At 71.4% G+C, this 57532-nt stretch carries 52 protein-coding genes, 1 tRNA gene and 1 pseudogene (1 of these 54 cut by a window edge); 34 read left to right on the forward strand and 20 right to left on the reverse strand.

Annotated elements, in window-relative coordinates; all coding sequences use genetic code 11:
- Positions 1 to 132: 132 nt before the first annotated feature.
- Together AAT21_RS34375 and AAT21_RS08750 are read right to left on the reverse strand one after the other, a co-directional pair.
- Positions 133 to 570, reverse strand: a complete 438-nt coding sequence (locus tag AAT21_RS34375; RefSeq protein WP_052757699.1) for an SHOCT domain-containing protein — start codon at positions 568 to 570, stop codon at positions 133 to 135.
- Positions 570 to 977: a DUF6325 family protein gene (locus tag AAT21_RS08750; protein WP_037882200.1), complete on the reverse strand. Its 408-nt coding sequence runs from the start codon at positions 975 to 977 to the stop codon at positions 570 to 572. The genes AAT21_RS34375 and AAT21_RS08750 overlap by 1 nt, the downstream gene beginning before the upstream one ends.
- Positions 978 to 1083: 106 nt before the next feature.
- On the opposite strand from AAT21_RS08750, the gene AAT21_RS08755 reads away from it, so the two are divergent.
- Positions 1084 to 2454, forward strand: a complete 1371-nt coding sequence (locus AAT21_RS08755) for an FtsW/RodA/SpoVE family cell cycle protein (RefSeq protein ID WP_046776142.1) — start codon at positions 1084 to 1086, stop codon at positions 2452 to 2454.
- Positions 2451 to 3911, forward strand: coding sequence for a penicillin-binding transpeptidase domain-containing protein (locus AAT21_RS08760; protein WP_046776143.1), 1461 nt, complete (start codon positions 2451 to 2453; stop codon positions 3909 to 3911). Before AAT21_RS08755 ends, AAT21_RS08760 begins: the two co-directional genes overlap by 4 nt.
- Positions 3912 to 4000: 89 nt before the next feature.
- On the opposite strand, the gene AAT21_RS34900 is transcribed toward AAT21_RS08760, so the two are convergent.
- Together AAT21_RS34900 and AAT21_RS08770 are read right to left on the reverse strand one after the other, a co-directional pair.
- Positions 4001 to 5266: a M23 family metallopeptidase gene (locus tag AAT21_RS34900; RefSeq protein ID WP_079025525.1), complete on the reverse strand. Its 1266-nt coding sequence runs from the start codon at positions 5264 to 5266 to the stop codon at positions 4001 to 4003.
- A 184-nt stretch (positions 5267 to 5450) separates the two neighbouring features.
- Positions 5451 to 6566, reverse strand: coding sequence for a ferritin-like domain-containing protein (locus tag AAT21_RS08770; RefSeq protein ID WP_046776144.1), 1116 nt, complete (start codon positions 6564 to 6566; stop codon positions 5451 to 5453).
- 168 nt (positions 6567 to 6734) lie between these two features.
- Between AAT21_RS08770 and AAT21_RS08775 the strand changes: the two genes are divergently transcribed.
- The 3 genes from AAT21_RS08775 (at position 6735) to AAT21_RS08785 (ending at position 9150) form a co-directional block, all read left to right on the forward strand.
- On the forward strand, positions 6735 to 7664 hold the full coding sequence (locus AAT21_RS08775; RefSeq protein ID WP_046776145.1) for an AurF N-oxygenase family protein: 930 nt from the start codon (positions 6735 to 6737) through the stop codon (positions 7662 to 7664).
- Between the two features lie 489 nt (positions 7665 to 8153).
- On the forward strand, positions 8154 to 8867 hold the full coding sequence (locus AAT21_RS08780; protein WP_046776146.1) for a TetR/AcrR family transcriptional regulator: 714 nt from the start codon (positions 8154 to 8156) through the stop codon (positions 8865 to 8867).
- 10 nt (positions 8868 to 8877) lie between these two features.
- The gene (locus AAT21_RS08785; protein ID WP_046776147.1) at positions 8878 to 9150 is read left to right on the forward strand and encodes a hypothetical protein; all 273 of its coding nucleotides are present in this window, start codon (positions 8878 to 8880) and stop codon (positions 9148 to 9150) included.
- Between the two features lie 135 nt (positions 9151 to 9285).
- Here AAT21_RS08785 and AAT21_RS35280 read toward each other — a convergent pair.
- The 3 genes and pseudogenes from AAT21_RS35280 to AAT21_RS08800 all read right to left on the reverse strand — a co-directional run bounded on the left by AAT21_RS35280 (position 9286) and on the right by AAT21_RS08800 (position 12426).
- Positions 9286 to 10525 (reverse strand): annotated as a pseudogene (locus AAT21_RS35280) (histidine kinase dimerization/phospho-acceptor domain-containing protein).
- 86 nt (positions 10526 to 10611) lie between these two features.
- Entirely contained in the window at positions 10612 to 11427 is an 816-nt protein-coding gene (locus AAT21_RS08795) for a hypothetical protein (protein ID WP_063838076.1), read from the reverse strand.
- A gap of 366 nt (positions 11428 to 11793) precedes the next feature.
- The gene (locus AAT21_RS08800) at positions 11794 to 12426 is read right to left on the reverse strand and encodes a hypothetical protein (protein ID WP_046776149.1); all 633 of its coding nucleotides are present in this window, start codon (positions 12424 to 12426) and stop codon (positions 11794 to 11796) included.
- A gap of 219 nt (positions 12427 to 12645) precedes the next feature.
- Between AAT21_RS08800 and AAT21_RS08805 the strand changes: the two genes are divergently transcribed.
- On the forward strand, positions 12646 to 13485 hold the full coding sequence (locus AAT21_RS08805) for a nuclease-related domain-containing protein (protein ID WP_046776150.1): 840 nt from the start codon (positions 12646 to 12648) through the stop codon (positions 13483 to 13485).
- A gap of 173 nt (positions 13486 to 13658) precedes the next feature.
- On the opposite strand, the gene ku is transcribed toward AAT21_RS08805, so the two are convergent.
- On the reverse strand, positions 13659 to 14813 hold the full coding sequence (ku, locus tag AAT21_RS08810; RefSeq protein ID WP_046776151.1) for a non-homologous end joining protein Ku: 1155 nt from the start codon (positions 14811 to 14813) through the stop codon (positions 13659 to 13661).
- A 31-nt stretch (positions 14814 to 14844) separates the two neighbouring features.
- Here ku and ligD point away from each other — a divergent pair, with 31 nt between their 5' ends.
- Complete coding sequence (ligD, locus tag AAT21_RS08815) at positions 14845 to 15741, forward strand: non-homologous end-joining DNA ligase (protein WP_046776152.1); 897 nt, start codon at positions 14845 to 14847, stop codon at positions 15739 to 15741.
- Positions 15738 to 16634 carry an ATP-dependent DNA ligase gene (locus AAT21_RS08820; protein WP_200904358.1) on the forward strand — a complete coding sequence of 299 codons (897 nt, stop codon included), beginning with the start codon at positions 15738 to 15740 and terminating at the stop codon, positions 16632 to 16634. Before ligD ends, AAT21_RS08820 begins: the two co-directional genes overlap by 4 nt.
- A 67-nt stretch (positions 16635 to 16701) precedes the next feature.
- Here AAT21_RS08820 and AAT21_RS08825 read toward each other — a convergent pair whose 3' ends face one another.
- From AAT21_RS08825 to AAT21_RS08855, 8 genes are all read right to left on the reverse strand, one after another.
- On the reverse strand, positions 16702 to 17097 hold the full coding sequence (locus AAT21_RS08825) for a DUF6479 family protein (protein ID WP_046776153.1): 396 nt from the start codon (positions 17095 to 17097) through the stop codon (positions 16702 to 16704).
- Positions 17098 to 17240: 143 nt separating this feature from the next.
- Positions 17241 to 18224, reverse strand: coding sequence for an XdhC family protein (locus tag AAT21_RS08830; protein ID WP_046776154.1), 984 nt, complete (start codon positions 18222 to 18224; stop codon positions 17241 to 17243).
- 196 nt (positions 18225 to 18420) lie between these two features.
- On the reverse strand, positions 18421 to 20286 hold the full coding sequence (locus AAT21_RS08835; protein ID WP_046776155.1) for a DUF262 domain-containing protein: 1866 nt from the start codon (positions 20284 to 20286) through the stop codon (positions 18421 to 18423).
- Positions 20287 to 20636: 350 nt separating this feature from the next.
- Positions 20637 to 22103, reverse strand: coding sequence for an AAA family ATPase (locus tag AAT21_RS08840; RefSeq protein ID WP_046776156.1), 1467 nt, complete (start codon positions 22101 to 22103; stop codon positions 20637 to 20639).
- A gap of 367 nt (positions 22104 to 22470) precedes the next feature.
- Positions 22471 to 23658, reverse strand: coding sequence for a hypothetical protein (locus AAT21_RS08845; protein WP_046776157.1), 1188 nt, complete (start codon positions 23656 to 23658; stop codon positions 22471 to 22473).
- A 117-nt stretch (positions 23659 to 23775) separates the two neighbouring features.
- Positions 23776 to 25050 carry a hypothetical protein gene (locus tag AAT21_RS36595; RefSeq protein WP_107081227.1) on the reverse strand — a complete coding sequence of 425 codons (1275 nt, stop codon included), beginning with the start codon at positions 25048 to 25050 and terminating at the stop codon, positions 23776 to 23778.
- 62 nt (positions 25051 to 25112) lie between these two features.
- Positions 25113 to 25823, reverse strand: a complete 711-nt coding sequence (locus tag AAT21_RS36600; protein WP_157879655.1) for a hypothetical protein — start codon at positions 25821 to 25823, stop codon at positions 25113 to 25115.
- A 345-nt stretch (positions 25824 to 26168) separates the two neighbouring features.
- Positions 26169 to 26240: transfer RNA gene (locus AAT21_RS08855), tRNA-Arg, on the reverse strand.
- 106 nt (positions 26241 to 26346) lie between these two features.
- Here AAT21_RS08855 and AAT21_RS08860 point away from each other — a divergent pair.
- The 25 genes from AAT21_RS08860 to AAT21_RS08980 all read left to right on the forward strand — a co-directional run bounded on the left by AAT21_RS08860 (position 26347) and on the right by AAT21_RS08980 (position 52582).
- Positions 26347 to 26820, forward strand: coding sequence for a response regulator (locus tag AAT21_RS08860; RefSeq protein ID WP_063838105.1), 474 nt, complete (start codon positions 26347 to 26349; stop codon positions 26818 to 26820).
- Positions 26821 to 26930: 110 nt separating this feature from the next.
- Complete coding sequence (gene nrtL / locus AAT21_RS08865) at positions 26931 to 27944, forward strand: ArgS-related anticodon-binding protein NrtL (RefSeq protein WP_046776159.1); 1014 nt, start codon at positions 26931 to 26933, stop codon at positions 27942 to 27944.
- A gap of 19 nt (positions 27945 to 27963) precedes the next feature.
- Entirely contained in the window at positions 27964 to 29355 is a 1392-nt protein-coding gene (gene lysA / locus AAT21_RS08870; RefSeq protein WP_046776160.1) for a diaminopimelate decarboxylase, read from the forward strand.
- A 124-nt stretch (positions 29356 to 29479) separates the two neighbouring features.
- The gene (locus AAT21_RS08875; RefSeq protein ID WP_200904359.1) at positions 29480 to 30784 is read left to right on the forward strand and encodes a homoserine dehydrogenase; all 1305 of its coding nucleotides are present in this window, start codon (positions 29480 to 29482) and stop codon (positions 30782 to 30784) included.
- Between the two features lie 6 nt (positions 30785 to 30790).
- The gene (thrC, locus tag AAT21_RS08880) at positions 30791 to 31861 is read left to right on the forward strand and encodes a threonine synthase (RefSeq protein WP_046776161.1); all 1071 of its coding nucleotides are present in this window, start codon (positions 30791 to 30793) and stop codon (positions 31859 to 31861) included.
- Positions 31862 to 32232: 371 nt separating this feature from the next.
- Positions 32233 to 33159, forward strand: coding sequence for a homoserine kinase (gene thrB, locus AAT21_RS08885; protein ID WP_030768872.1), 927 nt, complete (start codon positions 32233 to 32235; stop codon positions 33157 to 33159).
- 430 nt (positions 33160 to 33589) lie between these two features.
- Positions 33590 to 35701, forward strand: a complete 2112-nt coding sequence (rho, locus tag AAT21_RS08890) for a transcription termination factor Rho (RefSeq protein ID WP_046776162.1) — start codon at positions 33590 to 33592, stop codon at positions 35699 to 35701.
- Between the two features lie 408 nt (positions 35702 to 36109).
- Positions 36110 to 37207: an LCP family protein gene (locus tag AAT21_RS08895; protein WP_046776163.1), complete on the forward strand. Its 1098-nt coding sequence runs from the start codon at positions 36110 to 36112 to the stop codon at positions 37205 to 37207.
- A gap of 218 nt (positions 37208 to 37425) precedes the next feature.
- The gene (gene rpmE, locus AAT21_RS08900; protein ID WP_030008686.1) at positions 37426 to 37644 is read left to right on the forward strand and encodes a 50S ribosomal protein L31; all 219 of its coding nucleotides are present in this window, start codon (positions 37426 to 37428) and stop codon (positions 37642 to 37644) included.
- A 125-nt stretch (positions 37645 to 37769) separates the two neighbouring features.
- Positions 37770 to 38849, forward strand: coding sequence for a peptide chain release factor 1 (gene prfA / locus AAT21_RS08905; RefSeq protein WP_046776164.1), 1080 nt, complete (start codon positions 37770 to 37772; stop codon positions 38847 to 38849).
- 47 nt (positions 38850 to 38896) lie between these two features.
- The gene (gene prmC / locus AAT21_RS08910; RefSeq protein WP_046776165.1) at positions 38897 to 39742 is read left to right on the forward strand and encodes a peptide chain release factor N(5)-glutamine methyltransferase; all 846 of its coding nucleotides are present in this window, start codon (positions 38897 to 38899) and stop codon (positions 39740 to 39742) included.
- A gap of 49 nt (positions 39743 to 39791) precedes the next feature.
- Complete coding sequence (locus tag AAT21_RS08915; RefSeq protein WP_030964254.1) at positions 39792 to 40439, forward strand: L-threonylcarbamoyladenylate synthase; 648 nt, start codon at positions 39792 to 39794, stop codon at positions 40437 to 40439.
- Positions 40436 to 41068: an arsenate reductase/protein-tyrosine-phosphatase family protein gene (locus AAT21_RS08920; protein WP_046776166.1), complete on the forward strand. Its 633-nt coding sequence runs from the start codon at positions 40436 to 40438 to the stop codon at positions 41066 to 41068. Before AAT21_RS08915 ends, AAT21_RS08920 begins: the two co-directional genes overlap by 4 nt.
- A gap of 96 nt (positions 41069 to 41164) precedes the next feature.
- Positions 41165 to 42394 carry a serine hydroxymethyltransferase gene (locus AAT21_RS08925; protein WP_046776167.1) on the forward strand — a complete coding sequence of 410 codons (1230 nt, stop codon included), beginning with the start codon at positions 41165 to 41167 and terminating at the stop codon, positions 42392 to 42394.
- 116 nt (positions 42395 to 42510) lie between these two features.
- A complete protein-coding gene (locus AAT21_RS08930; RefSeq protein WP_046776168.1) occupies positions 42511 to 43845 on the forward strand; it encodes an MraY family glycosyltransferase in 1335 nt (444 codons plus the stop codon).
- 274 nt (positions 43846 to 44119) lie between these two features.
- Positions 44120 to 44557, forward strand: coding sequence for a hypothetical protein (locus AAT21_RS08935; RefSeq protein WP_046776169.1), 438 nt, complete (start codon positions 44120 to 44122; stop codon positions 44555 to 44557).
- 241 nt (positions 44558 to 44798) lie between these two features.
- On the forward strand, positions 44799 to 45605 hold the full coding sequence (gene atpB, locus AAT21_RS08940; protein ID WP_046776170.1) for a F0F1 ATP synthase subunit A: 807 nt from the start codon (positions 44799 to 44801) through the stop codon (positions 45603 to 45605).
- A gap of 80 nt (positions 45606 to 45685) precedes the next feature.
- A complete protein-coding gene (locus AAT21_RS08945) occupies positions 45686 to 45913 on the forward strand; it encodes an ATP synthase subunit c family protein (RefSeq protein ID WP_046776171.1) in 228 nt (75 codons plus the stop codon).
- A gap of 37 nt (positions 45914 to 45950) precedes the next feature.
- Positions 45951 to 46493, forward strand: a complete 543-nt coding sequence (locus AAT21_RS08950) for a F0F1 ATP synthase subunit B (RefSeq protein WP_030826858.1) — start codon at positions 45951 to 45953, stop codon at positions 46491 to 46493.
- Positions 46490 to 47305, forward strand: a complete 816-nt coding sequence (locus AAT21_RS08955; RefSeq protein ID WP_046776172.1) for a F0F1 ATP synthase subunit delta — start codon at positions 46490 to 46492, stop codon at positions 47303 to 47305. The genes AAT21_RS08950 and AAT21_RS08955 overlap by 4 nt, the downstream gene beginning before the upstream one ends.
- 128 nt (positions 47306 to 47433) lie before the next feature.
- Positions 47434 to 49029 (forward strand): F0F1 ATP synthase subunit alpha, encoded by a 1596-nt coding sequence (gene atpA / locus AAT21_RS08960; protein ID WP_030660299.1) that lies wholly within the window; start codon positions 47434 to 47436, stop codon positions 49027 to 49029.
- Between the two features lie 20 nt (positions 49030 to 49049).
- Entirely contained in the window at positions 49050 to 49967 is a 918-nt protein-coding gene (locus tag AAT21_RS08965; RefSeq protein ID WP_030853614.1) for a F0F1 ATP synthase subunit gamma, read from the forward strand.
- Positions 49967 to 51409 (forward strand): F0F1 ATP synthase subunit beta, encoded by a 1443-nt coding sequence (gene atpD, locus AAT21_RS08970; protein ID WP_030768913.1) that lies wholly within the window; start codon positions 49967 to 49969, stop codon positions 51407 to 51409. The genes AAT21_RS08965 and atpD overlap by 1 nt, the downstream gene beginning before the upstream one ends.
- Positions 51410 to 51574: 165 nt before the next feature.
- The gene (locus AAT21_RS08975) at positions 51575 to 51946 is read left to right on the forward strand and encodes a F0F1 ATP synthase subunit epsilon (protein WP_030027381.1); all 372 of its coding nucleotides are present in this window, start codon (positions 51575 to 51577) and stop codon (positions 51944 to 51946) included.
- Positions 51947 to 52135: 189 nt separating this feature from the next.
- Entirely contained in the window at positions 52136 to 52582 is a 447-nt protein-coding gene (locus AAT21_RS08980) for a DUF2550 domain-containing protein (protein ID WP_030826849.1), read from the forward strand.
- Between the two features lie 118 nt (positions 52583 to 52700).
- On the opposite strand, the gene AAT21_RS08985 is transcribed toward AAT21_RS08980, so the two are convergent.
- From AAT21_RS08985 to AAT21_RS08995, 3 genes are all read right to left on the reverse strand, one after another.
- Positions 52701 to 54602, reverse strand: a complete 1902-nt coding sequence (locus AAT21_RS08985) for a glycoside hydrolase family 18 chitinase (RefSeq protein WP_079025527.1) — start codon at positions 54600 to 54602, stop codon at positions 52701 to 52703.
- A 125-nt stretch (positions 54603 to 54727) separates the two neighbouring features.
- Positions 54728 to 55381, reverse strand: a complete 654-nt coding sequence (locus tag AAT21_RS08990; RefSeq protein ID WP_046776174.1) for a response regulator — start codon at positions 55379 to 55381, stop codon at positions 54728 to 54730.
- Complete coding sequence (locus AAT21_RS08995) at positions 55378 to 56559, reverse strand: sensor histidine kinase (protein WP_412180315.1); 1182 nt, start codon at positions 56557 to 56559, stop codon at positions 55378 to 55380. The genes AAT21_RS08990 and AAT21_RS08995 overlap by 4 nt, the downstream gene beginning before the upstream one ends.
- Before the next feature lie 166 nt (positions 56560 to 56725).
- Between AAT21_RS08995 and AAT21_RS09000 the strand changes: the two genes are divergently transcribed.
- Positions 56726 to 57298 carry a hypothetical protein gene (locus tag AAT21_RS09000; protein ID WP_046776176.1) on the forward strand — a complete coding sequence of 191 codons (573 nt, stop codon included), beginning with the start codon at positions 56726 to 56728 and terminating at the stop codon, positions 57296 to 57298.
- A 22-nt stretch (positions 57299 to 57320) separates the two neighbouring features.
- Here AAT21_RS09000 and AAT21_RS09005 read toward each other — a convergent pair whose 3' ends face one another.
- On the reverse strand, positions 57321 to 57532 hold the end of the coding sequence (locus AAT21_RS09005) for a cob(I)yrinic acid a,c-diamide adenosyltransferase (RefSeq protein ID WP_046777184.1). It continues 361 nt past the right edge of the window; only the last 212 of its 573 coding nucleotides appear in the window; its start codon lies off the right edge, out of view — the gene reads right to left on this strand; it ends in the stop codon at positions 57321 to 57323.

The following is a 57532-nucleotide window of genomic DNA, read 5'->3' on the forward strand; positions in this document are numbered from 1 at the left end:
TACCTCTCTGATGCTGCCCGGCCGTCCCGCCGCCCCCACACCCACCCCGCACCGTCGAAGCCACCGCCCCGCCGCACCACCACCACCCCCGCCGTCGTGCTTTTCGCCTCCGTCCCGCCGCACTGCACGCCGTCAGTCGTTCAGCAGGCGGGCCTTCGCCGCCGTGAACTCCTGAGGGGTCAGCAGGCCCTCGCGGGCCAGGTCGGCCAGTTGGCGCAGCTCCGCCGCCAGACCGGCGGGGGCTGCCGGGCCGGGCTCCGGGCGGGTGCCCCAGTACAGCGCGCCGAGCGGTTCCGGCTCGCCGTCAGGATCGGGTTCGTCCGTCGGCTCGGGCTCGGGCTCGGGCTCGGGTTCGTCCGTCGGCTCCGGGCCGAGGTCGTTCATCGGCTCCGGCTCCTCCGTGAAATCCGGCTCCGGCTCCGGCTCCGCCGCCCAGCGTGGCCGCTCGTGGTGCCGTGGTTCGTCCGGGCGTGCCGCGCCCGCCGCCCGGGCCAGCAGGCCCCGCAGCAGGGGCGACCCCGCCGGGCGGTTCGCGGCGTGGACCGTCACTCCCCTCGGCCGGATGAACATCAGGCCACCCCTGCCCGGGGGTCCGAGGGGACCCGGTCCGGAGGGATGCGGACCGAGCCCACGATCCGGCCGCCGGCCGCCCGTACGGCGATCGCCGCGTCCTCGGCCCAAACGTGCTCGACCACCAGCAGCAGCGCGCAGCTGCCGCGCTCCAGCAGGTCCGCCGCCTCGTGGACGTCCTCCGGTCCGATCAGCCGGGCCGCGTCCCGCCCCGTCAGCAGACCGTGCAGTTCCACGAACTCGTCGAACTCGGCTGCCAAGACCTCCCCCGACGCCGTCTTGGTGGCGACGAGCCCGTCGATCAGCCGGACCACCCCCGACTTGCGCAGCCCCATCACGGCCTCGACGGCCGGCACCCGCAGCTGCTCCTCGGGGAAGGCGAGGACGATGAATTCCACAGGTCCCATGCGCCTCGGCTCCTCACTCTCGACACTTCCGACCGTTTGTGACGACTCTTCGGCACACTATGACATAAAGGGACATAGCATCCATCTGCTTGCTACGTTTCGGGGTATGACCGCTCTGACGGCGAAGGTGGCGGAGCCTTCCCCGCCCCCGCCACCCGAAGCCGGCGCGCCCAAACGCCGGGGAGTCGAGCTGGCGCTCCTCGCGGGTGCCGTCCTGATCTCCGTACTCGGTCACCTCCACGTCGGCCTCGTGACCACCGGCCGCATCCCCGACCCCGCCGACCGGTACGCGGTCGGCCTCGCGGTGGCGGCGCTGCTCGCCCACCTCGCCGTACGGTTCACGGCCCCGTACGCCGACCCCCTCGTGCTCCCCATCGCCGTCCTGCTCAACGGCCTCGGTCTGGTCCTCATCCAGCGCCTCGACGCGACCACCCCCGGCCACCCCACCGCGGACGACCAGCTCCTGTGGTCCGCCCTCGGCGTGGTGCTCTTCGTCCTCGTCGTCGTGCTGCTCCGCGACCACCGGGCGCTCCAGCGCTACGCGTACCTGTCCGTCGCCACCGCCCTGGTGCTGATGCTCGTGCCCGTCTTCTTCCCGGCGGTCAACGGCGCGCACATCTGGATCCGCTTCGCCGGGCTCTCCTTCCAGCCGGGGGAGTTCGCCAAGATCCTGCTGGCCGTGTTCTTCGCCGCCTACCTCGCCGCGAACCGCACCGCCCTGGCCCTGACCGGCCGCCGGCTCTTCTGGAAGCTGCGCCTCCTGCCGGGCCGCGTGCTCGGCCCGATCCTCACGATCTGGCTGCTCAGCGTCGGCCTGCTCGTCCTGGAACGGGACCTCGGCACCTCGCTGCTGTTCTTCGGCCTGTTCGTGATCATGCTGTTCACCGCCACCGGGCGGATCGGCTGGATCGCGATCGGACTGCTGCTCGCCGCCCTCGGCGCCTACGCCGTCGGGACCTTGGAACCGCACGTGAACAGCCGTGTGGACGACTGGCTGAATCCTTTCGCCTCCATCGAGCGCGGCGAGGGCCCCGGCCAGCTCGCCCAGTCCCTCTTCGCCTTCGGCGCCGGCGGCCTCCTCGGGGCCGGTCTCGGCCACGGCCAGTCCTTCCTCATCGGGTTCGCCGCCAAGTCGGACTTCATCCTCGCCACCGCGGGGGAGGAGCTCGGCCTCGTCGGCCTCACCGCGATCCTGCTCCTCTACGGGCTCCTCGTCGCCCGCGGGTTCCGCGCCGGCCTCGCCCTGCGCGACCCCTTCGGCCGGCTGCTCGCCACCGGCCTCGCCTCGATCGTCGCGCTCCAGGTCTTCGTCATCGCGGGCGGTGTCACCGGGCTGATCCCGCTCACCGGCATGGCCATGCCCTTCCTCGCCCAGGGTGGCTCCTCCGTCGTCACCAACTGGATCATCGTCGCCCTGCTGGTCCGGCTCAGCGACAGCGCACGCAGACCCCGTCCCGCGCAGGAGGCGGCCGAGTGATCCGCTACATCCGCTGGTGCGCGTACTTCTGCGCGCTGCTGCTCCTCGCCCTGCTGGTCAACATCGCCCGCGTACAGGTGTGGGAGTCCGCCGCCTACGGCGCGAACCCGGCCAACAAGCGCTCCGCCATCGAGCGGTACGCCGAGCCGCGCGGGGACATCCTCGTCGACGGACGGCCCGTCACGGGCTCCCGCGACAGCGGCCAGCTGCTGCGCTACGAGCGGACGTACGCCAACGGTCCGCTCTACGCGCCCGTCACCGGTTTCTCCTCCCAGACGTACGGGACCAGCTTCGTGGAGCGCGCCGAGGACGCCGTGCTGTCGGGCACGGACCCGGGGCTTTCGGCGTTCCCGCTCTGGTACGACCTGTCCCGCGGCCGCCCGGCCGGCGGGAACGCCGTCACCACCGTGCGCGCCGCGGTGCAGCGGGCCGCGTACGCCGGGCTCGGCGGGAAACGCGGGGCGGTGGCCGCCCTCGAACCGGCCACGGGGAAGATCCTGGCGCTGGTCAGCAGCCCCTCGTACGACCCGGCCGTGCTCTCCGGCACGGGGACGAAGCCGCGCGGGGCCTGGGCGGCGCTCAACGCGGACCCCGCCCGGCCGATGCTCAACCGGGCGCTGCGCGAGACGTACCCGCCCGGCTCCACCTTCAAGATCGTGACGGCGGCGGCGGCCCTGGACGCGGGCGTGGTCACCGATGTGGACGCGCCGACCCGGACCCCGGACCCCTACCCGCTGCCCGGGACCAGCACCCTGCTGCCGAACGCTGCCACGGGCTGCGAGGACGCCTCCATGGCCGAGGCCGTGCAGTGGTCGTGCAACACGGTGATGGCGAAGATCGGGGTGCAGGTCGGGCTGCGCCGGATGACGGAGGCGGCCCGCCGCTTCGGCTTCAACACGGAAGGGCTGCGGGTCCCCTCGTGGGTGTCCCGGTCGAACTTCGACACGGACATGAGCCTGGACCAGCTGGCCCTCTCCTCCATCGGGCAGTTCAACACCACAGCCACACCGCTGCAGATGGCGATGGTGGCCGCGGCCGTCGCGAACGGCGGCGAGCTGGCCTCCCCGTACCTGGTGGAACGGACGACCCAGGACGACGGTTCCCCGGTGCGGCGCGGCGACCGGCGCAGCCTCGGGCGGGCGATGAACCCGGCCACCGCGCTGCGGATGCAGGAGCTGATGGTGAAGGTGGTGGAGCGGGGGACGGGCCGGAACGCGGCGATCCCCGGCGCGGTGGTCGGCGGCAAGACCGGCACGGCCCAGCACGGCGTCGGCAACGCGGGGACCCCGTACGCCTGGTTCATCTCCTGGGCCCGCGCCGAGGGTGCGGCCCTGCCGGCCGTGGCGGTCGCGGTGGTGGTGGAGGACGCGTCGGCGGACCGGGGTGACATCAGCGGCAACGGCGCGGCCGCGCCGATCGCCCGGGCGGTGATGAAGGCCGCGCTGGCGGCGCGGTGAGGCGGCCCCGGCGCCGGCCCCGGCACCGGCCCCGGCCCTGGGGTCGTGGTCCGGGGGTCGCGGTCCGGGCCGGGGTCGGTGCCGGGGTCTCAGTACGAGCAGCCGCTGGTGGGCAACGTGCCGGGAGCCTGCGGGGTGACGCCGTCGTAGAGGTCGAGGAGCATACGCTGCGGGCAGTGCTTCACGCCTGAGATGCGGATCTCGAAGTGCAGGTGCGGGCCGGTGGACTGCCCCGTGTTGCCGGACTCGCCCAGGTACTGGCCGGGGGAGACGGTCGATCCGGCCGCCACGCCCCGCTGGCTGAGGTGGCCGTATATGTAAGTGGCGCCGTCGGCCCCGTTGATCTGGATCCCGTTGCCGAAGCCGCCGTCGATGTAGCTGACGGTTCCCCGGGTGACCGCGTGGACCGGGGTTCCGGTCGGCACCTGGATGTCGATGGCCGCGTAGTCGTGGTGCGGGTCGTCGAGCTCGCTGCGCGGTACGGCGCCGCGGGGCAGGACGTAGGCGTAGTTCCCGCCCGTGCAGGTCGCGGTCTCGGGCTGGGCGGAGAGCAGGGTCTGGGTCCAGCCGGAGGCGTCGACGGGGTCGTCGTTGTGGTAGGCGATGTCGCTGCCGGACCGGTCGTCCGGGTCGACGTCCTGGTACCAGTACATGCCGCCGGCCCCGGTCACGCCGTAGTAGAGGCCCCCGCCGGGGGAGACGAGCCGGTCGAACGCGGACCAGCCGGAGGCCACGAGCTGGGCGGAAGACCAGCCGCCACCACTGTCGATCCGGTATTCGAGGAGACGGCCGTCCGCGGTGTTGGCGATGAGCCGGTCGTCGCCGGAGGAGGCCAGGGTCTTCAGGACGAAGCCGCTGCCGACCTCCACGCGCTGGCCGATGTGCTGGGAGCCGGCGGGCTTGGCCTGCGAGACGAGGTACTGGAGGAGCACACCGCCCGCCGTGCCGTAGAGGTGGCCGTGGCCGTCGTAGACGAGCTTGTCGTGGGTCCAGCCGGTGCCGATCTGCACCGGGGGGCCGGCCAGGCCGAGCGAGAGGTTGTTGGTCTGGATGTCGACCCGGTAGAGCACCCCGCCGGGGTCCGTGACCAGGACCGTGTTGAAGTTCAGGGTGGCCATGGCCTTGGGCGTGAAGCCCAGGTCGGGCCCGATGAGCGTCTTGATCCGGTCGCCGGTCGACGGATCGATCTGTGAGTACGTCAGCCGGCCGTCGGCGAGGGCGCCGTACACGGAGACCGACCCCGTGCAGTTGGCGGTGGCCGCCTGGGCGGGGGCGGCGGTCACGGATCCCAGACCGATGGTCATCAGGCCGGCGAGCAGGGCTCCGAGCACGGGCCGGGACATGCGAGATTTCATCGTCGTCCTCCAACAGGTCGTGCGCTCACGGAAGATGATCAGGCGCAGAATTTATCGACTCCCCCTGCCGGGGGAAATGGATCTTCACGCCACATCTCCTGGGGCACGTACCGGCCGCGGGCCGCGGGCTACGGCTACCGGCCGCCGGTCATACGTCGTCGTCACGGGTCCCCGGTCACCGCCGTCACGTTCCCGTCGGGCCCCGCCCGTCGGCTATGGCGGCCTCGACCTCCGCCACCCGCGCCGACTCCTCGGCCGCGAACCGCTCGCGGTCGAGGGCCTCGGCGATCTCCTCGTCCTGGCTCATCAACAGGTCCAGGTCGGAGTCGCCCATGTGGAAGACGCCCAGGTCCACGTACGCCCTCTGGAGCCGCTCGCCCCACAGCCCGATGTCCTTCACGCACGGCACGATCCGGCTGAACAGCAGTTTGCGGAACAGGTGCAGGAACTCGGACTGCTCGCTGAGCGCCTCCGCCTCCTTCGCCGGGATGCCGAAGTTCTCCAGCACCTCCACCCCGAGCAGCCGGTTCCGCATCAGGTAGCAGCCCTCGATCACGAACTCCTCGCGCTCGCGCAGCTCGGCGTCCGTCAGCTGCCGGTAGTAGTCGCGCAGCGCCATCCGCCCGAAGGCCACGTGCCGGGCCTCGTCCTGCATCACGTACGCCAGGAGCTGCTTGGGCAGCGGCTTGGTGGTCGTGTCCCGGATGAGGCCGAAGGAGGCCAGGGCCAGCCCCTCGATGAGCACCTGCATGCCCAGGTACGGCATGTCCCACCGGGAGTCGCGCAGGGTGTCGCCGAGCAGCCTCTGGAGGCTGTCGTTGACCGGGTACAGCATCCCGACCTTCTCGTGCAGGAAACGCCCGAAGATCTCCGCGTGCCGGGCCTCGTCCATGGTCTGCGTGGCCGAGTAGAACTTCGCGTCGAGGTCCGGGACGGACTCCACGATGCGCGCCGCGCACACCATCGCGCCCTGCTCGCCGTGGAGGAACTGGCTGAAGTTCCAGGCGGTGTAGTGCCGGCGCAGCTCGCCCCTGTCCTTCTCCGTCAGCTTGGCCCAGTGCCGGGTCCCGTACAGCGGAAGGGACTCGTCGGGGGTCCCCAGCGGATCGTACGGGTCCACCTCGATGTCCCAGTCGATGCGCTTGGCGCCGTCCCACTGCTTGTCCTTGCCCTTCTGGTACAGGGCGAGGAGCCGTTCGCGGCCGTCGTCGTACTCCCAGCTGAAGCGGGCGGAGCCGGAGGCGGGGATCTGCCAGACGGCCTCGCCCGGGTCCTCGGTGTAGAGCTCGTGCGTCGACACTGACGCCCCCTCGTCTCGCGTACTGCCGTGCAGGACCGGACAGTTGGCAGAGTCACACGTTGGTAGACGCGGGGTCAACAAGTCGTGCGCGGGGGATTGACGAGCTTGCTGACAAGCAGTCTCATAACCAGTGACCGCCGGTAACTCGACGACGAGGTGTCCGAAGCCATGACGACCGTGACCGAACGAGCCGCGCTCAGGGACGCCCTCGGCCTCCTCAAGGACCGGGAGCAGATAGCCGAGCGCCTGCTGGAATCCTCGGCCAAGCACTCCTTCGACCCCGACAAGGAACTCGACTGGGACGCCCCCATGGTCGAGGGGAAGTACTACTGGCCGCCCGAGCTGCTCTCCCTCTACGACACCCCGCTCTGGAAGAAGATGGGCGAGGAGCAGCGCATCGACCTCTCCCGCCACGAGGCGGCGGCGCTCGGCTCGCTCGGCATCTGGTTCGAGATCATCCTCATGCAGCTGATGGTCCGGCACATCTACGACAAGTCGCTGACCAGCAAGCACGTGCGGTACGCCCTCACCGAGATCGCCGACGAGTGCCGGCACTCGATGATGTTCGCCCGCATGATCCAGAAGAGTGGCAGCCCCGAGTACCCGGTCTCCCGGCTCAACCACAACCTCGCGCGGATCCTGAAGACCGTCTCCACCACCCCCGGCTCCTTCGCCTGCACCCTGCTCGGCGAGGAGATCCTCGACTGGATGCAGCGCCTGACCTTCCCGGACGAGCGCATCCAGCCGCTGGTCCGCGGCGTCACCCGGATCCACGTGATCGAGGAGGCCCGGCACGTCCGGTACGCCCGCGAGGAACTGCGCCGCCAGATGCTGACGGCCCCGCGCTGGGAGCAGGAGCTCACCCGGATCAGCTGCGGCGAGGCCGCCCGCGTCTTCTCCCTCGCCTTCGTGAACCCGGCCGTCTACGACAACATCGGGCTGGACCGCCGCGAGGCGGTCGCCCAGGTCCGGGCCAGCGGCCACCGCCGCGAGGTCATGCAGACCGGCGCCAAGCGGCTCACCGACTTCCTCGACGACATCGGCGTCCTGCGCGGAGTCGGCCGCAGGCTCTGGCAGAGCTCGGGCCTCCTGGCGTAGGTCAGGGTCCGGCGTCCTGGCCTTGGGCAGGGGCCGGGCTCCTGGCGTACGGCACGGGCCGGGCTCCTGGCGTAGGACAGGTGTCGGGCCCCCGGCGTACGGCGCGGGCCGGGGGAGCGGCGGCCGGGGCCGGACCCACGGGCGGGCACGGGTCCGGCCGGAGGCCCGCGCGCAGGGGCGCGGACGGGCCGCGGCCCGGACGCCGGGACGGGCGCGGGGAGGCCCGCGCGCAGGGGCGGACGGAGCGACGGAGGCGGGGACGGCCGGCGCACGCGGGGTCCTGGCGCAGGCCCGGACGCAGGGCCGGAGGGGCGGAGCCCCGGACAGCCCGGACGTTGCGGCGTCCGCCGGTCCGCCGGTCCGCCGGTCCGCCGGTCCGCCGGTCCGCCGGCCTGTCCGCCCGTCCCCCCGTCCGTCCATCGGTCCGGATCGGGCCGGGACTTCGCGGACGCCGGTCGCGGGCGGTGGCTCCCGGGCTACCCTGCGGTCATGACCGTACGCGCGTACCGCAGGCTGAGCGTCGAGGAGCGGCGGGCCCAACTCCTCGACGCCGCCCTCACGCTGTTCGCGCACCGGGCTCCGGAGGAGGTCTCGCTCGACGACGTCGCGGAGGCCGCCGGAGTCTCGCGCCCGCTCGTCTACCGCTACTTCCCCGGCGGCAAGCAGCAGCTCTACGAGGCGGCCCTGCGCTCGGCGGCCGACCTCCTCGAACTCTGCTTCGCCGAACCTCAGCAGGGCCCCCTGACCCGGCGGCTCTCCCGGGCCCTGGACCGCTACCTCACGTTCGTCGACGAGCACGACACCGGCTTCGCGGCCCTCCTCCAGGGCGGCAGCGTCGTCGAGACCTCCCGTACGACCGCGACCGTCGACGGCATCCGCCGGGCCGCGGCCGACCAGATCCTCCTCCACCTCGGCGTCCCGGCGCCCGGCCCCCGGCTGCGCATGATGGTCCGCACATGGATCACGGCGGTCGAGGCGGCGTCCCTCATATGGATCGACGAGGGCAAGCAGCCCGAGGTCGACACCCTCCGGGACTGGCTGCTGGACCAGTTCATCGCCCTGCTGACGGCCACCGCCGCCACGGATCCGGAGACGGCGGCGGCCGCCCGGGCCGCCCTGGCCGTCGAATCGGCGGACGGCCCGGTCGGGAACCTGGCCCGGCGCGTGATGCCGGTGGTCTCCGAGGCCGCCCACCTGCTGTGACACTGGTGGGGTGAGAAGCCAACCGACTCCGTTCGAGGGCGGCCCGATGGACGGCCGGGTCCTCCCGATCCTGCTCGGCCCGACCGGACACCCGCCGAAGTGGTACGAGATCCCCGTCCCGACGCCGGACGGCCCGCCGACGGTGCTGCTGTACGAACGGGTCCCGTCGGGCTACTCGAAGCGGCTGGGCCTGCAGAAGGGCTGGAAGTACGCGTTCCGCCCCTCGGGCACCAAGCCCCGCCCCCGCTGGCCCTGGACCAAGCGCCCCCGCCCCCAGCCCTGACCCTCCCGCCGCACCCGCACCCGCACCCGCACCCGCACCCGCCCCCGTCCTCTCGGCCGAGCCCGGGCCCCACCGCCGGGCCGCGACGGACCCAGCGGGGGCGGGCCGCGGCCTCCGGCCGGGAAGGGCGGGGAGTTACGAGCCCGGGAGGGTGAGGGTGGCCAGGCTGCCGCCGCCCTCCGCGGTGCGGAAGCGCAGCGTCGCGCCGATCGCATCCGCCTGACCCACCGCGATGGTGGCCCAGCCCCTGCCCCTTGCCCCCGCTGCGGAAGCGCTGCGGACCGTGCGCCAGCAGGTAGTCGGGGAAGCCGTCCCCGTGGTCCCGTACGGTCATCACCGGCCCGTCCACCGTCAGGACCACCGGTGACCGGCCGTGCTGATGGGCGTTGGCCACCAGGTTTCCCAGGACCCGCTCCAGCCTGCGCCGGTCCGTCTCCACATGGGCGTCCCGCAGGACGACCACCTCCGTGTCCGTCCCCGAGGCCCGCACCACGCGCCGGGCCAGCCGCCCCAGCTGGTGCAGATCCGTCTCCACCGCCTCGCTGCCCGAGTCCAGCCGGGAGATCTCCAGCAGGTCCTCCGTCAGCTGCCGCATCGTCCGTACCCGTTCGCGCACCAGCTCCGTCGGCCGCCCCTCCGGCAACAGCTCCGACGCCGCCTGCAGCCCCGTCAGCGGCGTGCGCAGCTCATGGGCCACGTCCGCCGTGAACCGCCGTTCGCTCTCCAGCTTCGCCTGCAGGCTCCCCGCCATCGTGTCCAGCGCCCCGGCCACGGTCGCCACCTCGTCCTGGGGGCGCGAGGGGTCCTTCGTCCGCGGGTCGTCCACCCGCGCGTTGAGGTCGCCCTGCGTGATCCGCCGGGCCACGGTCGCCGTCTGGTGCAGCCGTCGTGTCACCCGCGTCACCGCGAAGGCGCCCACGAGCAGCGTCCCGCCGATCGCCAGCACGGACGACCCGATGATCGCGTTGTCCAGTCCGCTGATGGTGCGGGCGCTCTGCCCGTAGTCGACGACGGTCGCCAGCGCCCGGCCGTCCGCCGGGCCGGCCGCCCACATCGTCGGGCGGCCCCGGTGCTCCGCCACGACCGTCCCCCGCTGTCCGCCGGCCGCGAGCGCCCGCAGCTCCGGCGGCAGCCCCACCGGGTCCAGGCCGGAACCGGGCGGCAGGGGTTCCCCTGCCTCGTACGCGTCCGTGACGTCGCTCAGTTTGCCCAGCGCCTTCTCCCGCGCCGTGGCCACCGTCTGACGGGTCACCTCCACATGCACGAGCGCGCCGAGCACGGCTGCCAGCGAACAGCACATCACCACGATGAAACACGCCGACTTCCAGGTCAGCGTGGCGGTCCAGGCGGGCAGCCGCGGCCGTACGCGCAGCAGTAGCCGCCGCAGTCGCTGCCACCGACGCAGACGCAGACGCGGCACCTGCTGCCGCCGCTCGGCCCGCGCGTGCTCCTCTCCCACGGTCACGGCCGGTCCGGCGCGACGCCGGGACCCGGCCCGGATCCGGGACCCGGACCGGTCCCAGGTCCCGAGCCGCGACCCGCGCCGGTACCGGTTCCAGGGCCGGTGCCGCCGCCGGACCCGCCCCCGCCGCCGGGCCCCGTACCGGGACCGCGGTCCTCCGGACCCCGCGGGTTCGCGGGCACCCGTACGATCTGCTCGCGCGTCGGCAGCATCGTGCGCTGCTTCTCCTCCCAGGACCAGGCGGTGATCAGCTCGTAGCCGCGGTTCCCGCTGGGCACCCGCAGGACCACGTCCCGCCCGGCCAGTTCCACCGAGACCACGGTCTGCGTGGTCGCCATGATCCGGGCGAGCCGTCCGTCGCCGTCCGCCGTGTAGACCCGTACGGACATCATCTTGTCCGGGAACTCGATGCCGACGATCAGCTCGTCCTTGCCGTCGCCCGTGAGGTCCCGGTAGTACGGCGCCAGCACCGGACACGACGCGGGCCCCGCGCCCTCCTTCGTGCACGCGCTGATCGCCGCCGCGGTCTCCGCCGGTATCCCGTCGGCCCCGGCCCTGGTCCTCGGATGCACCCGCAGCTCCGCCTGGACGAGGGCCACCGGATCGACCGCGTGCACGTCCTGGTCGTGGACGGGCGGGATCCCCTTGACGTACTCGGGCGGAGCCCCGGCCGGATCGGCCGGCGGTACGGTCGCCCCCACACGGTCGGGCCACAGGTGTACGGGCCCGCTCGCGGTCGCGGTCGCCCCGGCGCCGACCAGCCCGCCGGTGTCTCCGCAGCCCGCCAGCAGCAAAAGCGCGGCGAGCGCCAGCAACGCGGCGAGGACGGGGTTACGTACGGAACCGGCACGGGGAACGGAACCGGTAGCGGTAGCGCGACCGGGAACGGGAGAGCGGCGGTCCGCGGAGCCGCCCGAACCGAACCCCTGCACGCCCGCCCGGTGGGCGTCCCCGCTGCTCACGGCCGTTCTGCGCCCGGCCCCCTTGCCGACAGCAGCCTTGCCCACAACCCCCCTGCTCACAGCCCCCGTGCCCTTCTGCCCGCGTGACGAAGATGGTCGATCACATCCACCATATGCGGAGGTGTGGCCCCATTTGCCCATGTCGATGGGCCCCCGGCGGTCCGGGCGCGGGTGTGCGGGCCGCCCGTCCGTGCGGGCCGTCCTGCCTGCGTACGACGGTCAGCCGTCCGTGCGTCCCCGGCGCAGCATGGCGAAGCCGAGCCCGGCCGCACCCACGGCCGCGATGCCGCCGCCCGCGGCGAGCAGCAGCATGCCGTCGCCCGGCCCGTCGGCCAGCGTACTCAGCCGCCGGCCCTCGGCGGACGCGGCCTCCAGTACGCGCGTGTCGCCGACGGCGGCCCGCTGTTCGGCCGAGACCGGGACGATCTGCCCGTCGCGGGTGCCGGTCTTGTGTCCATCGCCCGCAACGGCGTGGCCGCCGTCCTGCGCGGAGGCGCCGCCCACCCAGGACGTCAGCCGCCCCGCGGGGTCCAGGGCGGCGTGCAGATCGCCGGAGCCGCCGAAGCCGGTGACCCCGTCCTGGCTGGTCAGGGTGGTTGCCCTGGTGCCGTCGGCGGCCAGGATGTCGGCCTGGTAGCCGCCCTTGGCGGTCCGGTACACCTTCGCCGTGGAAACGCCGTCCGCCAGCGCGAGACTCTTGACCAGTGTCCGCTGCGTGGCCGCCGAGTGCGCGGACGAGGCCGCCGGCACCCCTTCGGCCAGAGCGGCGGCGGTGGGCAGCGCCAGGAGGCTGCCGGCACAGGCGGTCACGGCTGCGGCGCGAACGAGAGTGCGGCGGCGGACGGTGCTCACGGAAAATCCTTCGATGCGGGGTGTGGGGCCGGGGTGCTGGGGTGCCGGCCGGAACGGAACCTGGCGTCTCCAGGTACGACCAACCTAGGCCGCGGCCGTTGCGGCGACACCCCGTTCGTGTAACAGCGAAGTCGCAAGGTTCCGTCGGAGTCGTTACACAACCGAGGGATTGCCGTGCGGCGCCCCGGCTGCTCCCATGGACGGCGGGGGTGAGGGTGAATGCGCGGACTCAAGGTACTGCCCAGCGGCCGGCCCGGCCGCGGCCGACTGTACGTCAACCTGCCCGACGGGCAGGCGGTCGCGTGGTACGACCGCCAGGCCAACCGGATCAGCGTCCTCGCGGACGGCCACCGCGAAGCGATCCTGGCGGTGCTGCGCCCGTACCTGAGCGGCACCGTGTCCATCGGGCCGCCCCCGGTCCCCACCGCGACCGCCCTGCACCGCCTGGCCATGCCGCCGGACGCGGACCTGGCCCCCAACCGGCCCGCCGAGGCCCTGCTGGCGGAGCTGGAACACGGCGCGGCGGGCAGCAGGGCCCGGCACCGCCTGCGCCAGGACCTGACGGCGCAACAGCGGATGGGCGACGCCTTCGACGCCCTGGAACCGGAGGGCTGGCGGACGTTGCACTGCGTCCCGCTCCCGGGCTTCGGCAGGATCGACCACCTGGTGATCGGCCCGGCCGGGATCTTCTGCGTGCGTACGGTTCCGGGGCGTCGTCAGCGTGCGGTGGTCGGCGATCTGCTGCTCACGATCGGCCGCGCGGAACCCCGCCCGGACCCCCGCTGGATACGCGGCGCGGCGGCCCGCGCGACGGCGCTGCTGGCCGCGAAGGTCACCCCGGCCCTGGCGGTGGTCGACGCCTCCCGCCTGGAGACGGCGCCGACGGTCCGCGACATCCGCATCCTCCAGCCGCCGACGGCGACACCGGACCTCGTGGCCTCCCCTACCGCCCTCAAACCCCCGGACGTAGAAGCCCTGTTCGCCCAAGCCCGCGACACCCGGACCTGGCTGCCCCCCACTCCCCGCCCCCACCCGGGCCGGACCCGCCGCCCTCGCTGACTCGCCTCTACCGCGCGGCAGTTCGGGCCGGGACCTTTCGGTGCGGCAGGGCTGCCGCCGGGCCGGGCCGGGATCGTGGGACGGGGTCCGGGGCGCAGCCCCGGGGTACGGGGGAAGGGCGGGGTGGGGAAACGCGCCGCAGGCCCGCCCGCACCCCCGCCGGGCCGCCGGCCTCAGGCCGAGGCCCGCTTCCGCGGCGCCGCGGCCTTCTTCGCTCCCGCGGCCGTACCGGCCTTCTTCGTACCGGCCTTCTTCGCAGCGGCCTTCCTCGCGCTCGCCGTCGAAGTCGACTTGGCCGTAGCGGACTTGGCGGTCCCGGACTTGGGCGTCCCCGACTTGGCAGTCGTCGCCGTCTTCTTCTTCGACGCGGCACCGGCAGACGACGCAGTCTTCTTTGCCGAGGCCGCCGTCGACTTCTTCCCGCCCACGGCCTTCGGCGCGGACGCCGTCTTCCGGCCCGTACCGCCGCTCCGCCGCCGCATCGGCGTGACCTCCGCCCCGGCCCCCGCCTTGGCGCCGGACTCGTCCTCCGCCTCACCCCCGCCCTCGCCCCGCGACGCCTTCGCCGCCCGCACGCTCTTCTCCAACGCCGCCATCAGGTCGATCACCTGCCCGCCGGCCGGCTCCACTGTGGCCTCCGCCGGCTCGAACGCCCCACCAGCCTTCGCCGCGATCATCGCCTCCACCGCGTCCCGGTAGTCGTCGTGCAGCGACTCCAGTTCCACCTCGCCCAGCGTTGCCATCAGCGCGTCCGCCAGGTCCAGCTCGGCATCCCGCACCGTCACCTCGGCGTCCGGAGCGACCCCCTCCGGCGCCCGGATCTCGTCCGGCCACAACAGCCCGTGCATCGCGATCACGTCGTCGACCACCCGCAGCATGCCCAGCCGCTCCCGCCCCCGCAGCGCGAACTTGGCGATCGCGACCTTCCGGCTGCGCTTCAGCGCCTCCCGCAGCAGCGTGTACGGCTTGGCCGCCGTCGCTCCGTTCGCCGCCAGGTAGTACGCCGCGTCCATCTGCAGCGGATCGATCTCCTCGGCGGGGACGAACGACATGATCTCGATCGTCTTCGCCGTGGCCAGCGGCAGCTGCGCCAGGTCCTCCTCCGTGATCGGGATGACGGACCCGTCCGCCTCCTCGTACCCCTTGCCGATCTCGGCGGCCGACACCTCCTCGCCGTCCAGCTCGCACACCTTGCGGTAGCGGACGCGCCCGCCGTCGGCGAGGTGGATCTGGCGGAAAGAGATCGAATGGCTCTCGGTGGCGTTCACGAGTTTGATCGGAATGCTGACGAGGCCGAAGGAGATCGCTCCGTTCCAGATGGATCGCACGGTTCCTCCCGTTTCGTGGCAATCTCATCGTATGACGCCGATCACATTGGTGGAGGGCCGTCGCATCGCGCTCAGCAACCTCGACAAGGTCCTCTACCCCGAGACCGGCTTCACGAAGGGCGAGGTCCTCCACTACTACGCCACCGTCGCAGAGCCCCTGCTCGCCCAGATCCACGACCGGGCGGTGTCCTTCCTGCGCTATCCGGACGGGCCGGAGGGCCAGCTGTTCTTCACCAAGAATCCGCCGCCCGGCGCACCCGACTGGGTGAGGACCACCCCCGTGCCCCGCTCCGAGGACCCCTCCGCCGAACAGGTGGTCGTCGCCGACCTCGCCACCCTCATGTGGTCCGCCAACCTCGTCGTCGAGTTCCACATCCACCAGTGGCCCGCCGGCAGCCCCGCCCTCGCCGACCGCATGGTCCTCGACCTCGACCCCGGCGCGCCCGCCTCCGTCGTCGAGTGCAGTGCCGCCGCCCTCTGGCTGCGCGAGCGCCTCGCCGCCGACGGCCTCGCCGCCTACGCCAAGACCTCCGGCTCCAAGGGCCTGCACCTGGCCGTGCCCCTGGAGCCGACCCCCTCGGCGCAGGTGTCCGCGTACGCGAAGCAGCTCGCCCAGGAGGCCGAACGCGAGCTCCCCGACCTCGTCGTCCACCGCATGGCCAAGGCCCTGCGCCCCGGCAAGGTCTTCGTCGACCACAGCCAGAACGCCGCCGCCAAGACCACCGCCGCCGCCTACACCCTGCGGGCGCGGGCCCGCCCCACCGCGTCCGCCCCCGTCTCCTGGGCGGAGGTCGAGGCCTGCCGCACCCCCGCCGACCTGGTCTTCCTCGCCGACGACATCGGCCCGCGGCTCGTCCGCGACGGCGACCTCCACGCCCCACTGGCCGACCCCGCGCAGGGCCGCCCGCTCCCCAGGGCCCGGCCATGATCCGCGTCGCGCTGGCCGCAGCCGTACGGGACCTGCCGCGCGCGGCAGGTCTGGCGTACGAGCCGAAGTTCGACGGGCACCGCCTCGTCGTCGTGCGGTCGGCTGCCGACGTGACCCTCCAGGCCCGCTCCGGCCGGATCGTGACCAGCGCGTTCCCCGATCTGGCGGCGGCAGCGCTGCAGTTGCCGGCCGGAACGGTCCTCGACGGCGAGGTGGTGGTCTGGCACGCGGGCCGGACGGACTTCGCACTGGTGCAGCGGCGGGCGGCCGCCACCGCCGCGCGGGCCGCCGTGCTCGCGCAGAGCCTGCCCGCCTCGTACGCCGCCTTCGACGTACTGGAACTGGCCGGGCTGGACGTGCGCGCCCGCCCGTACGAACGCCGCCGGGCCCTGCTCGTCGACCTGCTCCTGCCCCTCGGGCCGCCGCTCCAGCCCGTCCCGATGACCACCGACCCGGAACTGGCCGCCACCTGGTACGAGACGCTCCCCGCCAGCGGTATCGAGGGACTCGTCGTCAAACGGCTGGACCAGGCCTACCCGGCCGGGCGGCGCGGCTGGCAGAAGCTGCGGCACACGGACGTCCGGGACGCGGCGGTCGTCGGCTACACCGGCACCCCGCGCCGGCCGCTCGCCCTGGTCCTCGTCCTGCCGGTCGGGGACGAGACCCCGCTGGTGTCGAGCCCGCTGACGGCGGCGCTGCGCCGGGAGGTGGCGGAGGCGGCCGCCGCGCGCGGGGCCGCCGGACGGGCCGCCGAACCGCGAGCCACCGTCACCGCCATCGGCCTCGGCGAGGTCCCCTACCGCGCCCTGGACCCGCCGCTCACGGCGGAGGTCCGGCACGCCTCGGCCAGGCACCCGCCTCCGGAGGTGCTCCGGCTGCGGACGGACCTCTGACCCGCGCGGGAGGCGCGGGCCAGAGGACGGTCGGGTCGTCGCACTCCTCGGCCGACGGGCCGTCGGTTCAGGAGTGCGCTCCGCGCCCCGCGTCCGGGGGAGCCCCGGGCTGCGGGTGTGGACCGGGCCCTTCCGGCAGCTTGTAGCCGGACTCGCGCTCCCTGCGGACCTCGTCCGGGTGGCTGGAGGTCGTCGAGCCGAAGTTCCCGTAGCCCTGCATCTCGTGCGGTCGCAGGCCCCCCTCGGGGATCTCCACCTGGTCGCGTTCCTCGCGGACCTCGTAGACCGCCCCGCCGTTCGGCAGGTGCGGCTGTTCCTCGGGGGCGGGCGGCGGCGGTTCCTTGGCCCGGACCCGCTGGCCCAGCTTGAAGCCGCCGAGCAGCATGCCGGCGACGACGATGCCGACGACGAGGAACCACACGATGTCCAGGGCGACTGGGTCCACGCTCAGGATCATGTCCATACGGAGCATTTTCCCTCACATCGCCGGGTTGTGCGCATTTCGGACGCGACGGAGAGGGTGCAAGGAACCGGCAGGGCGCAAGGGAACCGGCAGGGCCAAGGGGACTGGTAGGGCCAAGGGGACTGGCGGGGCGCGAGGGGGCATCAGGTGTTGATGGGCCCGTCGGCGTCCCGCAGCGCACCCGCCTTGCGCGCCCCCAGCACCCCGAGGATCTCGGCGCAGATCGCCAGCGCGGTCTCCGCCGGCGTGCGGGCGCCGAGGTCCAGCCCGATCGGCCCGTGCACCCGGGCCAGCTCTGCCTCGTTGACCCCGGCCGCGAGCAGTCCCTCCCGCCGCCGCGCCGTCGTACGCCGCGACCCGAGCGCCCCGACGTACGGCACCCCTGCGGCCAGCGCCGCCCGCAGCGTCGGCACGTCGAACTGCTCGTCGTGGCTCAGCATGACCACGCACGCGGCGTCCCGGCGCGCTTCGATCACCTCGGCCGCCGGCCCGGCCGCCTCGACCCGTGCGGCCTCCCAGCCCAGCAGCAGTGCCTGCCGCTCGATGACGGCGGCCAGCTCACCGCCGCCGCCGATGACCAGGTACGGGGCCGACGGCTGGGCCTCCACCAGCACCAGGCCCGACTCCCCGTACAGGGCGTCCCGCCCGGCCCGCCGCGTGGCCAGCAGCTCGCCGGCCCGCCGCCCGGCATCGTCGCCCGGCACCGCGGTGGCCCGTACGACCTCACTGGACGCCTGGTCGGCGGCCTCGTTCAGCCGGGTCACCAGCGCCACCCCGACGCCCTCGCCGAGCAGCTCCCACCACTCTGCGGGAATCGTCGCGAGCGGCTGGAGCAGCACCTCGGCCTGCCCGCCGCAGGTCAGCTTCGCCGCCACGGCCGCGTCGCCGGCAACCGACACCTCGCACACCCGCGCGGTGGCCCCGGGCGCCATGGCCACGGCTTCCGCGACGAGCTCGGCGTCGAAGACCCCGCGGTACAGGCTGCCGACGCACTCCCCCCGCGCATCGACGAGCACGGCCCCGCCCGGATCCCGCGGCCCGAAACCCTGCTCGGTCACGGGCCGGGCCAGATACCCCGCCCGCCCCTCGGCCACCCACTGCCGCGCCGTCTCCACCAGCTCACGCATCCGTGCCGCCCCATCCATCCGCGCTCTTTCCCGCAAAGCGCCAAGTCAGCAGCACACTGCAGGCTCACCACCCACCATAGGCAGCCCGTCCCGCCGACCCGCACCTCAAAAGCCACAGACCCCGCCGCCCCTCCCTCGTGCAGATCACCGGAAACCGCCGGAAGCCACGCCGTGCCGGCGGACGGTGCCTGGCCGGTCAGTGTCCGGCGGCCCGGGAGGCCGGGATCGCAGGGACGGCGTCGGCGGCGCGCAGGCCGTCGGCGGAGGGCCAGATGTCCAGGACCACCGAGGCGAGGTAGGCGCCCCGGGCGCGGATCCGGTCCTCGTCCCAGGCGGAGGACCACGTGTCGACACCGCAACCGGGCGGGGCGTTGAGCAGCGTGCCGTGGGTGAGGCGCAGGAGGCTGTGCTCACCGAGCCACTGCCGCTTGTCGTCCCATGCCATGTTGCCGAGGGTGGGATTGAGCCGGGCCGTCACCAGGGTCAGATTGCCCAGGGTGTGGACGAGCTCGTCGCGCCCGGCACCCTCGTCCGGATCGTCCGCCAGGGGCGGCCAGTTGTCGCGCCAGCTCTGCGGCATGACGTGTTCGATCGTCAGCTTCGAGCCGAGTTGTGCGCCGATGGGAGCGGTCAGCTGTTCCGTGTGGTCGGTGCGCAGTTCGTCCTCCAGCGCCTCCAGGAGGATCCGGACGCGGTGGCGGTAGAGCCGGGCGTACAGCGGGTCCTGCTCCAGGGCGGTACGGAACTCCGCGTCGGTCGGCCAGTTCCGGTGCTGGCCGTGCATCCCCGTCAGGGTCGTGATGATGACTTCGTCCGCACGCTCGGGCTCGCGCGCCGCCGCGGCCACGAGGTCGCGGAAGACGTGGTTGTAATCACGGTTGCTGAGGTTGAGGATCGCCCGCCGCACGAGGTAGCTGTCGATGGCGCGGACGGCGTTGCGCCGGCGCTCGGGCGACAGCACCTCCTCGCTCAGCCCGAAGAGGAAGAGCAGCAGGGGCATCGGCGTCGACATCTGCATGACCTTCATCCGGTACAGGAACCGGCCCTCGAGCCCGTGCGACGGGTACTGGTCGAGACGCTCGTAGATCTCTGCGTACCGGGTCAGTTCCGCGAACACCTGCTCGGTGGGAACGGAGGCGGAGCGCAGCCAGCGCTCGAACTCCTTGAACAGGGCTGAAGAGGTGAACTCGCGCTGGGTGCGCATGGTGAGCCAGTAGGTCAGGAACACGTCGAGCCGACTGCGGGTGATGCGGCCCGTCGTCTGCTCGGTCCGCCACTCGGCCTGATCGAAGGGGGCCCAGTAGGTCCGGTAGAGCCGGTCGATGTCCGCGCCGGCATGCTCGGCGTCCCGGAACAACAGGTTCTTCACCAGGTCTGCGTGTTCCAGCGGCGTTCCGCGGCTGTTGAGGGTCTCGAAGACGACCTGGGCGTCGTCGTGCTCCTCCAGATCGATGATGACCAGGCGCAAGTGCTCACGCATCGTCTGTACCAGCGCTCCGAGCCGCTCGTGCGGTTCGGGCGCCTCGGTCAGCCACTTGTCGATCTCCTGCCGGAAGTACTCCACCGCCTGGCCGAGCCGTCCACTTCCGCCCTTGCCGAGCATGACGGAACGGAACTCTTCACGGTCGGCGTTCGTGGGCCAGACCTTGTAGCGGTGGTCGGGGTGCCGGTCGCGGTCGAAGAGGTCCTCGTCGTTCTCCAGGAACCGCCTGAGCAGCCGCTCGGACTTCTGGTGGTCCCGGGCGATGGCCGAGAGCCTGGCCGCGAAGAGGAACAGCTGGAGCGTGGTCAGCCGCTGCTGACCGTCGATGACCTGCCGGGTCTCCAGGTCGGACGACATGTGGGGCGCCTCGTCGAACACGACGGCGCCGAGGAAGTGCGGCGCGACGGCCTCCCCGGTCCGTACCGCCTCCTCGGCACGCTCCACCGTCCTGCGCACGTCTTCCCACAGAGCAGCCCAGTTGTCGTCCCTGTCCCACACATAGGGACGCTGGAACAACGGAACCGTGTACCGGACGTCCTTCCCGAAGATGCGTCGCAGATCAACCGTGTCGGCCTTCATGGCTCCCCCCTCATCCGAACGGTCACCACGGTAGCGATCTTCCGCCCCTGGAGAGGCGGTTCGCCCCGAAGCGGCCCACGAAAGCGGGATCCGCAGGCGCGGCACAGTGACGCCGCGAAGCAGCGCGGCCGGCCCAGGGGCGAATCCAGAGGCGCCACCTGCAGGACATGCGCACCATGGGGCCGGCCTGTGGCCGAGGCGGAACCGACTCAGCCGCGCTGAGTACGGGAGGCATTGCCGATCTCATCCGAGGCGCTGCAAGGGCAGAAATCAGGCGGCAGGTGGTGCGGGTGAGGCTGGATCGCGAAGGAGGCATCGCGGCAGTGGGCGGACGCGGTGGTCCGCGCGGGCTACGTGCCGTGGTAGAGGCGGTCGACGTCGATCAGCTGGACGGTCGGGTCCTTGTCGGCGAGGCGGCGCAGGTCGTCGGTGAAGCCCGCGCCGCTGAAGCACTGCAGCCGGGTGCGGTCGGTCGCGGCGTCGCCTTTGGCGAGCAGGCCGCGGATGTGCCGGAGGCGTTCCAGGTGGCCGGTCCCCATGACATCGTTCCATTTGGCTTCGCCGATGGCGAGCAGGGCTTCGCGACCGTCGCCGGTATCGCCGTAGACGGCTGAATCGACCTCATGGATGGTCCTGGCGGCGGGGTCGTTGACGGTGCCACCGGCGACTCGGGAGACCTGGCCACCATGGGTTTCAGGGGCTGCGTACCAGCGGGACCATTCCCGGCAGACCTGTTCGAAGCGGGGGCCGAGGACCTTGCTGCGGAAGGCGGAGTGGGCGCGTTTCCATACGGCGGCGGCGCGCCCTGGCCGCTCCAGGTCCCCCCAGGCGGGACGCATGACCGCGTGGTAGAAGGTCACGAGCGGTTCGGCGATGCGGTACGCGGAGCGGTTGCGGCGGAACGCGTCGGTCTCGTGCGTGATCATGCCGACGTCCTGGAGGACGCTGAGCGGGTGGGCCAGGTCGGTGGATTTGCGGCCGAGGTAGTCGGCGATACCGCCGCGGGAGGCGTTGCCGGCGGCGATCGCCGCGAGTACGGAGTGGTAGAGCGCGACGTCGTGGAGTTCGGGTTCCTCCGCCAGCAGATAGCGGGCTTCGCGGAAGAGGGGGCGGGCCGGGTTGAGGACGGCGCGGGCGACCCAGTCGTCGAAGTCGTCCGGTCCCTGCGGTGTGTCCCCTTGGGTGAATTCCCGGCGGTAGGCGGGGGTACCGCCCACGATGGCGTTGGTCATCAGGGCGGTGTGCGGGTCGGAGATCTCCCAGAACTCTGCGGCGAGCCGGAAGTCCAGTGTGGGGACGACGAGTTCGAGCCCGGCGCGACCGCGGAGCGGGGCGTTGCCGGCCAGCAGCTTTCCCATGAACGACAGGGCGGATCCGCAGAGCAGGAGCCGCACGGGAGTGTTGGTGTGCTGGGCGGCCGGGTCGAGAGCCCGCTGGATGACCGAGGGCAGGGCGGGTGACGCCTTGGCCAGGAAGGGGAACTCGTCGATCACCGCGGTGGTCGGGCCGCGGTCGGCGAGCCGCAGGAGTTCGGTGACGGCCTCGTCCCAGTGCGCGAAGCGGAACGGCGTGGCCTGGCCGCGGTAGCGGGCCAGGGCCTCGCCGAACTGGCGCAGGGCGTCGGCCTCGGTCGTCTCGGTCGCGGTGAACATGAAACCCCCGCCGGCGCGGGTGACCGCGTCGAGCAGGAACGTCTTGCCCTGGCGCCGGCGACCCGAGACCACCCCGAGCATGGCCTGCGGCCCCGGCAGGGTGGCGAACCGGGTCAGCTCGGCCCACTCGAAGGTGCGGTCGAACATCTCCGCGGGCTTGTCCACGAACCCTCCCTTTGGATAGGTGAAGCTATTATAGCTCGGGTTATTCATTCGGCCCTGGTCTGGTGGTGAGAATCGCCCGGTCGCGTGAACCGCGCCGACGGACGGGGACGGGCACGTCAGCGCGGCGGTCCACGGCTCGCATGCGTACATGGCTCGCATGCGCACATGGCCGAGCTCATTTCTCCGCACCTGCGAGTGTCCGTGCGGGCAGGAAGGATCTCCGCGGACACGGCGAAGGGCGCGGCGCAGGGGCGACTCGGTTGACACAGCCGTCCCAGACGGCCATGACGGACCCGGCGCCGCCGTGTGCGATCCGATCGCCGATCTGACCAGGGCTCGCCCGGCGGGCGGTCGGGTCGTGTTGCTGTCAGGGGTTGGGCATGCCGACGGCGTCGAAGCGGCGCATCAGGGACGGCTTGCCGCGGTGGGTCGCACGCAGCGCGCCGACCCGGTCCTCGAAGGCACTACTGGTTCCCGAACGGGCGTGGATCTCGCGCAGGTCGGTGAGTAGCGTGACCGCGACGTCGTACGGGCCGGCCTTCTTCTCCCCGATCAGCTTGTCGACGTCCTGCCATGCCCGCTCGGTGTCCTGGGCGAGGCGGGCCAGGTGTGCGTCCCGGGCCTGGGAGATGCCCTCGGCCCGTGCTCGCGCGGCAGTGGCCTTCTCCTCCGCTGCCCGGTGCGTGCGCTCGGTGCGGTACAGGTGGGCGGCGCCCAGGAGTTGGGCGGCAGTGCGGCGCTCGGCGGCGTCGGCGGCGGAGCACGGTCCGGACAGACGGGCGGCGCGGTGGCGGGCGAGGAGCTGCGGGCCGGGCTGGGGAGCGGTGCCGAGTGCCGCTTCCAGCAGCAGGGCGTCCTTCTCCTCGGCGGGCAGCCTCGCGATGAACTCGGCCAGGTTCGCTCTGTCCACGGCGGCTGCCTGCGGGGCCGGGGCGCTCGCCTGGGCGGCGACGGCCAGGAGGTCGGGGTCCACGCCCAGGAAATCGACCAGGGCCCGCTGCGGCCCGGTGAGCGAGGCCAGACCGGCCGGCACCAGGGGCTCGACCTCGCCGACGTACTCCTCCTCCTCGTCGTCCTCGGCCGGCTCCCACATGCCCAGGCCGGCGAGCCAGGCCACGTACAGCCCCCGCAGATCACCGGCCGCCAGTTCGGCGCGCAAGCCCACGAACGCGGACAGCGAGAACTCTGACTCGAAGTCCCACTCGCCGCCGTCCTCCGATGAGAGGGAGAAATCGAGGAGGGTGTGCCCGGAGCAGGTCCACACGCTCAGCGATTCCTCCAACGCGTAGGGGGCAGCGGCCTTGGCGCTGAGGAGGGCGGCGGGCAGGCGCAGGACGAGGCGGCGGCTGCCCCAGTTCGCGTAGTAGAGGTGGGCGTCGTAGAGCTGCTCGACCAACTTGGTCGTATCACCGCGGAAGTCGCCCCAGTGGTATTCGTTGGTGAAGCTCGTGGGCGTGATGTGTGCCCTGGTGGACAGCGCCCGTACCTGCGCCAACTCGCCCTCGTCCAGCGGCCGGTCGATGGCCAGGAACTCGTAGTACTGGTACTCGCTCACGACCGGACACCCTACTGCGCAGAGGACAGGCCCTGACAAGGCTGCCGGAGCCGCCGCAGGCGCCGCGAAGTGGCGCCGGCCACGAGCCCCGCGCGGGCGGGATGACCTCGGTGCGGCCTACCGGCGGCGTCCGCGTCCCGGCTTTCCTCCGCGCGTGGGCCGGGCCGTCGTGCCCGGTCGCCGCCCGGTGCGTGCCGTAGACGTGCGGGGCAGCCGCGCCGCGGCATCGCGCAGATCCTGCAGCGCGGCGTGGTCGGGGTGCGGGGCGGTCAGGGCCACGTCGAGAGCCTCGCGGAAGTCGGCCCCCTGCGTACGGATCGCGTCGCCGAAGCGGGCCGGGCCGGTCGCCTCCAGGTACTGGACCATGCTTTCCGCGACCATGACCAGACTCTCGGCCTCGGTCAGGTTCTCGGGGGCGAGGAGGCCCCGGTTGACGAGAACACCGATGGCGAGGGGTGCCAGCTGTGGATCGCGGCGCAGGGGCAGGGCGAACCGGTCGCCTTCACCCTCGGGAAGCGCGGCGCACAGCGTTTCGAGCATGGCCTGTCCGCGCGTGCGGTAGGGCATGGTGCGGACGGCGTCCAGGAGGAGGGGGAAGGCGCGTTCGGGGCCGTCGTGGGCCTGGACCCACTGGTCCAGTTCGAGGCGGGCCGAGTCGCTGTCGTAGTGCTCGGCAAGGGTGCCCAGGAGGCCGGCGGCGGGCGCGTGGGCGAGTTCCCCGATGAGAGGTGCGTCGCGGCCGGCGTCGAGCAGGCGGGCGCGTACCGCCCACGTACCCAGGGCGGTGAGGCGGATGAGTTCCACGGGACCGTCGGATGGTTCGCCGGTGTCCGGTACGAGGCCACCGGTCGGGCCTGTAAGCGTGGGGCTCCCGGCGGGATTGCGGGGAGCCGGGTCGTCGGCGCCCGCGGAGAGCGGGAGGAACTGGTAGACGGGGTCTGCCGGGCCCACCAGCCTTTCGACGGCGCCGAGCTCATCCAGCAGGTCCAGCACCACGCGCAGGTCGCGGTGCGCGTCGTCGAACCACATCCGGGGCGCGGTGCCGCCGAGCCGGAACCGGCCCCGGTACGCGTGGTCGACGGAGTCGCGCAACCGGTGCCAGGGCATCGGGTGGGGCAGGCTGTAGAGGGTGTTGAGGATGTCGGGGAGAACGTCCTCGTACGCGTCGAAGAGCATTGATTCGGTGTGCCAGCCGCTTTTCGCACCGAGCAGTTGCCGCCGCATGCCGAACACGGCATCGAACGCTCGCCGCCACAGCGCGAGCGGGTCCTTCAGGTCGCCGGCGGCCTTTCCGACCGCGTGCACGCGACCCTTGACGACGCGTACCAGGCGGGCTTCCCTGGCCAGTTCGAAGACCAGGTTCAGGCGCGGCAGGGCGTCTACGGAGCGCACGGCCGCGGGCGGTGTGTCCCCGGTGCCGAGCAGCTCGGCGAGCTCGCGTGCGTCAGCGGTCTTCAGTCGGCCGGTGGCGGTGACAGGCCGGCCTTCCCTGCCCGCCCATGCGGCGAGCCCTGGAGCATGCCGAGCAGCCCAACCCGCCCCGCCTCGGCCCTCAGCGTCTCCGGTGGCGGGAGGGTGACGGGCAACTGCGGCTCGGCCCGCAGGGCGTCGGGCGATCCCTCGGTCATGTGCCGTGCCGCGATCGCCTGCAGTACGTCCTCGTCGTACGGGATCTCGCCCTGCCGGGCGCGTTTGCTGAACCTGGCCAGTGCCGCCGGGCTGCCCAGGTCGACGCCCTGCTCGGCAGCGAGGGTGGTCCAGAACTTCGCGAGTCCCCAGCGGGTCCGGTCGGCCATCGCCTGCGGATAGCCGGCTGCTGTGTCGTCTACGGCGCCGAGCAGGGTGTCCAGGGCCGTGCCGCGCGGGTCGGCCAGCCCGGTGGCATCCAGGTAGCGCAGCAGCAGGCGCAGTGCATCCGGTGCCCCGGGCAGCTCCTCGCCCGGCAGGACCGTCACCGTACGGGGCGCCCAGTCGAGCAGGAACGCCTGGACGTGCCGCGGCTCCCACAGGCCCAGCCGCCCGTCGACGGTGCCACCGTGCCGGTAGTCGAGCGCGGCGGCCACGGCGAAGGTGTCCACCGCGGCCGAGCCCGGGACCTGTCCGGCCCACCGCTCCAGCCGCCCGACGAGCACGTCACGGGCTGCCTGTTCCGTTTCCGGGGCCACCTGTCGGCTTCGAGAGCACGTTACCCGCCCCGGTTCTTCCGCGTGGGCGGGCCCGTGGTACCGGCCGCCTCGACCGGGATCGCTACAGGCGGACCGAGGAGGATGACGGGTTCGGGGTCCGGGGGGTGAGGACCCAGGTGCCTTGTGAGCGGGTGGCGGTCCGCCCCAGTGCCTGGGTCGCGGTGCCCGGCTGCTCGCCCCGCACCGAACGCGGTGCCCACACGCCCCTCACAAGGGAGCAGTGCGTAACAACGACAAAGGCCCGGACTCAGTGGGACTGAGTTCGGGCCTTCATGCTTGGCACTTCAGCTTGTCAGCGGCGTGATCGCGCTGTCTCTGCTGGAGTGCCCCCGGCAGGATTCGAACCTGCGCACACGGCTCCGGAGGCCGTTGCTCTATCCCCTGAGCTACGGGGGCGTGTCGCTTGTGGTGCGGCGACGGGTTGAACACTACCAGCTTCCACGGGGTGATCAGGAACCCGTTTGTGGGGGAGGGGTGAGTGCGTCGCCCGCACGGTGTGGAAGTGGCAAAAACCCGGACGCGGGGGCCCGCGCCGACCTACTCTCGAGTTGTGCCAGGCGTCTCGGGCCGGGTCCTCGTTGTCGACGACAACAAGGTCATCCGGCAGCTGATCAAGGTCAATCTCGAGCTGGAGGGCTTCGAGGTCGTGACCGCGAACGATGGTGCCGAGTGCCTGGACGTGGTGCACCAGGTGTGTCCTGACGTGATCACCCTTGATGTGGTCATGCCCAAGCTGGACGGGTTCGGGGCCGCCGCGCAGTTGCGGGCCGATCCGCGGACCCGGGACGTGCCCGTCGCCATCGTCAGCGCCTGTACGCAGCAGGAGGTCGAGTCCGGCATCGCCTCCGGGGTGGATGCCTTCCTGGCCAAGCCCTTCGAGCCCACCGAGCTGGTACGGATCGTGCGGCGGCTGGCCGAGCGCAAGGACCGGCGCGACGGGAGGCGAGGGGCTCCCGCCGGGAGAGGGCGTGGCTGACGCCCCGTGACGCCCTTCCCGGCTGTCCGGCCGCGGTCTCTTTCTCAGCCCGCTGTTCACATGGCGAAACCCTTCGCGGGATGACGGGGCGTCTCCCCTAGGCTGGTCCCGTGACCCCCGCAGACCTCTCCCGTTGCGTCGTACGCGCCGTGCGCTGCGCCGTCGCGGACGGGGAGCTGGCCGCCGGTGCGGCCGCGCCCGAGCGGGTCGTCGTCGAGCGGACCCGGCCCGGCGGGGTGGGGGACTACGCCACCCCCGTCGCCTTCCAGGTCGCCAAGGCCGCCGGATGCCCGCCGCGGGACGTGGCCGGCGTACTGGCCCGCCGGCTCGGTGCGGAGCCCGGCATCGAGCGCGTCGAGATCACCGGGGCCGGGTTCCTCAACTTCGTGCTTCCCGCCCCCTCCGCCCCCGCGGTCATAGCCGACGCGGTCAGGCGTGGCACCGTCATCCGCGACGTCGCCGTTCGGAGCGTGTGCGCCGACGAGGGCGGGGCCGGGCTGCGGGAGAGCGTCGTGCGGGGGAGTGTTTCGAGGATCCTGCATGTCCAGGGCGCCACGGAGTCCGCCGCCCCGCCCGTCCCTCTGCCCGCCGCCCTGCCCGCCGCCCCGTCCGCCGACCTGCCCGTCGTCGCCCCCGTCGCCAGGCGCGACGGCGACGTCGTCGCCCGCTACGGCGCCGACGCCGCCCGCTGGGCGATGCTCGCCGTACCCGCCCGCGAGACCCCCTCCTTCTGCGACCTCCTGCTCGTACAGGGCGAGGCCAGCGAGGTCTTCCGCGTCCGGTACGCCCACGCCCGCAGCCGGGCGCTCCTGCGCAACGCCGCCCGGCTGGGCTTCCGCCCCGAGCCCGGCGACGTCGACGACGCCCCCGCCCTGCTGCGCCTCCTCGCCGACCACCCCCTCGTACTCGAAGCCGCCGCGTACCACCGCGCCCCCGAGCGGCTCACCCGGCACCTCGTCGAGCTGGCCGACGCGCTGCTCGACTTCCAGTACCGCGTACTGCCCCAGGGGGACGAGAAACCCTCGGCCGCCCACCGCGCCCGGCTGGCACTCGCCGAAGCCGCCGGGACGGTGCTGGCCGGCGGCCTGGCCCTGCTCGGCATGGACGCACCCGAACGCCTATGACCTGCGAAGAGAGAAGCCGATGAGCCGTTCCGCGCACCCCGCCGGGCCCCGCCACGCCGACGTCCTGCCCGAAGGGCACTACTCCCCGCCGCCCGCCGACCTGAACGCGCTCGACGAGAAGGTCTGGTCCCACACCGTGCGGCGCGGGGACGACGGCGTCGTCTCGGTCGGCGGCATCGAAGTCACCAGGCTCGCCGAGGAGTTCGGGACGCCCGCCTACTTCCTCGACGAGGAGGACTTCCGGGCCCGGTGCCGGGCCTGGGCGCACGCCTTCGGCAAGGACGCCGACGTCTTCTACGCCGGGAAGGCGTTCCTGTCCAAGGCCGTCGTGAAGTGGCTGAAGGAAGAGGGGCTCAACGTCGACGTGTGCTCCGGCGGGGAGCTGTCGACCGCCCTCGCCGCCGGGATGCCGGCCGACCGGATCGCCTTCCACGGCAACAACAAGTCCGAGGGCGAGATCCGGCGGGCCGTGGGGGCCGGTGTCGGTCGCATCGTCCTGGACTCCTTCCAGGAGATCGCCCGCGTCGCGCACATCGCCCGTGAGCTGGGCGTACGGCAGCCGGTGCAGATCCGCGTGACCGTCGGGGTCGAGGCGCACACGCACGAGTTCATCGCCACCGCCCACGAGGACCAGAAGTTCGGCATCGCCGTCGCGGACGGGTCCGCTGCCGAGGCCGTGCGGCGCGCCCTCGGCCACGACTCGCTGGAGCTGCTGGGCGTCCACTCCCACATCGGCTCGCAGATCTTCGACATGGCCGGCTTCGAGGTCTCCGCCAAGCGCGTCGTGCGGCTGCTCGCCGCGGTCCGCGACGAGCACGGCGTCGAACTGCCCGAGATCGACCTCGGCGGCGGCCTCGGTATCGCCTACACCTCCGGCGACGACCCCCGCGAGCCGCACGAGATCGCGAAGGCGCTCACCGAGATCGTGGCCCGCGAGTGCGAGAGCGCCGGGCTGCGCGCCCCCCGGATCTCCGTCGAGCCCGGCCGTGCCATCGTCGGCCCGACCGCGTTCACGCTGTACGAGGTGGGGACGATCAAGCCGCTGGAGGGGCTGCGTACGTACGTCAGCGTCGACGGCGGGATGTCCGACAACATCCGTACGGCCCTCTACGACGCCGAATACTCGATCGCCCTCGTTTCCCGCACCTCCGACGCCGAGCCCATGCTCGTGCGCGTCGTCGGCAAGCACTGCGAGAGCGGTGACATCGTCGTGAAGGACGCGTTCCTGCCGGCCGACCTGGCGCCCGGTGACCTCCTCGCCGTGCCCGCGACCGGCGCGTACTGCCGTTCCATGGCCAGCAACTACAACCACGCGCTCCGCCCGCCGGTCGTCGCCGTGCGTGACGGACAGGCCCGAGTGATCGTTCGCCGCGAGACGGAGGAAGATCTCCTGCGACTCGACCTCGGATGATGAAATAGGTGTCTCACGAAATGGACCGAAGATGGAAAGTGCTGTCCATTGAGTGAGACTGGTTCACACCCCGCGCGCAAACCGCGTGCGGGGTATTGATGGAAGATCGAAAGGCGTAGGTCGAATGATGCGTACGCGTCCGCTGAAGGTGGCGCTGCTGGGCTGTGGAGTGGTCGGCTCAGAGGTGGCTCGCATCATGACGACGCACGCCGACGACCTCACGCAGAGGATCGGCGCGCCCGTCGAGCTCGCCGGCGTGGCCGTGCGCCGGCCCTCCAAGGTCCGCGAGGGCATCGACCCGTCGCTGATCACCACTGATGCCACCGCCCTCCTCAAACGCGGTGACATCGACATCGCCATCGAGGTCATCGGCGGCATCGAGCCGGCCCGCACCCTGATCACCACCGCTTTCGAGCACGGCATCTCCGTGGTCTCGGCGAACAAGGCGCTGCTCGCCCAGGACGGCGCCGCGCTGCACGCCGCCGCCGAGCAGGCCGGGCTCGACCTCTACTACGAGGCCGCCGTCGCCGGCGCCATCCCGCTGGTCCGCCCGATGCGCGAGTCCCTCGCCGGCGACAAGATCAACCGCGTGATGGGCATCGTCAACGGCACGACGAACTTCATCCTCGACAAGATGGACTTGACCGGCGCCGGCTACCAGGAGGCGCTCGACGAGGCCACGGCCCTCGGGTACGCCGAGGCCGACCCGACCGCCGACGTCGAGGGCTACGACGCCGCCGCCAAGGCCGCGATCCTGGCCGGCATCGCCTTCCACACCCGCGTGCGCCTCGACGACGTCTACCGCGAGGGCATGACCGAGGTCAGCGCCGCCGACTTCGCCTCCGCCAAGCGGATGGGCTGCACCATCAAGCTCCTCGCCATCCTGGAGCGCGCCGCGGACGGCGAGTCCGTCACCGCCCGCGTCCACCCGGCGATGATCCCGCTGAGCCACCCGCTCGCCTCCGTCCGCGAGGCGTACAACGCCGTCTTCGTCGAGGCGGAGGCCGCCGGGCGGCTCATGTTCTACGGGCCCGGCGCGGGCGGCGCCCCGACCGCGTCCGCGGTCCTCGGCGACCTCGTCGCCGTCGCCCGCAACAAGCTCGCCGAGGCAACGGGGCCCGGCGAGTCGGCGTACACCCAGCTGCCGGTCAGCCCCATGGGCGACGTCGTCACCCGCTACCACATCAGCCTCGATGTGGCGGACAAGCCGGGCGTCCTCGCCCAGGTGGCGACCACGTTCGCGGAGCACGGTGTCTCGATCGACACCGTCCGGCAGCAAGGTCGTCCAGACGGGGTCGGCAAGGAAGCCTCCCTCGTCGTCGTCACCCACCGCGCGGCCGACGCCGCCCTCTCGGGGACCGTCGAAGCGCTGCGGAAGCTGGACACCGTACGCGGTGTCGCCAGCATCATGCGTGTTGAAGGGGAGTAAGGACCCATGAGCAGCAATCGCACCCACCAGTGGCGCGGCATCATCGAGGAGTACCGGGACCGCCTGCCGGTGACGGACACGACTCCCGTGGTGACGCTCCGCGAAGGTGGCACTCCCCTCGTCCCCGCGCAGGTGCTGTCCGAGCGCACCGGCTGCGAGGTGCACCTCAAGGTCGAGGGGGCGAACCCCACCGGGTCCTTCAAGGACCGCGGCATGACCATGGCGATCACGAAGGCCAAGGAGGAGGGCGCCAAGGCCGTCATCTGCGCCTCCACCGGCAACACTTCGGCCTCCGCCGCCGCGTACGCGGTGCGCGCCGGGATGGTCTGCGCGGTGCTCGTGCCCCGCGGCAAGATCGCGCTCGGCAAGATGGGCCAGGCCCTCGTGCACGGCGCCAAGATCCTGCAGGTGGACGGCAACTTCGACGACTGCCTGGACCTCGCCCGCGCGCTGTCCGACAACTACCCGGTGGCGCTGGTCAATTCCGTCAACCCGGTGCGGATCGAGGGCCAGAAGACGGCCGCGTTCGAGATCGTCGACGCGCTCGGCGACGCCCCGGACGTGCACGTGCTGCCGGTGGGCAACGCGGGCAACATCACCGCGTACTGGAAGGGGTTCAAGGAGTACAAGGCCGACGGCCTGGCCTCCCGTACGCCCCGTGTGTGGGGCTTCCAGGCCTCCGGTTCCGCGCCCATCGTGCGCGGCGAGGTCGTCAAGGAGCCGCACACCGTGGCCACCGCGATCCGTATCGGCAACCCGGCCTCCTGGGACCACGCGCTGGCCGCGCGGGACGAGTCGGGGGGCTTCATCGACGAGGTGACGGACCGCCAGATCCTGGCCGCCTACCGGCTGTTGGCCGCTCAGGAGGGCGTCTTCGTCGAGCCCGCCTCGGCCGCGTCCGTAGCCGGTCTGCTCAAGGCCGCCGAGCTGGGCCTGGTGGACCCGGGCCAGCGGATCGTGTGCACCGTCACGGGCAACGGTCTCAAGGACCCCGACTGGGCGGTCGCCGGCGCTCCGCAGCCCGTCACCGTTCCGGTGGACGCCGAGGCCGCCGCCGTGCGCCTCGGCCTGGTCTGACGGGTTCTGACAGACCGGTTCCGACAGATCCGGCCGCACGATCGTGTGAGCCGGGTTCCGGAGGGTTCCCGAGTGCCCCGACGGCACTCCCCGGGACCCCCCGGAACCCGGCAACTCACCTCGTACGACGACAAAAGTGCAGCCGAAGCGGGTCCACCCCGGTCGAAGCCCGCGACACGCATCGTGCGCCTCCTGTGCGCCCTATGTCGCGAGAGAACCTTCCTTCGATAGGCTGTACTTACATCCGCCACCGCGCATATGACTGCGGTGCTGCCCCGAGGGCCTTCGGGTGTCGTACGTTCTCCAGTACATTCACAGCGAGCCAGCGAAGAGCGAAGTCCTCGCACAGTCACAAGGAGTGTCATCGGACGATGGCCGGTCCAGCGTTCCGCGCCGCCGCCGTACGGGTGCGCGTCCCCGCCAGCAGTGCCAACCTCGGCCCCGGGTTCGACGCTCTGGGCCTGGCCCTGGGGCTCTACGACGACGTCGTCGTCCGGGTGGCCGACTCCGGCCTGAACATCGACATCGCGGGCGAGGGCGCCGACACCCTCCCGCGGGACGAGAGTCACCTTCTCGTACGCTCCATGCGCACCGCCTTCGACCTGCTGGGCGGACAGCCGCGCGGCCTGGAGGTCGTCTGCGCCAACCGGATTCCGCACGGCCGCGGCCTCGGGTCCTCCTCCGCCGCCATCTGCGCAGGCATCGTCGCCGCCCGCGCCGTCACCATAGGCGGCGAGGCGAAGCTCGACGACGCGGCGCTCCTGGAGCTCGCCACCGAGATCGAGGGTCACCCCGACAACGTCGCCGCCTGCCTGCTCGGCGGGTTCACGCTGGCGTGGATGGACGGGGGCAGCGCCCGGGCGATCCGGATGGAGCCCGCCGACTCCATCGTTCCGGTGGTCTTCGTACCTTCCCGGCCGGTCCTCACCGAGACGGCGCGCGGCCTGCTGCCGCGCACCGTGCCGCACGTGGACGCGGCCGTCAACGCGGGCCGTGCGGGCCTGCTCGTGGAAGCCCTGACCAGGCGTCCCGAGCTGCTGCTGCCGGCCACCGAAGACCGGCTCCACCAGGAGTACCGGTCCCCGGCGATGCCCGAGAGCGTGGCACTCGTCAACCGACTGCGGGCGGACGGCATCCCCGCGGTCATCTCCGGCGCGGGCCCCACGGTCCTCGCGCTGGTCGACAACGACGCGGCCGACAAGGTCGCGCAGCTCGCCGGCGAGGGGTGGGCGGCCAACCGGCTCGCCCTCGACGCCGCGGGCGCGAGCGTACTTCCGCTGGGTACCCAGGGCGGCTAGGCCTGTTCTTCGACAGGCCCGGTCGACTCAGGGCGGGCGGCCGGGGCAGGCCGCCCGCGCGGAAGTGCGCGGTTGCCGGTGATTGAGAGGGGGAATATCTATTGGATCCGGTAGTGTTAGTCTCAAGTGCGCATCGGAAGCCGCCATGGCTCGGTGCTCAGTGTCCCCATCCGGGACCACATTTCTTCCGGGAGCCTCCCCGACTGCTTTGATCACTTCCAGCAGTTTCGAGCACGCTCCGGAATCGGCGTGATTTTCCCACGCTTTCAGCTCGGGGGCTTCTCGCCGGAACCCACGCACGTTTCTTTCCGCCGTATCTCTTATCGGCGGACCACCGCCCCGGCACGGTCCACACCTAGGACCGTCGTCGGACAGCACAACCGGTCGCCGAGCCAGACAGGCCGACGTCCGCTCCAGGGAAGGACCCTTCGTGAGCGACACCACCGATCTGATGGGCGCTGCCGACACCTCTGTCGACACCAGTGCTCCCGCCGCGGGCGCCGCGCCCAAGCGTCGTCGCACCGGCACCGGCCTTGACGGCATGGTCCTGGCCGAGCTGCAGCAGGTCGCGTCGGGCCTCGGTATCAGGGGCACCGCGCGGATGCGCAAGAGCCAGCTGATCGAGGTCATCAAGGAGGCGCAGGCGGGCAGCGGTGCCCCCAAGGCCGCCGCCTCCGCCGCGGACACCGCCGAGGCCAAGCCGAAGCGCCGCGCCACCAGCAAGGCCCGTACGGCCGCCGCCGACGCAGCACCGGCGGAGGCCCCCGCGGCCCCCGCCGAGAAGCCCGCCGCCGCGCAGGCGCAGATCGAGATCCCGGGCCAGCCCGCAGGGGGCCCCTCCCGTTCGAGCGCAGCCGAGAGCGGGGGAGACGACGCGCCCGCCGGCGAGCGTCGCCGCCGCCGCGCCACGGCCCCCTCCGGCAGCCCGGAGGGCTCGGCCCCCGTCTCCGTACAGGTCGAGCAGAAGGCCGACACGGCCACCGTCACCGCGCCCGCCGAGACCAAGGCGGAGGCCGCCACCGCGGTCTCCGCGGGCCAGGCCCAGGGCCAGGACGGCGAGGGCCGCGGCCGCCGCGACCGTCGTGAGCGCGGCGACCGCCAGCGCGACCGCCGTGAGCGCGGTGCCAAGGCCGACGACCAGGGCCAGGGCGGCCAGGGTCAGGGCCAGGCGGCGCAGGGCGGCCAGGGTGGCGGCCGGCAGGACCGCGCCGACCGTCAGGACCGCCAGCAGCAGGGCGGCCGCGGTCAGGGCCAGGGCCAGCAGGGCCGCCAGGACGGCGGCCCGCAGGACGACTTCGACGACGAGGGCGGCCGCCGTGGCCGTCGCGGCCGCTACCGCGACCGCCGTGGCCGTCGCGGCCGCGACGAGTTCGCGCCGAACGAGCCGCAGGTCGCCGACGACGACGTGCTGATCCCCGTCGCGGGCATCCTCGACATCCTCGACAACTACGCGTTCATCCGGACCTCGGGCTACCTGCCCGGCCCCAACGACGTGTACGTCTCCCTCGCCCAGGTCCGCAAGGCGGGTCTGCGCAAGGGCGACCACACCACGGGTGCCGTGCGCCAGCCCAAGGACGGCGAGCGCCGCGAGAAGTTCAACGCCCTGGTGCGCCTCGACTCGGTGAACGGCATGGCGCCCGAATCCGGCCGCGGCCGACCGGAGTTCCAGAAGCTGACGCCCCTGTACCCGCAGGACCGGCTGCGCCTGGAGACCGACCCGGGCGTGCTGACCACCCGCATCATCGACCTCGTGTCGCCGATCGGCAAGGGCCAGCGCGGTCTGATCGTGGCCCCGCCGAAGACCGGCAAGACCATGATCATGCAGGCGATCGCCAACGCGATCACCACCAACAACCCCGAGTGCCACCTGATGGTCGTCCTGGTCGACGAGCGTCCGGAAGAGGTCACCGACATGCAGCGGTCGGTCAAGGGCGAGGTCATCTCCTCGACCTTCGACCGCCCGGCCGAGGACCACACCACCGTCGCCGAGCTGGCCATCGAGCGCGCCAAGCGTCTCGTCGAGCTGGGTCACGACGTGGTCGTCCTGCTGGACTCCATCACCCGTCTGGGCCGCGCGTACAACCTCGCGGCGCCCGCCTCCGGCCGCATCCTGTCCGGTGGTGTCGACTCGACCGCGCTGTACCCGCCGAAGCGCTTCTTCGGTGCCGCGCGCAACATCGAGGACGGCGGCTCGCTGACCATCCTGGCCACCGCGCTGGTCGACACCGGCTCGCGCATGGACGAGGTGATCTTCGAGGAGTTCAAGGGCACCGGCAACATGGAGCTCAAGCTCGACCGGAAGCTCGCCGACAAGCGCATCTTCCCGGCCGTCGACGTCGACCCGTCGGGCACCCGCAAGGAGGAGATCCTCCTCAACGCGGAGGAGCTCGCCATCGTCTGGAAGCTGCGCCGGGTGCTGCACGCGCTCGACTCGCAGCAGGCGATCGAGCTGCTCCTCGACAAGATGAAGCAGACGAAGTCGAACGCCGAGTTCCTGATGCAGATCGCGAAGACGACCCCGTCGGGCAAGAACGACGACTGAGGTCCCTCGTCCGGCGCCCCGCGCCGGTGGTGAGGCATCGCCACGGCAGCCCCCGTCCGCACTGCGCGGCGGGGGCTGCCGTGCGTTCGGCGGCCGGCGGGAACCGCCCCGGAGTGTCCTGGAGTGCTTCCTGCGGGCCCCTGGAGGGCCCTTGGAGAGCCGTCCGGGCCCCGTGCGAGCTTCGCCACATCGCACCCGCCGCGTGGCGCCCGGGCGCGTACCCCGAAACCGCAGGTGAAGAACGGGCTACGCAGAGTTTTGTACCGGTTCGTACGCAAGTGCTGCCCGATCGGGGGTTGCGTCCGGCGTGGAACTCTTCAAGGCATTCGCCCGTCTGTGTCAGAGGACCCGCGGGGCGGACGGCGGGCCGGTACGGACCCGGGGACCGGACTCAGGAGTGAAGAGCGCATGACCGAGGACAGCAAGGGCCGGGGCCGGCGGGCCGCGGGCCGCCGGCGCAAACCGGCGACGCGCCGCAGGGCCCTCGTCGTCGCCGCGTGGAGCGCCGCCGGGGTGGTCCTGCTGGGAGGGGCGGGCGCCGGCTACTTCTACTTCAAGCTCAACGGCAACCTGAAAACGGTCGACATCGACCAGGCGCTGGGTACCGACCGCCCCGCCGACGCCGACAACGGATCGATGGACATACTCGTCCTCGGCTCCGACTCCCGCGGCGGAGCCAACGGCGCGTACGGCCAGGACGACGGCGGCTCCGCCCGCTCCGACACCGCGATGATCGTCCACCTGTACGAGGGCCACGAGAAGGCCAGTGTCGTGTCCATACCCCGCGACACCATGACCTCCCGGCCCGAGTGCCCCACGGGCAGGGGGAAGACCGACCCCGGCGGCAAGCGCCGGCAGTTCAACGAGGCCTACACCGTCGGCGGCGCCGCCTGCGCGGTCAAGACCGTCGAGAAGATGTCGGGGATCCGCATGGACCACTACATCGAGGTCGACTTCACCGGCTTCAAGAAGATCATCGACACCCTCGGCGGCGTCGAGGTCACCACCACCAAGCCGATCAAGGACGCCTACAGCCACCTCGATCTCCCGGCCGGCCCGAACAAGCTGAACGGCGAGCAGGCCCTGGGCCTGGTCCGCACCCGCCACGGCGTCGGGGACGGCGGCGACCTCGGCCGGATACAGCTGCAGCAGGCCTTCATCAAGGCGCTGATCAAGCAGGTCAAGGGCGTCGGGGTGTTCGACAACCCCAAGAAGCTGTTCGACCTCGCCGACGCCGGGACCAAGGCCCTCACCACCGACAAGGCGCTCGGCGACGTGAAGTCCCTCGCCGGATTCGCCCAGAGCCTCCAGGGCATCGACGCCGGTGACATGCAGATGATCACCCTGCCCGTGACCACGGACGCGCTCGACGCGAACCGCGTCACACCCCTGCAGAAGGAGTCGCAGATGGTCTGGGACGCCCTGCTGGCCGACCGGCCGATCCCCGCCGAGGCCACCGTGAACTCCACCGGCGACAAGAGCGCCGCGGGGACCGTCGTCCAGTAGGCGCACCCGGCGGAACGGACCCGGAACCGACCCGGAACCGACCCGGAACGGACCCGGAGCGGACCCAGGAATAGACCGGGACCCCTTCCCGTTGAAGCAGGCGTCCTCAGAATTTTGACAGGCGGCCCGGTCCTGGCAGACTGGTCTGTCGGCCCCGGTTCACGCACGTAGCAATTCGGCTCCTGCGACCCGGCGCCCTCCCGAATCTAGGAGACACCTTGAAGCGCGATGTTCACCCCGAGTACGTCGAGACCGCGGTCAGCTGCACCTGCGGCGCGTCGTTCACGACCCGTAGCACCCTGACCGAGGGCACCATCCGTGCCGAGGTCTGCTCCGAGTGCCACCCGTTCTACACGGGCAAGCAGAAGATCCTCGACACCGGTGGCCGTGTGGCCCGCTTCGAGGCGCGCTTCGGCAAGGGCGCGGCCAAGAAGTAGCGCGACCCAGGCGCCGGTCCCCGGTCGCCCCCTGTCCACTCGGGGGCGGCCGGACCGGCGCCTTTGTCGTCGTTCAAGCCCGTCACCCGTGCAGTCCCCCGCACTTTCACCACAGGAGTCCCCCGATGTTCGAGGCGGTCGAGGAACTGGTCGGCGAACACGCCGACCTTGAGAAGCAGCTCGCCGACCCTTCGGTCCACTCCGATCAGGCCAACGCGCGCAAGCTGAACAAGCGCTACGCGGAGCTGACCCCGATCATCGCGACCTTCCGTGCCTGGAAGCAGACGGGCGACGACATCGAGACGGCGAAGGAGCTCGCGGCCGACGACCCGGACTTCGCCGCCGAGGTCAAGGAGCTGACGCAGGCGCGCGAGGAGCTCACCGAGAAGCTCCGCCTGCTGCTCGTCCCGCGCGACCCCAGCGACGACAAGGACGTGCTCCTGGAGGTCAAGGCGGGCGCGGGCGGCGACGAGTCCGCCCTGTTCGCCGGCGACCTGCTGCGCATGTACCTGCGCTACGCCGAGCGCGTGGGCTGGAAGACCGAGATCATCGACGCCACCGAGTCCGAGCTCGGCGGCTACAAGGACGTCCAGGTCTCCGTACGCACCAAGGGCGGCAACGGCGCGACCGAGCCCGGCCAGGGCGTGTGGGCCCGCCTGAAGTACGAGGGCGGCGTGCACCGCGTCCAGCGCGTTCCCGCCACCGAGTCCCAGGGCCGCATCCACACCTCCGCCGCCGGCGTGCTCGTCACCCCGGAGGCCGAGGAGGTCGAGGTCGAGATCAACGCGAACGACCTCCGCATCGACGTGTACCGCTCCTCCGGCCCCGGCGGCCAGTCCGTCAACACCACCGACTCGGCCGTGCGTATCACGCACATCCCGACCGGTGTGGTCGCCTCCTGCCAGAACGAGAAGAGCCAGCTCCAGAACAAGGAGCAGGCCATGCGCATCCTGCGCTCCCGCCTGCTGGCCGCCGCCCAGGAGGCCGCCGAGCAGGAGGCCTCCGACGTGCGCCGCAGCCAGGTCCGCTCCGTCGACCGGTCCGAGAAGATCCGTACGTACAACTTCCCGGAAAACCGGATCTCGGACCACCGCACCGGCTTCAAGGCGTACAACTTGGACCAGGTGCTCGACGGTGATCTCGACGCGGTCATCCAGGCCTGCGTGGACACGGACTCCGCGGCCAAGCTCGCCGCCGCGAACTGACCGAAACAGCCACCACCCCCCGTACGACAGCAGCCCGGAGGACCAGCGTGAACTTGCTGCTTGCCGAGGTGGCCCAGGCCACCCAGCGGCTGGCCGCCGCCGGCGTGCCCTCACCGCGCTTCGACGCGGAGGAGCTCGCCGCCTTCGTGCACGGCGTCAAACGGGGGGAACTGCACCACGTCAAGGACGCGGACTTCGACGCCCGCTACTGGGAGGCCGTCGCCCGCCGCGAGGCGCGCGAGCCGCTCCAGCACATCACCGGCCGCGCCTTCTTCCGCTACCTGGAGCTCCAGGTAGGGCCCGGGGTGTTCGTCCCCCGGCCCGAGACCGAGTCGGTCGTGGACTGGGCCATACAGGCCGTCCGGGCGATGGACGTCGTCGAGCCGCTGATCGTCGACCTGTGCACCGGATCCGGCGCGATCGCGCTGGCCATGGCGCAGGAGGTGCCGCGCTCGCGCGTGCACGCGGTCGAGCTGTCCGAGGACGCCCTGCGCTGGACCCGCAAGAACGCCGAGGGCTCCCGGGTCACCGTCCACCAGGGCGATGCCCTGAGCGCGCTGCCCGAGCTCGACGGCCAGGTCGACCTGGTCATCTCCAACCCGCCGTACATCCCGCTCACCGAGTGGGAGTACGTGGCCCCCGAGGCCCGCGACCACGACCCGGAGATGGCGCTCTTCTCCGGCGAGGACGGACTCGACACCATCCGGGGCCTCGAACGCACCGCCCACCGGCTGCTGCGACCCGGCGGCATCGTCGTCGTCGAGCACGCCGACACCCAGGGCGGCCAGGTCCCGTGGATCTTCGCCGAGGAACAGGGCTGGGCCGACGCGGCCGACCACCCCGACCTCAACAACCGCCCGCGCTTCGCCACGGCCCGCAAGGCGCTGCCGTGACCGGCGCGACGAACCCCGCCACCCCCCTGCTGCACGAGGAGGCCCGCTGATGGCCCGGCGATACGACTGCAACGACGCGACGGACCGTAAGACGGGCCTGCGTGAAGCCGCATCCGCCGTGCGCCGCGGCGAGCTCGTCGTGCTGCCCACCGACACCCTGTACGGGATCGGCGCGGACGCCTTCAGCCCGGAGGCTGTGCACGACCTGCTCGCCGCCAAGGGCCGCGGCCGCGGCATGCCCACCCCGGTGCTCATCGGTTCCCCGAACACCCTGCACGGCCTCGTCACGGACTTCTCCGAGCAGGCCTGGGAGCTCGTCGACGCCTTCTGGCCCGGCGCGCTCACGCTGGTCGCCAAGCACCAGCCGTCCCTGGCGTGGGACCTCGGCGACACCCACGGCACCGTCGCCGTCCGCATGCCGCTGCACCCGGTCGCCATCGAGCTGCTGACGGAGGTCGGCCCGATGGCGGTGTCCTCGGCCAACCTGTCCGGGCACCCGGCCCCCGAGGACTGCGACGCGGCCCGCGAGATGCTCGGCGACTCGGTGTCCGTCTACCTGGACGGCGGTCCGACGCCCGGCATCGAGCCGTCGTCGATCGTCGACGTCACGGGGAAGGTTCCCGTGCTGCTGCGCGAGGGGGCGCTCAGCGCCGACCAGCTGCGGGAGGTCGTACCCGACCTCGAGGTGGCCCCGTGAGCCCTGAGGGGCGTGGCATAGCAGGGGGAAGCACTTTCCGCATACTCCACGTCAGCACGGGCAACGTGTGCCGCTCGCCCATCACCGAGCGGCTGACGCGGCACGCCCTCTCGCACCGCCTCGGCGGCCCCGTCGGCGGCGACCTCATCGTGGAGAGCGCCGGTACGTGGGGCCACGAGGGCGCCCCGATGGAGGCGAACGCGGCGGCCGTGCTGGAGGACTTCGGGGCCGACGCGACCGGGTTCACCGGCCGCGAGCTGCTGGACGAGCACGTCATACGCGCCGACCTGGTGCTGACCGCCACGCGCGACCACCGTGCGCAGGTCATCTCGATGGGGCATTCGGCGGGGCTGCGCACCTTCACGCTCAAGGAGTTCACCCGGCTGGTCCGGGCCATAGATCCGGCCACGCTGCCGCCGCTGGACGACGGCATGGCGGAGCGGGCGCGGGCGCTCGTACGGGCCGCCGCGGCGCTGCGCGGATGGCTGCTGGCGCCGTCGCCCGACGCGGACGAGGTGTACGACCCGTACGGCGCGCCGATCACCTTCTTCCGCTCCATCGGCGACGAGATCAACCAGGCGCTGGACCCTGTGGTGACGGCCCTGACGGGTGTGGCGGCCCGCCGCTGACCTCGGCGGCCGGAGGCCGGCGGGGGGCGTCGGCAGGGCGTCGTGGGGGGTGCGGGCCTACAGTGGCTGGTAACCCGGTACCCCTGGAGTCGCGCCATGAGCGTCATCACCCAGCCCACGGACCTGCTGCGCCGACAGGACCCGCAGATGGCCGACGTGCTCGACGGGGAGGCCCGCAGGCAGGCCGGCACGCTGCAGCTGAGCGCGGCGGAGAACTTCACCTCGACGGCCGTACTGGCGACGCTGGGGTCCCCGCTCGCCAACAAGTACGCCGAGGGCTACCCCGGCGCCCGCTACCACGGCGGGTGCGAGTACGCGGACCTGGCCGAAAAGGCGGCGATCGAGCGGGCCAAGGCACTGTTCGGGGCCGAGCACGCGAACGTGCAGCCGCATTCCGGTTCCTCGGCCGTCCTGGCCGCCTACGCGGCGCTGCTGCGGCCGGGGGACACCGTGCTGGCCATGGGACTCCCGTACGGGGGACACCTCACCCACGGCTCGCCCGCCAACTTCTCCGGGCAGTGGTTCACCTTCGTCGGCTACGGGCTCGACGCCGGGACCGGCCTCATCGACTACCGGCAGGTGCAGGACCTCGCCCGGGCGCACCGGCCGAAGGCCATCGTGTGCGGGTCGATCTCCTACCCCCGCCACCCCGAGTACTCCGCGTTCCGGGAGATCGCCGACGAGGTCGGGGCGTACCTGATCGCCGACGCCGCCCATCCCATCGGGCTGGTGGCGGGCGGGGCCGCGCCGAGTCCGGTGCCGTACGCCGACGTCGTGTGCGCGACCACCCACAAGGTGCTGCGCGGGCCGCGCGGCGGGATGATCCTGTGCGGCGCCGAGTTCGCCGAGCGCATCGACCGGGCGGTGTTCCCCTTCACCCAGGGCGGGGCCCAGATGCACACCATCGCCGCCAAGGCCGTCGCCTTCGGCGAGGCGGCCAGGCCGGCCTTCGCCACCTACGCCCACCGTGTGGTCGCCAATGCCCGGGTGCTCGCGGGCGCGCTGGAGGAGCGCGGGTTCACGGTCACCACCGGCGGCACCGACACGCACATGATCACCGCGGACCCGGCGCCGCTGGGCGTGGACGGCCCGACCGCGCGCGGCCGGCTGGCCGCCGCCGGGATGGTGCTGGACACCTGCGTCCTGCCGTACGGGGACCAGCGGGGCGTCCGCCTGGGAACGGCCGCCGTGACCACCCAGGGCATGGGGGAGGAGCAGATGCGGCGGATCGCGGAGCTGTTCGCGGCCGCGCTGCGCGGGGAAGCCGCGAAGACACGTACGGAGGTCGGCGAGCTCACGGAGGGATTTCCCCCTTACGGGGAGTAAATGGGGCAAGAGGGGTGTAGTGGAACCGGTATACCGCCCCCTCGCGTCCTCGGGAGAGGGGACATCGCAGCTAATGTGTGGGGCTGAGATGGCCGGCGATACATCTGGGGCAGCCAGTGCGTGAATATCTGCTGACGCTTTGCGTCACGGTCGCGGTGACCTACCTGCTGACCGGGCCCGTGCGGAAGTTCGCGATCGCGGCCGGGGCCATGCCGGAGATCCGCGCCCGCGACGTGCACCGCGAGCCGACGCCGCGCCTCGGCGGGATCGCGATGTTCGGCGGCCTGTGCGCGGGCCTGCTGGTCGCCGACCACCTGCAGAACCTCAACGCGGTCTTCGAGAAGTCGAACGAACCGCGCGCACTGCTCTCCGGCGCCGCCCTGATCTGGCTGATCGGCGTCCTGGACGACAAGTTCGAGATCGACGCGCTGATCAAGCTCGGCGCCCAGATGATCTCCGCCGGTGTGATGGTCATGCAGGGTCTGACCATCCTGTGGATCCCGGTGCCCTTCATCGGCACGGTCCCGCTCACCCAGTGGCAGGGCAACCTGCTCACCGTGGCCCTCGTCGTGATCACCATCAACGCGGTGAACTTCGTGGACGGCCTCGACGGCCTCGCCGCCGGCATGGTCTGCATCGCCGCCGCGGCGCTCTTCCTGTACGCCTACCGGATCTGGTTCGGCTACGGCATCGAGTCCGCGGCGCCCGCGACCCTCTTCGCGGCCATCCTGATGGGCATGTGCCTGGGCTTCCTGCCGCACAACATGCACCCCGCCCGGATCTTCATGGGCGACTCCGGCTCGATGCTGATCGGGCTGGTGCTGGCCGCCGCGGCGATCTCGCTGACGGGCCAGGTGGACCCGGACGCGCTGGCCCTGTTCGCCGGTGGTGAGCGCAACGCGACGCACGCGATGCTCCCCGCCTACATCCCGCTGATCCTGCCGCTGACGGTGATCGCCATCCCGATGGCGGACCTGGTGCTGGCCATCGTGCGCCGTACGTGGAAGGGCCAGTCGCCGTTCGCGGCCGACCGCGGGCACCTGCACCACCGGTTGCTGGAACTCGGCCACTCGCACAGCCGCGCGGTCCTGATCATGTACTTCTGGTCGGGCCTGATCGCCTTCGGCACCGTGGCCTACTCCGTGCACTCCGCCGCGATGTGGATCGTGCTGGTGATCGCCGTGCTCAGCGCGGTGGGCCTCTTCCTGCTCCTCCTGCCGCGTTTCACGCCGCGCACCCCGGCCTGGGCCGAGCGGCTGGTCCCGCCGCGCTACCGGCACGCCGCACGGGCGGCGGAAGCAGCCGCGGAGGCGGCCGCACAGGACGCCTCGGGCGCCGAGCCGCAGCCCGTCAGGCCGATCGCCGCGGGCGTCTCGGGCGTCAACGGAGCGACCGCCGTGGGCCCCCGTTCGCGCTTCCCCGAGCGGCGTAAGGCTGAATCCACTCGCTGACGGCCGCGGCACATGTCCGACATGGTCGCCCATTAGCAGACAGTCGACCCTCCTGTCGCGCACACACGCGCAGGGTCACTCTCATGTGTGACAGTCGGCACACCCGGCAGGTAAAGCTCTCATCAAATAGTTTGTGATACCGTTCACTAAACCCGGCGACAGAGCCGAAGGACCGTAGTGCGACGGTCCCTTGGCCCGAGGTTCTCTCTCGGACCGGGCTTACGCTCGTCCCGTACGAGTCCAGTGCCCCCACCACCACGCGGAGCAAACCGCCATGCGGTCAGATGACGTCCGATCCCTTCTGCAAGCCGCCGTGCCCACGGCCATCGCCGGCGCACTCGCCGCGTTGATCAGTGGGCTTGTCGTCGGCGGCAAGGGTGCGCTCGGAGCCGTCGTCGCGACGCTGGTCGTGATCCTGTTCATGGGCATCGGATTCGTCGTTCTGCAGCGCACGGCGAAATCGCTTCCGCACCTCTTCCAGGCCATGGGGCTCATGCTCTACACGGCCCAGATCCTGCTGCTTTTCGTCTTTGTCGCAGCGTTCAAGAACACGACGCTGTTCAACCCCAAGGCCTTCGCCATCACGCTCGTCGCCACCACCCTGGTGTGGATCGCCGCGCAGACGCGTGCCCACATGAAGGCCAAGATCCTTTACGTTGAACCGGACTCGGTGAAGGGCGACAAGCCCGAAAATCCGGGGCCGAAGTCGTGAAGGGTAGGGCCGGGATAAGTGGGCGTTCGAGATCCTGCTATCGTCCGGTGCCAACTGCGGCACTGCGGGCGCGGGCATCTGAGCTGACGCCTGTTCCATCGCGAGGCTCGATGCCTGACTGCCGCCCCACCATCCGTTACACCAGTCCAGTGCCGAACCGCGGCTGCGCGCCGCGCCGACACAACGAGGTTGCCGTACCTATGCGCCACGCTGAAGGAGCCCTGCGGTGAGTGCTGCTGACATGACGCTCGCCTTCGAGATCAATTGTCATTTCGAAGACGGCACTGGCTGCGGCTTCCCGGGCCCGACCCTGTACTCGTTCCTGTTCAAGCCGATGTTCGGCGATGCGGACGGCCTGTACTTCAACAAGACGATGCTCCTGGCCCTGCTGGGCTCGGTCATCATCGTCGCCTTCTTCTGGGCCGCGTTCCGGAAGCCGAAGGTCGTCCCGGGCAAGCTGCAGATGGTCGCCGAGGCCGGCTACGACTTCGTGCGCCGCGGCATCGTCTACGAAACGCTGGGCAAGAAGGAGGGTGAGAAGTACGTCCCCTTCATGGTCGCGACGTTCTTCTTCGTCTGGATGATGAACCTCTGGTCCATCGTCCCGCTCGCCCAGTTCCCGGTGACCGCGGTCATCGCGTACCCGGCCGGGCTCGCCCTTGTCATCTACGTCATGTGGATGTCGGTGACCTTCAAGCGCCACGGTTTCGTCGGCGGCTTCAAGAACATCACGGGCTACGACAAGACGCTCGGCCCGGTTCTGCCGATGGTCATGGTGATCGAGTTCTTCTCGAACGTCCTGGTCCGCCCCTTCACCCACGCGGTCCGACTGTTCGCGAACATGTTCGCCGGTCACACCCTGCTGCTGCTCTTCACGATCGCCAGCTGGTACCTGCTGAACGGGATCGGCATCGCCTACGCGGGCGTCTCGTTCGTCATGGTCATCGTGATGACCGCCTTCGAGCTCTTCATCCAGGCCGTCCAGGCCTACGTCTTCGTGCTGCTGGCTTGCAGCTTCCTGCAGGGCGCGCTCGCCGAGCACCACTGAGCGCAGTCCGCTCCAAGCAATCCCCCCAGTCGTCCGGTGGCCAACCCCCACCGGTCCGTGAAAGAGAAGGAAGAACTGGCATGTCCCAGACCCTTGCTGCCGTCACCGGTTCCCTCAGCTCCGTTGGCTACGGCCTCGCGGCGATCGGCCCCGGCGTCGGCGTCGGCATCATCTTCGGTAACGGCACCCAGGCGCTCGCCCGTCAGCCCGAAGCTGCCGGTCTGATCCGCGCCAACCAGATCCTCGGCTTCGCCTTCTGTGAGGCGCTCGCCCTCATCGGTCTGGTCATGCCGTTCGTCTACGCCTGACGAACACGACTAGTCCGAATCGACGAAAGGCACTGATGTGAACCTCCTGGTTCTCGCGGCCGAGGAGCCTCAAAACCCCCTCGTTCCGCCGATCCCCGAGCTCGTCATCGGTCTGATCGCCTTCGTCATCGTCTTCGGTTTCCTCGCGAAGAAGCTCCTCCCGAACATCAACAAGGTTCTGGAAGAGCGCCGCGAGGCCATTGAGGGCGGTATCGAGAAGGCGGAAGCCGCTCAGACCGAGGCCCAGAGCGTCCTGGAGCAGTACAAGGCCCAGCTCGCCGAAGCCCGGCACGAGGCCGCGCGCCTGCGCCAGGAAGCGCTGGAGCAGGGCACTGCGCTGAAGGAAGAACTGCGCGCAGAGGGCCAGCGGCAGCGTGAGGAGATCATCGCTGCCGGCCACGCCCAGATCGCGGCAGACCGCAAGGCCGCCTCTCAGGCGCTGCGTCAGGACGTGGGCAAGCTCGCCACCGACCTGGCCGGCAAGCTCGTCGGCGAGTCCCTCGAGGACCACGCCCGGCAGAGCCGCACCATCGACCGCTTCCTCAGCGAGCTTGAGGAGAAGGCCGAGGCGGCCCGATGAACGGAGCGAGCCGCGAGGCGCTGGCCTCCGCGCGCGAGCGTCTCGACGCGCTGACGGACAACACGTCCGTCGACGCGGCGAAGCTCGCCGGTGAGCTGGCCGCTGTCACCGCGCTGCTCGACCGTGAGGTCTCGCTGCGTCGGGTCATCACGGACCCGGCGCAGTCCGGCGAGGCCAAGGCCGAGCTCGTCGCTCGGCTGCTCGGCGGTCAGGTCGGCGGGGAGACCCTCGACCTGGTGTCCGGCATGGCCCGGTCCCGCTGGTCGCAGTCCCGCGACCTGGTGGACTCGCTGGAGGAGCTGGCGGCCACCGCCGACCTCACGGCGGCCCAGCAGGCCGAGGTGCTCGACAACGTCGAGGACGAGATCTTCCGCTTCGGCCGGATCGTGTCCTCGAACACCGAGCTGCGTGCCGCGCTGACCGACCGCGCGGCGACCACCTCCGCCAAGAGCCAGCTGCTGCGCAGCCTGCTGGGCGGCAAGGTGAGCGCCGTCACCGAGCGCCTGGTGATCCGTCTTGTCACCCACCCGCGTGGACGTAGCCTGGAAGCGGGACTCGAGTCCCTTTCCAAGCTCGCCGCCGAGCGCCGTGACCGCATGGTCGCCACCGTGACCAGCGCGGTTCCGCTCAGCGACGTGCAGAAGCAGCGTCTCGGCGCGGTGCTGGCCAAGCTGTACGGCCGCCAGATGCACCTGAACCTGGACGTGGACCCCGAGGTCCTCGGCGGGATCTCGGTGCGCGTCGGCGACGAGGTCATCGACGGCACCATCGCGGACCGCCTCGCAGAGGCGTCCCGCCGCATGGCCGGCTGACCAGCACCACAAGTACAAAGCATTCCTAGCGGCCCGGTTGGGCCGTGCAGAACTTGCAGAAGATTCCTGGGGGTCGCCCCCAGACCCCTAAGAAGCTTCAGGCCCAACAAGGAGAGCAGGGAACCCAGATGGCGGAGCTCACGATCCGGCCGGAGGAGATCCGGGACGCACTGGAGAACTTTGTCCAGTCGTACCAGCCGGACGCGGCCTCGCGCGAGGAGGTCGGAACGGTCAGCGTTGCCGGCGACGGCATCGCGAAGGTGGAGGGCCTGCCCTCCGCCATGGCGAACGAGCTGCTGAAGTTCGAGGACGGCACCCTCGGTCTCGCCCTCAACCTCGAGGAGCGCGAGATCGGTGCGATCGTCCTCGGCGAGTTCAGCGGTATCGAGGAGGGCCAGCCGGTGCAGCGCACCGGTGAGGTTCTCTCCGTAGGTGTCGGCGAGGGCTACCTCGGCCGTGTCGTCGACCCGCTCGGCAACCCGATCGACGGCCTCGGCGAGATCGCGACCGAGGGCCGCCGCGCCCTTGAGCTGCAGGCCCCGGGCGTCATGGTCCGTAAGTCGGTGCACGAGCCCATGCAGACCGGCTACAAGGCCGTCGACGCGATGGTGCCGATCGGCCGTGGCCAGCGTCAGCTGATCATTGGTGACCGTCAGACCGGCAAGACCGCTCTGGCCGTCGACACGATCATCAACCAGCGCGACAACTGGCGCTCGGGCGACGTGAACAAGCAGGTCCGCTGCATCTACGTCGCCATCGGCCAGAAGGGCTCGACCATCGCGTCCGTTCGCGGCGCCCTGGAAGAGGCCGGCGCCCTCGAGTACACGACGATCGTCGCCGCCCCGGCGTCCGACCCGGCTGGCTTCAAGTACCTGGCGCCGTACACCGGTTCCGCCATCGGCCAGCACTGGATGTACGCCGGCAAGCACGTCCTGATCATCTTCGACGACCTGTCGAAGCAGGCCGACGCCTACCGCGCCGTGTCGCTGCTGCTGCGCCGCCCGCCGGGCCGTGAGGCCTACCCGGGTGACGTCTTCTACCTGCACTCCCGTCTGCTGGAGCGCTGCGCGAAGCTGTCCGACGAGATGGGCGCCGGTTCGATGACCGGTCTGCCGATCGTCGAGACCAAGGCGAACGACGTGTCGGCGTTCATCCCGACCAACGTCATCTCCATCACCGACGGCCAGTGCTTCCTGGAGTCCGACCTGTTCAACGCGGGCCAGCGCCCGGCGCTGAACGTCGGTATCTCCGTCTCCCGCGTCGGTGGCTCCGCCCAGCACAAGGCCATGAAGCAGGTTTCGGGTCGTCTCCGCGTCGACCTGGCCCAGTACCGCGAGCTGGAGGCGTTCGCCGCCTTCGGTTCCGACCTGGACGCCGCGTCGAAGGCCTCGCTGGAGCGCGGCAAGCGCATGGTCGAGCTGCTGAAGCAGGGCCAGTACCAGCCGATGCCCGTCGAGGAGCAGGTCGTCTCCGTCTGGGCCGGCACCACCGGCAAGATGGACGACGTCCCGGTCGCCGACATCCGTCGCTTCGAGTCGGAGCTGCTGGAGCACCTGCGCCGCGAGCGCAAGGACCTCCTGACCTCCATCGCCGACGGCGGCAAGATGTCGGACGACACCCTCGGCTCGATCGCCGACGCCATCGCGGCCTTCAAGCGCCAGTTCGAGACCTCGGACGGCAAGCTCCTGGGCGAGGACGTGCCGGCCGTCAACGTCTCCAAGTGACGACGGAAGGGACCTGACTCATGGGAGCGCAGCTCCGGGTCTACAAGCGTCGCATCCGTGCCATCACGGCGACCAAGAAGATCACCAAGGCGATGGAGATGATCGCCGCCTCGCGCATCGTCAAGGCGCAGCGCAAGGTGGCGGCGTCGATGCCGTACGCGACCGAGCTCACCCGTGCGGTGACCGCGGTGGCGACCGGCTCGAACAACAAGCACGCCCTGACCACCGAGGTGGAGACGCCGACCCGCGCCGCGGTCCTGCTCATCACGAGCGACCGCGGTCTGGCCGGCGGCTACTCCTCGAACGCCATCAAGCAGGCGGAGCGGCTCACCGAGCGGCTGCGCGGCGAGGGCAAGGAAGTCGACAGCTACATCGTCGGCCGCAAGGGTGTCGCCTACTACGGCTTCCGTGAGCGCAAGGTCACGGACTCGTGGACCGGCTTCACCGACAGCCCGGCCTACGCCGACGCCAAGCGCGTCGCGGGTCCGCTGATCGAGGCCATCCAGCTGGAAACGGCCGAGGGCGGCGTCGACGAGCTGCACATCGTCTACACGGAATTCGTGTCGATGATGACGCAGAACGCGGTCGACGGCCGGATGCTGCCGCTCAGCCTCGACAAGGCTGCGGAGGAGGACGGTGCGAAGGGCGAGATCCTTCCGCTGTTCGAGTTCGAGCCGTCGGCGGAGGACGTCCTCGACGCCCTTCTGCCGCGCTACGTCGAGAGCCGGATCTACAACGCACTGCTGCAGTCGGCCGCTTCCGAGCACGCCGCCCGCCGCCGCGCGATGAAGTCGGCGACCGACAACGCCGGGGATCTCATCAAGAGCCTCTCCCGGCTTGCCAACGCGGCCCGCCAGGCCGAAATCACCCAGGAAATCAGCGAGATCGTCGGTGGCGCCAGCGCCATGGCCGACGCGACCGCGGGGAGTGACAAGTAATGACGACCTCTGTTGAGACGGCCGCTGCCACGGGCCGCATCGCCCGGGTCATCGGCCCGGTCGTCGACGTGGAGTTCCCCGTCGACGCGATGCCCGAAATCTACAACGCGCTGAAGGTCCAGGTCGCCGACCCGGCCGAGGACGGCGCGCTCAAGACGCTGACCCTTGAGGTCGCCCAGCACCTGGGTGACGGCCTGGTCCGCACGATCTCGATGCAGCCCACCGACGGTCTGGTCCGCCAGGCCCCGGTGACCGACACGGGCGAGGGCATCACCGTCCCCGTCGGCGACTTCACCAAGGGCAAGGTGTTCAACACCCTGGGTGAGGTGCTCAACTACCCCGAGGCGAACGCCGAGGTCACCGAGCGCTGGCCCATCCACCGCAAGGCCCCGAGCTTCGACGAGCTCGAGTCCAAGACGGAGATGTTCGAGACCGGCGTCAAGGTCATCGACCTTCTCACCCCGTACGTCAAGGGTGGAAAGATCGGTCTGTTCGGTGGTGCCGGTGTCGGCAAGACCGTTCTGATCCAGGAAATGATCTACCGCGTCGCCAACAACCACGACGGTGTGTCGGTGTTCGCGGGCGTCGGTGAGCGCACCCGTGAGGGCAACGACCTCATCGAGGAGATGGGCGACTCGGGCGTCATCGACAAGACCGCCCTTGTCTTCGGCCAGATGGACGAGCCCCCGGGCACCCGTCTGCGCGTCGCCCTGGCCGGTCTGACCATGGCGGAGTACTTCCGCGATGTTCAGAAGCAGGACGTGCTCTTCTTCATCGACAACATCTTCCGGTACACCCAGGCGGGTTCCGAGGTGTCGACCCTGCTCGGCCGTATGCCCTCCGCAGTGGGTTACCAGCCGAACCTGGCCGACGAGATGGGTCTCCTCCAGGAGCGCATCACCTCGACCCGTGGTCACTCGATCACCTCGATGCAGGCGATCTACGTCCCCGCGGACGACCTGACCGACCCGGCGCCGGCGACCACCTTCGCCCACCTCGACGCGACGACGGTTCTCTCCCGTCCGATCTCCGAGAAGGGCATCTACCCGGCCGTGGACCCGCTGGACTCGACGTCCCGCATCCTCGACCCGCGGTACATCGCGGCGGACCACTACGCGGCCGCCATGCGTGTCAAGGGGATCCTCCAGAAGTACAAGGACCTCCAGGACATCATCGCGATCCTCGGTATCGACGAGCTGGGCGAGGAGGACAAGCTCGTTGTCCACCGTGCCCGTCGCGTCGAGCGCTTCCTGTCGCAGAACACCCACGTGGCGAAGCAGTTCACCGGTGTGGACGGTTCGGACGTTCCGCTCGACGAGTCGATCACCGCGTTCAACGCGATCTGCGACGGTGAGTACGACCACTTCCCCGAGCAGGCGTTCTTCATGTGCGGTGGCATCGAGGACCTGAAGGCCAACGCCAAGGAGCTGGGCGTCTCCTGATCCGGCGCGCTCCGCGAGGAGCGCATCCGGTGAGCAGGCCCCCGGCGAACGCCGGCAGTGTCTGCAAACGGAGAGGGGCGGGTGTGTCCCGTCCCTCTCCCCACGCCCATTAGAATTTGACCCAACACCCGGCCGACCCGCCGGGTGGTGACCCGAGGAGCCACCTTGGCTGCTGAGCTGCACGTCGAGCTGGTCGCGGCGGACCGCAATGTCTGGTCCGGCGAGGCCACCCTTGTTGTCGCCCGCACCACGTCCGGCGACATCGGCGTCATGCCCGGTCACCAGCCGCTTCTCGGTGTGCTGGAATCGGGCCCGGTGACCATCCGCACCAGCGAGGGCAACACTGTCATCGCCGCGGTGCACGGCGGATTCATCTCGTTCGCGGACAACAAGCTGTCCCTGCTGGCCGAGATCGCCGAGCTCGCGGACGAGATCGATGTCCAGCGTGCGGAGCGGGCACTGGAGCGCGCGAAGGCGGAGGCCGACGCGGCCGCCGAGCGTCGCGCGGATGTCCGGCTGCGCGCCGTAACGGGCTGAACGCCCGTCGGAGTTTCCACCGCTGAGTCCTGGAGGGCGACCTCCGGGGCTCGGCAACCTCAGCCGCGGTCCGTTCTGGAATTTTCCAGACCGGGTCGCGGCTGAGGCGATGCAGGTCCTTCCCCGGACTCCGTCTGGGAGGGGCCCCCGTTTCTCATGCGTATTCGATGAGCGAGGAGGTCGGTGAAGATGCTCCTCGCTCTGCTTGTGAGCGGCCTGGTCGTAGCCCTGGTGGTGATCGGGCTGTTCGTCTTCGGACTGCGCCGCAGACTGATCCAGCGGTCCGGCGGCACCTTCGACTGCAGCATGCGCTGGGGTGTCGCCGAGGAGCCCGACATCTCCGGCAAGGGCTGGGTGTACGGGGTCGCCCGCTACAGCGGTGACCGGATCGAGTGGTTCCGGGTGTTCTCGTACTCCCCGCGCCCGCGCCGGCTGCTGGAGCGTTCCTCCATCGAGGTCCTGGCCCGCCGTGCCCCGGAGGGCGAGGAGGAGCTGGCCCTGCTGTCCGACGCCGTCGTGCTCGGCTGTCTCCACCGGGGGACGCGCCTGGAGCTGGCTATGAGCGAGGACGCGCTGACGGGCTTCCTGGCATGGCTGGAGGCGGCGCCGCCCGGCCAGCGGGTGAACGTCGCCTAGACACGCCCTGCCTGCTATTACCCCGCAGGGGTACACGAGGTCCTACCCCGCAGGGGTACGTGAGGGCATGAAGAAGCCGGGGAGACGGGGGCGGACCCGTCTGCCCGGCTTCCGTCCGTTACCGGAGCCCGGTGTGGACCGCGTTGGCGAGCTCGCCGTTCGCGGTGTCGCCGCTGAACTCCCAGTAGAAGGCTCCCCTGAGGCCCTGCTGCTTGGCCCAGGTCATCTTCCCGGCGATGGTGGCGGGGGTGTCGTAGCTCCACCAGTTGCTGCCGCACTTGGCGTAGGCCGTGCCGGCGACGGTGCCGGTGGCCGGGCAGCTGTTCTTGAGCACCTTGTAGTCCTCGATGCCCTGCTCGTACGTGCCCGGGGCGGGTCCGGTGGCGGTGCCGCCGGGGGCCGCCTGGGTGACGCCGGTCCAGCCGCGGCCGTAGAAGCCGATGCCCAGGTTGAGCTTGGAGCCGGGCACGCCCTTGGCCTTGAGCTTGGCGATGGCGTCGGCCGAGTTGAAGCCTGCCTGCGGGATGCCGGCGTACGAGGTCAGCGGGGAGTGCGGGGCGGTCGGGCCCTGGGCCGCCCAGGCGCCGAAGAAGTCGTAGGTCATGACGTTGTAGAAGTCGGTGTACTGCGCGGCGCCCGCGTAGTCCGCCTTGTCGATCTTGCCGCCGTCCGAGGCGTCGGCGGTGATGGCGGCGGTGACCAGGTTGTTCGCGCCGAAGCGGGTCTTCACGGCCTGCATCAGGTTCTTGAAGGCCGCCGGGCCGCTGGTGTCGCAGGACAGGCCGCAGGCGTTCGGGTACTCCCAGTCCAGGTCGATGCCGTCGAAGACGTCGGCCCAGCGCGGGTCCTCGACCAGGTTGTAGCAGGACTGGGCGAACGCGGCCGGGTTGGCGGCGGCCTGCGGGAAGCCGCCGGACCAGGTCCAGCCGCCGAAGGACCACAGGATCTTGATGTTCGGGTACGCCTTCTTCAGCTTGCGCAGCTGGTTGAAGTTGCCGCGAAGCGGCTGGTCCCAGGTGTCGGCGACGCCGTCGACGCTCTGGTCGGCGGTGTAGGCCTTGTCGTAGTCGGCGTAGGCGTCACCGATCGTGCACTGGCCGTTCTGGACGTTGCCGAAGGCGTAGTTGATGTGCGTGATCTTCGCCGCGGTGCCGGAGGTGACCAGGTTCTTCACGTGGTAGTTGCGTCCGTAGACGCCCCAGTTGGTGAAGTAGCCGAGCTTGACCTTGTCGCCCGGGTCCGGGGGGATCACCCCGCCGGTCGTGGTGACCGTGGTGGAGCCCGAGGAGGGGCCGGTCTGGTCGACGGTGTCGCGGGCGGTGACGCTGTAGGTGTACGTGGTGCCCTTGGTCAGGCCCGAGTCGGCGTAGCTGGTGCCGGTGACCGTGGCGACCTTTGCGGAGCCGCGGTAGACGTCGTAGTTCTTGACGCCCTTGTCGTCCGTGGCCGGGGTCCAGGTCAGGGTCAGCGAGGTGTCGGCGACGTTGCTCGCGGCGGGGGCGCCGGGAGCGGTGGGGGGATTGTCGCCGGGCTGGCTGCCGCCGTCGCAGGAGGCTCCGTTGATCTTGCAGCCGCTGGGGGCTCCCGAGCCGGAACCGTTGAAGCCGAAGCTGGCGGTGGCCCCGGGGGCGAGGGTGCCGTTCCAGCCGACGTTCCTGGCGGTCCAGTGGGTGCCCGAGCCCGTCACGGTGGCGTCCCAGGCCGAGGTGACCGAGGTGCCCGCCGGGTAGTCCCACTCCACGGTCCAGCTGGTGAGCGTGGTGGTGCCGGTGTTCTTCACCACCCACTTGCCCTCGAAGCCGGAACCCCAGTCGGAGACCTTGGTGTACGTCGCGGTCGCCGCGGCGGCGGCCTGGGCCGGCCCGGCCAGGGCCACGAGCCCGGTGACGGGGAGGGCGAGCGCGGCGACGACCGCCGCGACCCTGGTGAAGAACCGGGTGCGCCTGGTGGGGGGTGGGGATGCTGTGCTCAAGGGTGCTCCTCCGTAGGTCCGTCGCGGCCGTGGGGCCGACTGCGACATGGGGGTGGGACCTGCGCCGCCCGTGAGCACGCTTTGTCATGGCACGCTCACCACAGTGTTGCCGTGAGAGTAGAAAGGTCTGGACCAACCGTCAAGAGGTCCAGACCGGTGTCGCCCGTCGTCCATCAGATCCCCAACTCCTGTGCCAGCACCGCTGCTTGGAGCCTGCTGCGCAGTTCCAGCTTGCCCAGCAGGCGGCTGACGTGCGTCTTCGCCGTCGCCTCCGCCATGCCCAGGCGTTCGGCGATCTCGGCGTTCGACAGGCCCTCGCCCAGTGCGCCCAGCACCTCCCGCTCGCGCCGCGTGAGGGAGGCGACCGCCGCCGCCCGCTCGGGTGCCGGGGCGGTCCGCGCCGGGCGCGGCGCGGCGAACTCGGCGATCAGCCGCCTGGTCACCGCCGGGGCGATCAGCCCCTCCCCGCGCGCGACGGTACGTACCGCCTCGATCAGCTCGGCCGCGTCCGCGTTCTTCAGCAGGAAGCCCGCGGCACCCGCCCGCAGCGCCCCGAAGACGTACTCGTCGAGATCGAAGGTGGTCAGCACCAGCACGTCCGCCAGGCCCTCCTCGACGACCTGGCGGGTCGCGGACACCCCGTCGAGCCGGGGCATCTGCACGTCCATGAGGACGAGATCCGGCCGCAGCTCGCGGGCCAGGCGCACCGCCTCCTCACCGTCGCCCGCCTCGCCCGCCACCTCGATGTCACCCGCGCTGCGCAGGATGAGCACCAGCCCGGCCCGCACCGCGGCCTGGTCCTCGGCCACCACCACCCGGATGGTCACATCTCCACCGCTTTCTCCTCGGCGGGCAGGATCGCCCGCACATGCCAGACGGTGCCGGCCCGGCCCGCCGTGAACTTCCCGCCCAGCAGTTCCGTCCGCTCACGCATGCCGATCAGGCCGGCGCCCGAACCGGGCGCGCGGGGGCCGGGGCGGTCCCCGTAGGGCGAGTCCACCACCACGCTCAGCAGCCCGTCCTCGTGCGCCACGCGGACCGTGACCGTGCCGGGGGCGGCGTGCTTGAGGGCGTTGGTCAGGGACTCCTGGACGATCCGGTACGCCGCCAGCTCCACCGGGGCCGCCGCCGGCTCCCCGGTCCGCCGGTCGTCGTGCAGGACGAAGGTCAGCCCGCTCGCCGAGCCGTTGGTCCCGGCCTGCCCGATCAGGGCGTCGAGACCGTCCAGCGACGGCACCGCCACCGGCTCCTGGCCGCCCCCGGCATCGCGCAGCAGCCCGATCAGGCGGCGCATCTCGGCCAGCCCCTGCACGCTGTTCTCGCGGATCACCCCGAGCGCGTCCCGGCTGGTCTCGGCCGTGTCGATGGAGAGCGCGGCGGTGGAGTGGATGGCGATGGCGGAGAGGTGGTTGGCCACCATGTCGTGCAGCTCGCGGGCCATCCGGGCGCGCTCGGCGGCCACGGCCTGGCTGCGGTCCATCTCGGCCAGCAGCGCCGTCTGCTCGGCGCGCAGCCGGGCGGCCTCGGCGGCCTCGCGATGGTTACGCAAAGTGGCCCCCGTCAGGGCCGGGGCGAAGCTCACGATGCCGGTGACCGCGCCGATCAGCAGGGCCTGCGGGGTGCGCAGCCAGGCCAGCGAGGCGATGGTGATGACGACGGTGATCAGCCCGGTGCTGACCGGGAGCCGCCGGGCCATGGCCGGTTTTCCGTACACGACGGCGGCGTACATCAGGTCGGTGAAGATCACGACGGTGGCGAGGCTGCCGACGGTGAACTGGTCGGCGATCACCCCTGCGGTGCCGACGATCAGGGTCACCTGCGGGGCGGTGCGCCGCAGCAGCTCCATCGCGCCGAGCGCCACCAGGGGCACCAGAGCGGCCCAGGCCGGCAGGGAACCGCGGCCGGGGCTGCTGTAGACCCCGAGCGACCAGAACGCCAGGCCCGCGGCCACGCTGACCACCGCGAGGAGGGCGTCGTCACGGTGGGGGCGCAGGCTCTTCTCGATCACGGTCCCATCCAACAGGGTGCACGGCCCCCGCACGTCGGTGGAGCGGCCGAGCCGCGGCTACATCGAAGGATGCAGGCACACATGGTCAACGGCGACGACGTATCGGCCGCCGGCGGACGGGAGGCTGAGGGGGAACGACGCACCCGAGCGGACGGAGAATCCCGTGATCGTCGCTCTGATCATCGCCTGCGAGGTCGGCTTCTGGGTCCTGCTGGCGGCCGGGCTGGGCCTTCGCTACCTCGCGAAGATGCCCCGGCTGGGGGCCGCGGTCCTGCTGTGCGAGCCGCTGATGGAGCTGATCCTGCTGGTCGTCACCACGATCGACCTCAAGAACGGCGCCGAACCGGACTGGAAGCACGGTCTCGCCGCGCTCTACATCGGCTACACCGTCGCCTTCGGGCACTACACCGTCAAGTGGCTCGACGGGCACGCCGCCCACCGCCTGGCCGGCGGGCCCAAGCCGGCTGGCGCCGGATACGGCAAGGCGCGGGCCGTCCACGAGTGGAAGCTGTGGGCCCGCACCGTCCTCGGCGCCGCCGTCGCCCTCGTCCTGCTCCAGGCGGCGATCTGGTACGTCGGCGACGCGGGCGACATCAGCTCGCTCCGGGCCTGGCAGGCCGGCGCCCTGCGTGTGGCCGGCATCCACGCCCTCGTCGCCGTCGCCTACACGGTGTGGCCGAGCAAGGCCCCGGCCGGCGCGGAGGAGGACCGGCGCTCGCCGGTGAGGTCCCGCTGACGGTGGCTGCGCCCCGCGCGGGCTACCGCTCGCCGCCCGGCACCCACAGCACGTCCCCGACCTCCTTGTTGGCCACCCGGGCCAGGATGAACAGGAGGTCGGAGAGGCGGTTGAGGTACGTGGCGGTGAGCGGGTTCATCGTCTCGCCGTGCACCTCCAGCGCCGCCCACGTCGACCGCTCGGCACGCCGGACCACCGTGCAGGCCTGGTGCAGCAGGGCCGCGCCGGGGGCGC

Source organism: Streptomyces yangpuensis (assembly GCF_001005295.1).
Classification (GTDB): domain Bacteria; phylum Actinomycetota; class Actinomycetes; order Streptomycetales; family Streptomycetaceae; genus Streptomyces; species Streptomyces yangpuensis.

Excerpts from the sequence above, each read along its gene's own strand:
- AAT21_RS34375 (WP_052757699.1), bottom strand. The coding sequence starts at position 570 with ATGTTCATCCGGCCGAGGGGAGTGACGGTCCACGCCGCGAACCGCCCG.
- AAT21_RS08895 (WP_046776163.1), top strand. The coding sequence starts at position 36,110 with ATGACCGAGGACAGCAAGGGCCGGGGCCGGCGGGCCGCGGGCCGCCGG.
- prfA (WP_046776164.1), top strand. The coding sequence starts at position 37,770 with ATGTTCGAGGCGGTCGAGGAACTGGTCGGCGAACACGCCGACCTTGAG.
- thrC (WP_046776161.1), top strand. The coding sequence starts at position 30,791 with ATGAGCAGCAATCGCACCCACCAGTGGCGCGGCATCATCGAGGAGTAC.
- AAT21_RS08925 (WP_046776167.1), top strand. The coding sequence starts at position 41,165 with ATGAGCGTCATCACCCAGCCCACGGACCTGCTGCGCCGACAGGACCCG.
- atpB (WP_046776170.1), top strand. The coding sequence starts at position 44,799 with ATGACGCTCGCCTTCGAGATCAATTGTCATTTCGAAGACGGCACTGGC.
- atpA (WP_030660299.1), top strand. The coding sequence starts at position 47,434 with ATGGCGGAGCTCACGATCCGGCCGGAGGAGATCCGGGACGCACTGGAG.
- AAT21_RS08755 (WP_046776142.1), top strand. The coding sequence starts at position 1,084 with ATGACCGCTCTGACGGCGAAGGTGGCGGAGCCTTCCCCGCCCCCGCCA.
- AAT21_RS08775 (WP_046776145.1), top strand. The coding sequence starts at position 6,735 with ATGACGACCGTGACCGAACGAGCCGCGCTCAGGGACGCCCTCGGCCTC.
- AAT21_RS08805 (WP_046776150.1), top strand. The coding sequence starts at position 12,646 with ATGCGCGGACTCAAGGTACTGCCCAGCGGCCGGCCCGGCCGCGGCCGA.
- thrB (WP_030768872.1), top strand. The coding sequence starts at position 32,233 with ATGGCCGGTCCAGCGTTCCGCGCCGCCGCCGTACGGGTGCGCGTCCCC.
- AAT21_RS34900 (WP_079025525.1), bottom strand. The coding sequence starts at position 5,266 with ATGAAATCTCGCATGTCCCGGCCCGTGCTCGGAGCCCTGCTCGCCGGC.
- AAT21_RS08750 (WP_037882200.1), bottom strand. The coding sequence starts at position 977 with ATGGGACCTGTGGAATTCATCGTCCTCGCCTTCCCCGAGGAGCAGCTG.
- AAT21_RS08965 (WP_030853614.1), top strand. The coding sequence starts at position 49,050 with ATGGGAGCGCAGCTCCGGGTCTACAAGCGTCGCATCCGTGCCATCACG.
- atpD (WP_030768913.1), top strand. The coding sequence starts at position 49,967 with ATGACGACCTCTGTTGAGACGGCCGCTGCCACGGGCCGCATCGCCCGG.
- ligD (WP_046776152.1), top strand. The coding sequence starts at position 14,845 with ATGACGCCGATCACATTGGTGGAGGGCCGTCGCATCGCGCTCAGCAAC.
- AAT21_RS08980 (WP_030826849.1), top strand. The coding sequence starts at position 52,136 with ATGCTCCTCGCTCTGCTTGTGAGCGGCCTGGTCGTAGCCCTGGTGGTG.
- AAT21_RS08985 (WP_079025527.1), bottom strand. The coding sequence starts at position 54,602 with ATGTCGCAGTCGGCCCCACGGCCGCGACGGACCTACGGAGGAGCACCC.
- AAT21_RS08915 (WP_030964254.1), top strand. The coding sequence starts at position 39,792 with ATGGCCCGGCGATACGACTGCAACGACGCGACGGACCGTAAGACGGGC.
- AAT21_RS08875 (WP_200904359.1), top strand. The coding sequence starts at position 29,480 with ATGATGCGTACGCGTCCGCTGAAGGTGGCGCTGCTGGGCTGTGGAGTG.
- AAT21_RS08955 (WP_046776172.1), top strand. The coding sequence starts at position 46,490 with ATGAACGGAGCGAGCCGCGAGGCGCTGGCCTCCGCGCGCGAGCGTCTC.
- AAT21_RS08835 (WP_046776155.1), bottom strand. The coding sequence starts at position 20,286 with ATGAAGGCCGACACGGTTGATCTGCGACGCATCTTCGGGAAGGACGTC.
- AAT21_RS08830 (WP_046776154.1), bottom strand. The coding sequence starts at position 18,224 with ATGCGTGAGCTGGTGGAGACGGCGCGGCAGTGGGTGGCCGAGGGGCGG.
- lysA (WP_046776160.1), top strand. The coding sequence starts at position 27,964 with ATGAGCCGTTCCGCGCACCCCGCCGGGCCCCGCCACGCCGACGTCCTG.
- AAT21_RS08780 (WP_046776146.1), top strand. The coding sequence starts at position 8,154 with ATGACCGTACGCGCGTACCGCAGGCTGAGCGTCGAGGAGCGGCGGGCC.
- AAT21_RS08935 (WP_046776169.1), top strand. The coding sequence starts at position 44,120 with ATGCGGTCAGATGACGTCCGATCCCTTCTGCAAGCCGCCGTGCCCACG.
- AAT21_RS08825 (WP_046776153.1), bottom strand. The coding sequence starts at position 17,097 with ATGGACATGATCCTGAGCGTGGACCCAGTCGCCCTGGACATCGTGTGG.
- AAT21_RS08820 (WP_200904358.1), top strand. The coding sequence starts at position 15,738 with ATGATCCGCGTCGCGCTGGCCGCAGCCGTACGGGACCTGCCGCGCGCG.
- AAT21_RS08945 (WP_046776171.1), top strand. The coding sequence starts at position 45,686 with ATGTCCCAGACCCTTGCTGCCGTCACCGGTTCCCTCAGCTCCGTTGGC.